The sequence below is a fragment of the Pseudomonas sp. 910_21 genome, from assembly GCF_052850735.1.
The window spans coordinates 1-55580 of record NZ_VXCY01000001.1 but is presented as its reverse complement, the minus strand read 5'-3'; the positions used below and the strand labels follow the sequence as shown (position 1 = coordinate 55580).

Genomic DNA, 55580 nt, shown 5'->3' with positions numbered 1-55580 from the left:
CGATCATGCCGGTCAATTTCGAGTACATAAACTCTGAAGTGAACCCGGCCATGGCCAACATTGTCGGCCCCAGCGAAGCCATCGTGGTGTCGACCTTCCACATCGAGCTCGATGGCGGCGGCGGCGATCTGCACGTGACCATGCCGTACTCGATGATCGAGCCGATCCGCGAAATGCTCGACGCCGGCTTCCAGTCCGATCTGGACGACCAGGACGAGCGCTGGAGCAAGGCCCTGCGCGAAGACGTGCTGGACGTGGCCGTACCGCTGAGTGCCACGGTGGCCCGTCGTCAGTTGCGCCTGCGGGACATCCTGCACATGCAGCCTGGCGATGTGATCCCGGTGGAACTGCCGGAAGACATGATCATGCGCGCCAACGGCGTGCCGTCGTTCAAGGTCAAGCTGGGTTCCCACAAGGGCAACCTGGCGCTGCAAGTGATCGAGCCGATCGAGCGCCGTTGAGCGGCGCTCCAACCTGTTTGCTGTTCAATGAATTTTTGCCCGTCGAGGACCCAAGATGGCTGACGAAATTAACTCCCAGGACGACCAGGCGCTGGCCGATGAATGGGCTGCTGCACTGGAAGAAACCGGTGATGCCGGCCAGGCCGATATCGACGCCTTGCTGGCCGCTGACGCAGGCGCCGCATCCGGTTCCGGGCGTTTGCAGATGGAAGAGTTCGGCAGCATGCCCAAGAACCATGAGCCGGTCACGCTCGACGGTCCCAACCTGGACGTGATTCTCGATATCCCGGTATCGATCTCCATGGAAGTGGGTAGCACCGATATCAACATCCGCAACCTGCTGCAGCTCAACCAGGGTTCGGTGATCGAGCTTGACCGCCTGGCCGGCGAGCCGCTGGATGTGTTGGTCAACGGCACCCTGATCGCTCATGGCGAGGTGGTGGTGGTCAACGAGAAGTTCGGTATTCGCCTGACTGACGTGATCAGCCCCAGCGAACGCATCAAGAAGCTGCGCTAAGTGAACAAGCTGCTTGGCGTGGTTGTGCTCGGCTTGCCCCTGGGCGCCCTGGCTGCAGAGTCGGCTGCGACCGCTGCGGTTGCAGCCCCGGCAGTGGGCAGCGTCAGCGGGCAGTTGACCCAGCTGGTACTGGGCCTGCTGCTGGTGATCGGGCTGATCTTCTTCCTCGCCTGGCTGCTGCGCCGAGTGCAGCAGGCCGGTCCCGCCGGCAAAGGGCAGGTGATCGAGCTGATCGGCTCTCGGGCCCTGGGGCCGCGGGATCGTCTGGTGCTGGTGCAAGTGGGCAGCGAGCAGATTTTGCTGGGCCTGACCCCGGGCACTATCACCCCGTTGCATGTACTCAAAGAGCCGGTGCAGGTGCCCAGTGCCGAGCAGGCGACGCCCGAGTTCGCCCAGCGCCTGATGGAGCTGTTGGGCAAGGATCAGAAGGATAAGAAGTAATGCCGTTGCGCATCATCTTGACGTTGGCACTGATGTTGGCGGCGCCGCTGGCGCTGGCGGCCGACCCGTTGTCGATCCCGGCGATCACCCTGGGCACCAACGCCAGCGGTCAGCAGGAATACTCGGTCAGCCTGCAAATCCTGCTGATCATGACTGCGCTGAGTTTCATTCCGGCGTTCGTCATGCTGATGACCAGCTTTACCCGGATCATCATCGTCTTCTCGATCCTGCGTCAGGCCCTGGGCTTGCAGCAGACACCGTCGAACCAGATCCTCACCGGCATGGCGCTGTTCCTGACCATGTTCATCATGGCTCCGGTGTTCGACCGGGTGAACCAGGATGCCTTGCAGCCTTACCTGGCGGAAAAGCTCACGGCTCAGGATGCAGTGGCCAAGGCCCAGGTGCCGATCAAGGACTTCATGCTGGCGCAGACTCGCAGCAGTGACCTGGAGTTGTTCATGCGCCTGTCCAAGCGCACCGACATCGCCAGCCCTGACCAGGCGCCCCTGACCATTCTGGTGCCGGCCTTCGTCACGTCCGAGCTCAAGACGGCCTTCCAGATCGGCTTCATGATCTTTATCCCGTTCCTGATCATCGACCTGGTGGTGGCCAGTGTGCTGATGGCCATGGGCATGATGATGCTTTCGCCGCTGATCATTTCCTTGCCGTTCAAGATCATGCTGTTTGTCCTGGTGGATGGCTGGGCCCTGATCATCGGTACCTTGGCGGGCAGTTTCGGTGGTGTTTAAAACCTTGTTAGCGGGTGCTCGACAATGACTCCAGAAGTCGCGGTAGACCTGTTTCGCGAAGCCCTCTGGCTGACCACCATGATGGTGGCGGTGCTGGTGGTGCCCAGCCTGCTGGTGGGGTTGATGGTGGCCATGTTCCAGGCGGCCACCCAGATCAACGAACAGACCCTGAGCTTCCTGCCGCGCCTGCTGGTGATGCTGGTGACCCTGATTGTTGCCGGTCCCTGGCTGGTGCAAACCTTTATGGAATACATCCGTCAGTTGTACGGCAGTATTCCTCAGCTGATCGGCTGAGCCGATGTCCCTGTTGGCGCTGACCGACACTCAGATCAGTACCTGGGTGGCGAGCTTCATGTTGCCGCTGTTCCGGGTCACCTCGCTGCTGATGGTGATGCCGATTTTTGGTACCACTCTGGTGCCGCGTCGCGTGCGCCTGTATTTCGCCCTGGCGATTACCGTGGTCATAGTCCCGGGCCTGCCACCCATGCCTGAAGTGCATGCCCTGGATCTCAGTGGCCTGCTGCTGATTGCCGAGCAGATTCTGATCGGTGCGGTGCTGGGGTTTTCCCTGCAGTTGTTCTTCCAGTCCTTTGTGGTCGCCGGGCAGATCGTGGCGATCCAGATGGGCATGGGCTTCGCTTCCATGGTCGACCCCACCAACGGTGTCTCGGTGGCGGTGATCGGGCAGTTTTTCACCATGCTGGTGACCCTGCTGTTCCTGGCCATGAATGGCCATCTGGTGGTTTTTGAGGTCCTTACCGAAAGCTTCACCACCCTGCCGGTGGGCGGCGGCCTCATGGTCAACCACTACTGGGAGTTGGCGGGCAAGCTGGGTTGGGTCCTGGGGGCGGCGTTGCTCCTGGTGTTGCCGGCGATCACCGCCTTGCTGGTGGTCAACATCGCCTTTGGCGTGATGACCCGAGCCGCCCCGCAGTTGAACATCTTCTCCATCGGCTTTCCCCTGACCCTGGTGCTCGGCATGGGCATTGTCTGGATCAGCCTGGCCGACATTCTCAACCAGTATCAACCGCTGGCCTCCGAGGCCTTGCAGTTCTTACGCGAACTGGCAAAGGCGCGCTGAGCCATGGCAGAAAGCGAGAGCGGTCAGGACAAGACAGAAGACCCCACGGAGAAGCGCAAGAAGGACTCCCGGGAGAAGGGTGAAATCGCCCGTTCCAAGGAGCTCAATACCCTGGCCATCATGCTGGCGGGGGCGGGCGGTCTGCTGGTTTATGGGGGCGGTCTAGCTCAGGATCTGCTGGAAATCATGCGCCTGAACTTCTCTTTGCCCCGGGAAGTGCTGCTCAGCCCGGGCGCCATGGGACTGTACCTGCTGCACTCGGGCAAGATCGCCATCCTGGCGGTGCAGCCGGTGCTGTTGACCTTGCTGCTGGCGGCCGTCATCGGGCCGATATCCCTGGGGGGGTGGCTGTTTGCGGGCAAGAGCCTGGCGCCCAAGTTCAGTCGGATGAATCCGGCCAACGGCCTCAAGCGGATGTTTTCGTTCACTGCGTTGATTGAGTTGCTCAAGGCTCTGGCCAAGTTCGGCCTGGTGCTGTTCGTGGCGCTTTCGGTGTTGTCGTCGGACATTGACGACCTGCTGCGGATCGCCCACGAACCGCTTGAGCTGGCAATCATCCACAGTGTCCAGGTGGTGGGTTGGAGCACTTTGTGGATGGCTTGCGGGTTGATTTTGATCGCCGCGGTGGATGTGCCGGTGCAGCTGTACCAGGCCCATAAGAAGCTGTTGATGACCAAGCAGGAGGTGCGTGACGAGCACAAGGACCAGGAAGGTCGACCTGAGGTCAAGCAGAGGATTCGCCAGACCCAGCGCGAGATGTCCCAGCGGCGGATGATGGCAGCGATCCCCGAGGCCGACGTGGTCATCACCAACCCGACCCACTACGCCGTGGCTCTCAAGTACGACGCCGAGAAGGGTGGGGCGCCGGTGTTGCTGGCCAAGGGCAGTGATTTCTTGGCCCTGAAAATCCGCGAGATTGCCGTGGCCCATGAAGTGATGTTGTTGGAGTCCCCGGCCCTGGCGCGTTCCATCTATTACTCCACTGAGCTTGAGGAAGAGATCCCGGCGGGGCTTTACTTGGCGGTGGCCCAGGTCCTGGCCTATGTCTACCAGATTCGCCAGCACCGCGCAGGCAAGGGCAAGCGCCCGGACCCGCTCAAGGACTTGCCGATTCCTACGGATCTGCAGCGCGACACTGGCGGCAAGCAGTCCTCGGGCGGCCCCATCGATCCTGTCTAGTTCCAGGCATGCAGGCGCTGGCTTGCCAGCGAATGCGCCTTGCTTATGTCAGAAAAATGGCTAATTGCCATTATCTCGCCTTGTAACCCTGTCCCTTGCAGCCGGCCCTGCGACGCTTCGCTTGCCGGCGAGGGTGGTCCCGCGATCCTGTTCGCCGGCACGCCGGTTCCTCCTGGTTCAGGGCGCGATTGCGCCGCTGCGGCAAAGTTGGAAGGCTTCTTGCAGTAGCAGCCCCGAGCCGCTTCAGGCGTCAAAAGTTTGCTTTACGGAACGGGGTAAATCGGTGGATCGCTCTCAGTTAATCAACACGGCTCGCAGTAACCTGGTCGACCTCGGTCGAGGCAACCTGGGTGTACCTGTGCTGCTGTTGGTCATGCTGGCCATGATGATGCTGCCAGTGCCGGCGTTCCTGCTGGATGTGTTCTTCACCTTCAACATCGCCCTGTCGATTGTGGTCCTGCTGGTCTGCGTGTACGCCCTGCGACCGCTGGATTTCGCGGTGTTCCCGACCATTCTGCTGGTGGCCACCTTGCTGCGGTTGGCACTCAACGTGGCCTCGACCCGAGTGGTGATGCTCCACGGCCAGGAAGGCCATGCCGCGGCCGGTAAGGTGATCCAGGCCTTCGGTGAGGTGGTGATCGGCGGTAACTATGTCGTGGGTATCGTGGTCTTCGCGATCCTCATGATCATCAACTTCGTGGTGGTGACCAAGGGTGCCGGACGCATCTCCGAGGTGAGCGCGCGCTTCACCCTGGATGCCATGCCCGGCAAACAGATGGCCATCGACGCCGACCTCAACGCCGGCCTGATCGATCAGAATCAGGCCAAGCTGCGTCGTCTGGAGGTGGCCCAGGAAGCCGAGTTCTACGGCTCCATGGACGGTGCCAGCAAGTTCGTTCGCGGCGACGCCATCGCCGGCCTGTTGATCCTCTTCATCAACCTGATCGGCGGTATGGCGGTCGGTATCTTCCAGCACAACATGACCTTTGCCGACGCCGGCAAGGTCTATGCCTTGCTGACCATCGGTGACGGTTTGGTGGCGCAACTGCCATCGCTGCTGCTGTCCACTGCGGCCGCCATCATGGTGACGCGTGCTTCGGGTTCCGAAGAAATGGGCAAGCAGATCAACCGGCAGATGTTCGCCTCGCCCAAGGCGCTGGCGGTGGCCGCGGGCCTGATGGCGGTGATGGGGCTGGTGCCGGGCATGCCGCACTTCTCCTTCCTCAGCCTGGCAGCGGTGGCTGGCGGTGCGGCTTATCTGGTCTGGAGAAAGCAGAATCTGGTCAAGGTCCAGGCTCTGGAAGAGGTCCAGCGTCAGCAGGACCTGCTGCCTTCTCCGGCCCGGGCCATGGAAACCAAGGAGCTGGGTTGGGACGATGTGACCCCGATCGACATGATCGGCCTGGAAGTTGGCTACCGCCTGATTCCCCTGGTGGATCGCAACCAGGGCGGACAGCTGCTGGCGCGGATCAAGGGGGTGCGCAAGAAGCTCTCCCAGGACCTGGGCTTCCTCATGCCCACTGTGCATATCCGTGACAACCTGGACCTGGCCCCCAGTGCCTATCGCCTGACTCTGATGGGGGTGATCCTGGCGGAGGCCGAGATCTATCCGGATCGCGAATTGGCGATCAACCCCGGGCAGGTCTACGGCACCCTCAACGGTATCTCTGCCCGTGACCCGGCCTTCGGCCTGGAGGCGGTGTGGATCGAAATCAGCCAGCGGCCTCAGGCGCAGTCCCTCGGCTACACCGTGGTGGATGCCAGTACCGTGGTCGCCACCCACTTGAACCAGATTCTGTACAAGCACTCCAGCGAGCTGATCGGTCACGAGGAAGTGCAGCAGCTGATGCAGTTGCTGGCCAAGAGTTCGCCGAAGCTGGCGGAGGAGTTGGTGCCGGGTGTGCTGTCGTTGTCGCAGTTGCTCAAGGTTTTGCAGGCGCTGCTGGCCGAACAGGTGCCGGTACGGGATATCCGCAGCATTGCCGAGGCTATCGCCAACAATGCCGCCAAGAGTCAAGATACTGCCGCTTTGGTTGCCGCGGTTCGGGTCGGATTGTCTCGCGCCATCGTCCAAAGCATTGTAGGTACTGAGTCTGAGCTGCCAGTGATCACCTTGGAGCCAAGGTTGGAACAAATTTTGCTCAGCAGTTTGCAGAAGGCAGGACAAGGCCAGGAAGAAGGCGTTCTGCTGGAGCCAAGCATGGCTGAAAAGCTGCAACGTTCGCTGATCGATGCGGCGCAGCGTCAAGAGATGCAAGGTCAACCGGTGATTCTGTTGGTAGCGGGTCCGGTCCGCGCCATGCTCTCGCGGTTCGGGCGTCTCGCCGTTCCCGGGTTGCATGTGCTGGCGTACCAGGAAATTCCCGACAACAAGCAAGTGACCATCGTTGCGACAGTAGGGCCCAACGGCTGAGGTAGTGGGTTATGCAAGTTAAGCGTTTTTTCGCCGCCGATATGCGTCAGGCCATGAAACTGGTTCGTGATGAATTGGGCGCTGAAGCTGCCATTATCGGCAACCGGCGGATTGCTGGGGGTGTCGAGCTGACGGCTGCGCTGGATTACAAGTTGTCGGCGTTGTCGCCACGGGTTCCGAACATGGAACTCGAGGACGAGTTGCGCAAGACCCAGTCGCGGATCGTCACCGCCCAGGCCGAACTGAGCCTGCGGGGCGAGGGCGACAGCGCCTCGATCACCAATCGCCAGTTGTTCGCCGGTCTGCCATTGACTGCCGCCGAGCCGCTGATCGAGCCGACCCTGACCGAGCGTCCGCGCCCGGCGCCGGCTCCTGCTGCTCCGGCGCCCGATAATCGGGCTCTGGACTCCATGCGTTTCGAACTCAACGGTCTGCGCGAGCTGCTGGAAGTGCAACTGGGCTCTCTTGCCTGGAGCCAGTTGCAGGGCAGTCGCCCCGAGCAGGCCAACCTCTGGCGTCGCCTGCAGCGCATCGGCCTCTCCGGCCCGCTGTCTCGCGACCTGCTGGCACTGATCAGCGAAATCGACGAGCCTCGCCAGGCCTGGCGCATGTTGCTGGCACACCTGGCGCGGATGATCCAGACCCCGGAAGTCGAGCCGCTTGAAGAGGGTGGCGTGATCGCCATGGTCGGCCCTGCCGGCATGGGCAAGACCACCACCCTGGCCAAACTGGCAGCGCGCTATGTCCTCAAGTACGGCGCGCAGAACATCGCTCTGGTGAGCATGGACAGCTTCCGTATTGGCGCCCAGGAGCAGCTCAAGACCCTGGGGCGTATCCTCAATGTGTCGGTGACCCATGTCGATCCAGGCCAGTCCCTGGCTCAGGCCCTGGACCCGCTGCTGCGCAAGCGCGTGGTATTGATCGACACCGCCGGCCTGCAAGCCAGCGACCCGGCGTTGCGCATGCAACTGGAAAGCCTGGCCGGTCGTGGGATTCGGGCGAAGAATTACCTGGTACTGGCCACCACCAGCCAGAAGCAGGTGCTGACCGCTGCCTACCACAGCTACAAGCGCTGCGGTCTGGCCGGTTGCATCCTGACTAAACTGGATGAAACAGCCAGTCTTGGCGAGGTCTTGAGCCTGGCCATCAGTCACGAATTGCCGGTGGCCTATCTCACCGATGGTCCACGGATTCCCGACGATTTGCACCTGCCTCGCCGGCACCAGTTGGTGAGTCGCGCTGTCAGCGTGCAGATGCAGGAAGAACCCAGCGAAGAAGCCATGGCCGACATGTTCGCTGACCTCTATCACAGCCCGACCAAGCGGGTCGGCTGAGGTAGACATGAATAGATTGCAGTGTATCTACATCGATGGTCTGCCATGCATTGTTCCAATGGTGAACGCGCAGCCAGTTATGTGGCCCCGTCTAAGTAAGACAAGGTAAAGAAAGAACATGGGCAGCATGCATCCCGTACAGGTGATTGCGGTGACCGGCGGCAAAGGTGGCGTCGGCAAGACTAATGTGTCAGTGAACTTGTCCCTGGCTCTGGCTGAGCTCGGCCGGCGAGTCTTGCTGCTGGACGCCGATCTGGGACTGGCCAACGTCGATGTCCTGTTGGGTCTGACCCCCAAGCGCACCCTGGCGGATGTCATCGAAGGGCGCTGTGAGCTGCGCGACGTGCTGCTCCAGGGGCCTGGCGGCATTCGCATCGTTCCGGCCGCTTCGGGTACCCAAAGCATGGTGCACCTGAGCCCCGCCCAGCACGCCGGTCTGATCCAGGCCTTCAGCGACATCGGCGACAATCTCGATGTACTGGTGATCGACACCGCTGCAGGTATTGGTGACTCGGTAGTCAGTTTCGTCCGCGCGGCCCAGGAAGTGTTGCTGGTGGTCTGTGACGAACCGACCTCCATCACCGACGCCTACGCGCTGATCAAACTGCTCAACCGCGACTATGGCATGAACCGTTTCCGGGTCTTGGCCAACATGGCCCAGAGCCCTCAGGAAGGGCGCAACCTGTTTGCAAAATTGACCAAGGTCACGGATCGCTTCCTGGACGTGGCCTTACAATACGTCGGCGCAGTTCCCTACGACGAAAGCGTACGCAAGGCCGTGCAAAAGCAGCGTGCGGTCTATGAAGCCTTTCCTCGTTCGAAGTGTGCATTGGCGTTCAAGGCCATCGCGCAAAAAGTCGATACCTGGCCGTTGCCAGCGAACCCACGCGGGCATCTGGAGTTTTTTGTCGAGCGGCTAGTGCATCAAACAGCGGGACCGGTGCTATGACTGCCAGCGGCTACAACCTCTACAAGAAGTCGGCACGTGACAGCCAATACGAACTGATCGAGCGCTACGCGCCCCTGGTCAAGCGTATTGCCTATCACCTGCTGGCGCGGTTGCCGGCCAGTGTTCAGGTGGAAGACCTGATTCAGGCCGGGATGATCGGTTTGCTCGAAGTGTCGACCAAATACGACGCGAGCAAGGGGGCGAGTTTCGAAACCTATGCGGGTATCCGTATCCGTGGGGCGATGCTCGACGAGGTTCGCAAAGGCGATTGGGCACCGCGTTCGGTGCACCGTAATACGCGCATGGTCAGTGATGCCATTCGCGCAATTGAAGCTAAAACCGGTCGTGACGCTAAAGATCACGAAGTTGCGGCCGAACTTCAATTGAGTCTCGACGATTATTACGGGATTTTGAACGACACCTTGGGCAGCCGCCTGTTCAGTTTCGACGACCTGTTGCAGGACGGCGAACATGAAGGGCTGCATGAGGATGGCGCCAGTGCTCATCTCGAGCCGTCACGGGACCTGGAGGATGAACGCTTCCAGGCTGCGTTGGCGGATGCGATTGCCAATTTGCCGGAGCGCGAGCGACTGGTGTTGGCGCTGTACTACGACGAAGAGCTGAACCTCAAGGAAATCGGTGAGGTCCTGGGGGTCAGCGAGTCGCGGGTCAGCCAGTTACACAGCCAGTGCGCAGCCCGCTTGCGGGGGCGTTTGGGGGAGTGGCGAGCGCGCTGACAGGCAGTGTGGGGACACTGCGATCAGGACCGGTGAAGCAAGCGCTGCACCGGTCTTGCGGTATGTGCTCCATGCAGTCGTTGTGTGTTATGCCGAATTGATTGAATGGCGCGTTCAGGTGCTGGATGCGTTTAAGACTGCTTGGAGGTCGAATTGGACAAGAACATGAAAATCCTCATCGTTGATGACTTTTCAACGATGCGGCGGATCATAAAAAACCTGTTGCGTGATCTGGGTTTCACCAACACGGTCGAGGCCGACGATGGCACCACTGCCATTCCGGTACTCAACAGCGGGAGCATCGACTTTCTGGTAACAGACTGGAACATGCCGGGCATGACCGGTATCGACCTGCTGCGCCACGTGCGTGCCGATGAAAAACTCAAGCACCTGCCGGTATTGATGGTTACTGCTGAAGCCAAGCGCGAGCAGATCATCGAAGCTGCCCAGGCCGGCGTAAACGGCTATGTCGTCAAACCATTCACGGCTCAGGCGTTGAAAGAGAAGATCGAAAAAATCTTCGAACGCATCGGTTGAGACGCGTAGCCATTCCGCCACGGGGGAGCTATGGAGCATAACGAATCTTCACTGGGCGACTTTGAGTCGACCCTGAAAAAACATGCGCTGGAACTGGTCGAAAGCCTTGAAAAGGGCAGGTTCGGCGAAGCGGTGCAATTGATCCATGAGCTCAATCAGACCCGTGACCGCGGCCTGTATCAGGAAGTGGGCAAGCTCACCCGCGAGCTGCATAGCGCAATCGTCAATTTCCAGATTGACCCGCACATGCCGCAAGCCGAGGAAGTTTCACAGATCACGGATGCCACTGAGCGCCTGTCCTATGTGGTCCGGCTCACGGAAGCCGCAGCCAACCGCACCATGGACCTGGTAGAGAGCAGCACCCCGTTGGTCAACGGCCTGAGCACTGAAGCCCAGGCCTTGAGCGCAGACTGGGGGCGCTTTATGCGGCGTGAGGTCGGCGCTGAAGAGTTTCGCGAACTGGCACGCCGGGTCGACAGTTTCCTGACGCGCAGCGAGCAGGAAACCCGCACCGTATCGGGCCACCTCAACGACATTCTGCTGGCGCAGGATTACCAGGACCTGACCGGACAGGTGATCAAGCGTGTGACCCAGTTGGTCACGGAAGTCGAAAGCAATCTGCTCAAACTCGTCTTGATGGCCAGCCAGGTCGATCGTTTCGCCGGCATCGAACATGACCGTGAATCGATCCTCGCTGAAAAAGATCCGCAAAAACATCTCGCCAAGGGTGAAGGTCCGCAGATTCATGCCGATAAACGGGAAGACGTTATGTCCGGTCAGGACGATGTAGACGATTTGCTTTCCAGCCTTGGATTCTAGGAGCACCCATTAATGAGCTTCGGCGCCGATGAAGAGATCCTTCAGGATTTCCTGGTTGAGGCCGGCGAGATTCTAGAGCAACTGTCCGAACAACTGGTCGAGCTGGAAAGCCGGCCAGATGATGCGGACTTGCTCAATGCAATTTTTCGCGGTTTTCACACTGTTAAAGGGGGCGCCGGCTTCCTCCAGCTCAATGAGCTGGTGGAGTGCTGCCACATCGCCGAGAACGTCTTCGACATCCTGCGCAAGGGTGAGCGGCGAGTCGACTCGGAACTGATGGACGTGGTGCTTGAGGCTCTGGACGCGGTGAACGGCATGTTCAGCCAGGTCCGTGAGCGCACCGAAATTACTGCCGCGACACCGGAACTGCTGGCCGCCTTGGCGCGCCTGGCCGAACCCGCCGGTGCCGAGGCTCCAGCGCCTGTTGTGGAAGAGGTGGCTGAACCCGTTGCCGAGCCTGAGGCCCAGGGCGGGGATATCACCGATAACGAATTCGAATTGCTGCTCGATTCGCTGAATGCCGCCAAGGCCGACGCCGAGGCTGCGCCTGCCGCTGCTCCAGTGGCTGCGGGCGAGCCGGCCAGCGATGAAATCACTGACGCCGAGTTCGAGTCGCTGCTGGACCAACTGCACGGTAAAGGCCAGTTCGCCGCCGATGCGGTGGCCCCGGCTGCGGCCAACGCCACGCCTGGCGCAGCCGCCGGTGGCGACGAAATCACCGACGACGAATTCGAGGCCTTGCTGGACCAATTGCATGGCAAGGGCACCTTTGCCGTGGATGCGCTGGATTCGGCCGTGGCTGCGGCGCCTGCTCCGGCAGTGGCTGCGCCAAGCGCGGCAGCCGCTGGCAGCGACCTGATCACCGATCACGAATTCGAATCGCTGCTGGACGAGTTGCACGGCAAGGGCAAATTCTCCGAAGCCCCGGGTGCGTCGAAGCCGGCCGTGGCGGCGGCAGCTGCGCCTGCGGCAGCCGCTGCGACAGCCAGCGCTGCAGTCGCCAAGCCAGTGGCGAAGAAGCCCGAGGCCAAGGCTGAAGCACCGAAGCCGGCCGCGGCTCCAGCCCCGGCTCCTGCTCGCGCGGCGGCTGCGCCGCCAGCGGAAAAGCCTGCCAGCGAAGCAGAAACCACGGTGCGGGTCGATACCGCGCGCCTGGACGAAATCATGAACATGGTGGGCGAGCTGGTTCTGGTGCGTAACCGTCTGGTGCGCCTGGGTCTCAACAGCGGCGACGAAGCCATGTCCAAGGCCGTGTCGAACCTCGACGTGGTGACGGCCGATCTGCAGACCGCGGTGATGAAAACCCGCATGCAGCCGATCAAGAAGGTTTTCGGGCGCTTCCCGCGCTTGGTTCGCGACCTGGCCCGGCAGCTCAAGAAAGAAATCAACCTGGAACTGGTGGGGGAAGAAACCGACCTCGACAAGAACCTGGTAGAGGCCCTGGCCGACCCGCTGGTGCACTTGGTGCGCAACGCGGTGGACCACGGCATCGAATCGCCGGAAGAGCGCGAAGCCTCGGGCAAGTCCCGCGGTGGCAAGGTGGTGCTGGCGGCGGAACAGGAAGGCGATCACATCCTGCTGTCGATTTCCGATGACGGCAAGGGCATGGACCCGAACGTACTGCGGGCCATCGCCGTCAAGCGCGGCGTGATGGACAAGGACGCGGCCGACCGCCTGAGCGACACCGAGTGCTACAACCTGATCTTTGCCCCGGGCTTCTCCACCAAGACCGAGATTTCCGACGTCTCCGGTCGTGGCGTGGGCATGGACGTGGTGAAGACCAAGATTTCCCAGCTCAACGGTTCGATCAATATCTACTCGACCAAGGGCCAGGGCTCGAAGATCGTCATCAAGGTGCCGTTGACCCTGGCGATCATGCCGACCCTGATGGTGATGCTGGGTAACCAGGCGTTCGCTTTCCCGTTGGTCAACGTCAACGAGATTTTCCACCTCGACCTGTCCCGCACCAACGTGGTGGACGGTCAGGAAGTGGTGATCGTGCGTGACAAGGCGTTGCCCCTGTTCTACCTCAAGCGCTGGCTGGTCAGTTCCGCCGCTCATGAAGAGCAGCGTGAAGGCCACGTAGTGATCCTTTCGGTGGGCACCCAGCGGATTGGCTTTGTCGTCGACCAGCTGGTAGGCCAGGAAGAAGTGGTCATCAAGCCCTTGGGCAAAATGCTTCAGGGAACCCCGGGCATGTCCGGCGCCACCATTACCGGTGACGGCCGCATCGCTCTGATTCTCGATGTTCCGAGCATGCTCAAGCGTTACGCCGCACGGCGTATTTGATTCGGCGGGGAGGGGCGGTTGGCCTCGCCCCACCTAACGGAGTGTTTATGGCAGTCAAAGTCCTGGTGGTGGACGATTCGGGTTTTTTCCGCCGCCGCGTCTCGGAAATTCTTTCAGCGGATTCGAATATCCAGGTCGTCGGTACGGCGACCAATGGTAAAGAGGCGATCGATCAGGCCCTGGCGCTCAAGCCGGACGTGATCACCATGGACTACGAGATGCCGATGATGGATGGCATCACCGCAGTGCGGCATATCATGCAGCGCTGCCCGACGCCGGTCCTGATGTTCTCTTCCCTGACCCACGAAGGCGCTCGAGTGACCCTCGACGCGCTGGATGCCGGGGCTGTGGATTTCCTGCCGAAGAATTTCGAAGACATCTCGCGCAATCCCGAGAAGGTCAAGCAACTGCTGTGCGAGAAAGTCCACAGCATTTCGCGCAGTAATCGCCGTTTCAGCAGCTACAGCGCCCCGGCGCCGCAACCGGCTGCTCCAGCTCCGGCGCCGTCGAGCTTTGGCGGCAGTCGTCCAGCGCCTGCACCTGCTCCAGTCCGTGCTCCGGCACCGGCTGCCGGCCCGGCATCACCGGCGCCCAAGCGTAAGGCCTACAAGCTGGTGGCGATCGGTACTTCCACCGGTGGCCCGGTGGCGCTGCAGCGGGTCCTGACCCAACTGCCGGCCAACTTTCCGGCACCTATCGTGCTGATTCAGCATATGCCGGCGGCCTTCACCAAGGCCTTTGCCGAGCGTCTGGACAAGCTCTGCCGTATTAGCGTCAAGGAAGCGGAGGATGGCGACATCCTGCGTCCGGGCCTGGCGCTGCTGGCTCCTGGCGGCAAGCAGATGATGATCGACGGTCGTGGTGCGGTGAAGATTCTTCCTGGCGACGAGCGCCTGAACTACAAGCCGTGCGTGGACATCACCTTCGGTTCTGCAGCCAAATCTTACAGCGACAAAGTTCTGGCGGTGGTACTGACCGGTATGGGCGCTGACGGCCGTGAAGGTGCGCGTCTGCTCAAGCAGGGTGGCAGTGCGGTCTGGGCCCAGGATGAAGCCAGCTGCGTGATCTACGGCATGCCCATGGCCATCGTCAAAGCCAACCTGGCGGATGCGGTGTACAGCCTGGACGACATCGGCCGGCATCTGGTCGAGGCCTGTCTCTGATGGATGTGCTCAGCCTTATCGGGATCATCATGGCGTTTGTCGCCATCATCGGCGGCAACTACCTGGAAGGTGGTCACCTGTCGGCCCTGGCCAATGGCCCGGCGGCACTGATCGTGCTTGGCGGGACCATTGGCGCTGCCTTGCTGCAGTCGCCGTTGAGTGCCTTCAAACGGGCCATGCAGATCCTGGTGTGGATTCTGTTTCCACCTCGGGTGGATCTGCCCGGAGGTATCGATCGGGTGGTCAACTGGAGCCTGACGGCGCGCAAGGAGGGCCTGCTGGGCCTGGAAGGCGTGGCGGATGCCGAGCCGGACACCTATTCGCGCAAAGGCTTGCAGCTGTTGGTCGACGGTGCCGAGCCGGAAGCCATCCGCAGCATCCTTGAAGTGGACTTCTACACCCAGGAGAGCCGCGATATCGAGGCTGCCAAGGTCTTCGAAAGCATGGGCGGCTATGCGCCGACCATCGGCATCATCGGTGCGGTGATGGGCCTGATTCACGTGATGGGTAACCTGGCGGACCCGTCGCAGTTGGGCAGTGGTATCGCCGTGGCTTTCGTCGCCACTATCTACGGGGTGGCCAGCGCCAACCTGGTGCTGTTGCCGATCGCGGCCAAGCTCAAGGCCATTGCCTTGCGCCAGTCCCGTTACCGGGAAATGTTGCTTGAAGGCATTCTGTCGATTGCCGAAGGCGAAAACCCCCGCTCCATCGAGTTGAAGCTGCAAGGCTTCATGGACTGATTATGGCTCGTCGTCGCCAGCAAGAAGAACACGTCAACCACGAACGCTGGTTGGTTTCCTACGCCGACTTCATCACCTTGCTGTTCGCGTTTTTCGTGGTCATGTACTCCATTTCCTCGATCAACGAGGGCAAGTACAAGGTGATTTCCGAAGCCTTGATCGGGGTCTTTACCGACTCCGATCGCAGTCTCAAGCCGATTCCCATCGGTGACGAGCGGCCCAAGACCGTGACCCCGGCCAAGCCGCTGGTCAAGGACAGCGAGCAGACCGACGCTGGCATCTCCGGTGGCAGTGATCCGCTGAAAAGCATCGCCGATGACATCAGCGCCGCCTTTGGCGACTTGATCAGCTCCAACCAGATGACCGTGCGTGGCAACGAGTTGTGGGTGGAGATCGAACTCAATTCCAGCCTGTTGTTCGGCAGCGGCGATGCCATGCCCAGCGATCAGGCGTTCACCATCATCGACAAGGTGGCGAAGATCCTCAAACCCTTCGACAACCCGATTCATGTCGAAGGCTTCACCGACAACCAGCCGATTCAGACCGCGCAGTACCCGACCAACTGGGAGTTGTCTTCGGCCCGGTCGGCGAGCATCGTGCGGATGCTGGCAATGCAGGGGGTGAACCCGGCGCGCATGGCTTCTGTGGGGTATGGCGAGTTCCAGCCGGTGGGCAACAACGCCACCGCCGAAGGCCGGGCGCGCAATCGCCGAGTGGTCCTGGTGGTGTCGCGCAATCTCGATGTGCGCCGCAGCCTGACCGGCACCGGAACCGCCAATGCGACACCGGATGCGGCACTCAAGCGTGCTGGCACACAAACTGCACCAACCCCAGTGAAAACGCCGGTACAGGGAAGCGCCGTCAATTCTCCGTCACCTGCTTTATAACTTAGCGCTATGTCTCGCCCCGCTGTGGCCGGGCGGGAGGAACAAACCGAATGAGAGTCTGGGCAGTTGCCAATCAAAAGGGTGGTGTCGGTAAAACCACCAGTTCCATCGCTTTAGCCGGTTTGCTGGCCGAGGCGGGCAAGCGCGTGGTCGTGGTCGATCTCGACCCCCACGGTTCCATGACCAGCTACTTCGGCTATGACCCGGACAGCCTGGAGCACAGCAGCTACGACCTGTTCCTGCACAAGGGCAATGTGCCCCAAGACCTGCCGGGCCAGTTGTTGCTGGGCACCAGCCATGAGCGCATTTCATTGTTGCCGTCGAGCACCGCTCTGGCCACCCTCGAGCGCCAGTCGCCGGGGCAGAGTGGCCTTGGCCTCGTGATCGCCAAGAGCCTGGCGCAGCTGTGGCAGGATTTCGATTACGCGGTGATCGACAGCCCGCCGTTGCTCGGTGTGTTGATGGTCAACGCCCTGGCGGCCAGCCAGCAACTGGTGATTCCGGTGCAGACCGAGCACTTGGCGGTCAAGGGGCTGGAGCGCATGGTCAACACCCTGGCGATGGTCAATCGCTCGCGCAAGCAGCCGCTGCCGTTCACCATTGTGCCGACCCTGTTCGACCGCCGGACCCAGGCTTCCCTGGGCACTCTGCGGATTTTGCGGGACAAGTTTCCCGAAGAAATCTGGCAGGGCTATATCCCGGTGGATACCCGCTTGCGGGATGCCAGCCGGGCAGGGGTCACCCCTTCTCAGTTCGATGCCAAGAGCCGCGGTGTACTGGCCTACAAGGCCTTGCTCAAGCATCTGCTGGCTCAACAACTCGTGGCGCAGGTGGCTTGACGTGAAGCGCTATTCAAGTCACTCGACAGCCCGGCCGATAACCCCTACAGATCACTGTATCGGGGTTTTTGCGTGGGCATCCTCATGAACCGTCCTCTGGATATCAAGAGCCGGCCCCAGCTGGCGCTGCAGTCGTACCTGGACGCTTTGCTGCAGGATGCTACCGAAGAGGAACAGCTACCGGAGCCGCCGGTCCAGGTTGCTCCGCCGGCCCCGCCGGTAACACTTGCGGCTTCCAGCGAAGTACTGGATGAGTTCCAGGCTGCAGTACTGGAAGAGCAGGCGCGGGACGCACAGGCCCAGCACCAGGCGGCACCCGCCGCCCGGGATGCTGCACCTGCATCTGCGCCGCTGACACCGGCAGTAATGGAAGCACCGCAACCCTTGCCGAGTTCGATCTCGCCGGTGGTGCCGCTGCTCCAGGCCCTGGTGCCGCCATTGGTGGAAGTTCACCTGCCGCCGAGCAATACACCGCCTCCGGTCACCGGTAGCGACCGTCCCAGCTGGGCGGCCGAGCCTTTCGAATGCCTGTTGTTCGATGTCGCCGGTCTGACTCTGGCAGTGCCGCTGGTATGCCTGGGGTCGATCTATTCCCTGGCAGGGCAGGAACTGACACCGCTGTTCGGCCAGCCGGAATGGTTCCTCGGCATCCTGCCGAGCCAGGCCGGCAACCTGAAGGTGCTGGATACCGCGCGCTGGGTCATGCCCGATCGCTACCGCGATGATTTCCGCCAGGGCCTGCAGTATGTGATCTCGGTCCAGGGCTACGAGTGGGGGCTGGCAGTGCATCAGGTCAGTCGCTCCCTGCGCCTGGACCCCAACGAAATCAAGTGGCGCAGTCATCGTGGTCAGCGCCCGTGGCTGGCCGGCACGGTGATTGAACATATGTGTGCCTTGCTCGACGTTGCTGAACTGGCCGAGTTGATTGCCACCGGCGGCGCCAAGCAGATGGCTATCAGTCAAGCGGCCCACAAGCCGAAGTAAACCAACAACAGGCCGCGTCCGTCGGATGTGGCCACACAGAACACACGCCGTTTTCAACGGTTTTTTGAGGGGTCAGGGTATGAATAAGTCGTCGTCTGCACAGGGTTCCGAAGATCCGATCCTGCAATGGGTCACCTTCAAGCTGGATAACGAGTCCTACGGCATCAACGTGATGCGCGTCCAGGAAGTCCTGCGCTACACCGAGATCGCTCCGGTACCGGGTGCCCCAAGCTATGTGCTGGGGATCATCAACCTGCGCGGCAATGTGGTCACCGTGATCGACACCCGTCAGCGTTTCGGCCTGGTGCCTACCGAAGTCAACGACAACACCCGGATCGTCATCATCGAAGCCGACAAGCAAGTGGTCGGGATCATGGTCGACAGCGTGGCGGAAGTGGTTTACCTGCGTCAGTCGGAAGTCGAAACCGCGCCAAACGTCGGTAACGAAGAGTCGGCCAAGTTCATTCAGGGCGTCTGCAACAAGAACGGCGAACTGCTGATTCTGGTTGAGCTGGACAAGATGATGAGCGAAGAGGAATGGTCGGAACTGGAGAGTATCTGATTGATCCTCGAGGTAGCGGTGATTGTCCTGGCGATCCTTTGGGTCGCCACTGTGGCGCTATTCCTGTCGTACACCCGCAATCAGCGGCAGATCGCCGCGCAACAGGCCGAAGGCGATGCCGTGCGCGACCAGCGGATCAAGGAACTGGCCAAGCGCGTTGACCATTACCAGAGCGGTACGGTGCGCATGGGCGAGGATCTGCACGAACTGCGAGCGGTAGTGGGCCCCTTGCCGGACAAACTGGCCCAGCTGGAGCAGCGTGACCCTTCCAGCCTGTCCTTCGCCCAGGCCGCGCGCCTGGTGGGCATGGGCGCCAGTGTCGACGAGCTGACCCAGTCCTGCGGCTTGACCCAGGCCGAGGCGGAGCTGGTCAGCAAGCTGCACAAAGGCTAGCCACCAGTCGCAAGCTTCCTCCGGGGAGCTTGCGCTTTAGCGCCTGCTGCGGCCTCTCTTCAATAATCGTCACCGCGCTCGGTGATGTCCTTCTCCAGCTCCACCTGATGCGGATCATGCCCGGCCGGAAACTTGCCCTTGAGGTTCCAGGCGAAGGCGATGATTTCGGCGATGGTCCGGTACAGCTCCGGTGGAATGCTCTCGCCCAATTCCAGACGCGCCAACAGCTTCACCAGCTCGGCATTTTCATAGATCGGCACTTCATAGTCCCGGGCGATCTTCAGGATGGCTTCCGCCAGTTCATCGTCGCCCTTGGCGGTCAGGGTCGGGGCTTGCTGGCCGTCGTACTTGAGGGCAATGGCCTGGCGTGGAGGAGGTGTGTGCTTCATGCGGTTTCGTCGACCCAGCGTTGTTCCAATCGGGTTTGCGGGCCCTGGGGCGGGATGCCCAGGTGGCAGTCCAGGTCGCCGACATCCAGCCCCGAAGCCAGCAGGCGTTCCCGCAGGCTGCCCAGGTGGCTTTCGATCAGGCTCGCGGTGTAGGGGCGTTCGGCCCACAACTGGCTGGACAGCCGGCCTTGAATCAGTTGTGCCTGGACCTGTAAGGGGCCCAGGGGCTCCAGGTCGAAGGCCAGATCGAGCCGCCACAAGGGCTGCTTGGGTTCTCGCTCTTCACGTTTTTGTTGCGGCTCCGGCTCCGGCGCTTCTTCGCGCTGCATTTTGACCTGCAAGGGCACGATGTCCTGCAGGTTGCGCATGGGGATTTCCAGCTGCCAGGTGGTCAATTGCCGGCCATCGTCGGTCTGGCCGCTCTGCTCCAGACTCGCCAGTTGATGGCTCTGCAGGCGTGATACCGCAGCGGCGGCCAGGCGCAGCAAGTGCTCCAGATCACCTTCACCCTCCAGGCTTTGCAGCAGCCGTGCCGGCAGCGGGAACCCGCTGGGCGGCGTCTTGGCGCTGACCTGGCCGAGGGTGCCCAAGGCACTGCGCACGAAGCTCGGTAATGACTGCGCCAGGGTGTTGGCGGCGATGATCGCGTTGAAACTGCTGGAGGCGGGCAGGGCCGGCGTCAACTGCGCGATCAGGCGCAGCAGGTCGCCCTTCATGTCCGGAGCCTGCCCCGGGTTGGCTCCGGCCAGTAGCTTGGCTTCCAGGAACAGGCCGCTGCCCAGCAGGGCCTGGGCCACTCCCCGGGGGCTGCTCAATTGCTGTGGGTCCGGTAGGCCGGCCAGTAGTCGCTCCACGGCGGCCCGCAGGTCGGCTGAAACAGTGGGCAGTGGGCTGTCGGCTGGCAGGTTCTGCAGAACGTTGATCAGTCCGCTCAGGGAGCCTTGGCGGCTTTGCTGGCTAGACAGCTGAGCAGCGATGGCCAGCTGTTCCTGGCGGTTGCTCAGGGGGACGAAATTCAGGGTTTGCGAGTCTGAGACCAAGGCGCTGAGCAGGCTGCCGATACGCAGCGGCTGCGGGCTGTCGATGCTCAGGGTAGCGCCACTTTGCGCGGTGTTGAGCAGGCTTACCAGGGAGCGGTAGATCGCCGGCTGATTGTTGCCCTGAGGCAGGGCTTGCGTGGTCAGCACCTTGCCCTGGAGCAGGGTGCCGGCCGGCAGTTGGGTGGTATCCAGGCGAGTCAGGGCGGCAACGTTGGACGCGATGGCCTGCTGCACGGTGATCGCCAGATTACCCGCAGACGGCTGGGTGACCGCCAGGCTGGTGCCCTGGGGCAGCGGTTGGCTGCTGGTGGCCTGCACGGTGGTTTGCCGGCCGTTGTCCAGGGTGACCTTGAGCAGCAACTGGAAGGTCTGGTCGGCCTGCTTGAGGGACAGCACTTCGGCCTTGGCACTCTGGCCTGCGGCAATCAGGCCTTCAATGGGTTGCACCAGCTTGAGCAGTTCGCCGCTGATCACCTGCGGGCGCGAGGTGCCGGGAGCGGGCGCCTGGGGCAGCGGGAGGATGTTCATTTCGCCTGTCATTCGGACACAACCTGTGGAAATTAGCCCTCATTAGCGTAGGGCTTCGCATGTATAATGCCGCTCGTCTTTGGGGGAGTGGTGAAAACATTGCAAATGTTTGACGCAGCTCTCTAGAACAGGCCGCCAATGCATTTATCCTGCATCCCTTTAACGGCCGCTCCATCGCCGACTTGAACCCGTAAAGGCCCGCTATCCCTTGACCAGCCCTCTTCTCGAAGCCGTAGCACTCGCCTGTGAGCGCGACTGGCGGATGCTGTTTGAACACCTCGAGTTGCGTCTGACGGGCGGAGACATGGTGCAGATCAGCGGCCCCAACGGCAGTGGCAAGACCAGCCTGCTACGTCTGCTGGCCGGCCTGATGCAACCCACCAGCGGCCAGGTACTGCTCAATGGCCAGCCCTTGCATGCCCAGCGTGCCGAACTGGCGCGCAATCTGTTGTGGATCGGCCACGCCGCCGGAATCAAGGATGTCCTGACCCCCGAAGAAAATCTCAACTGGCTCTGTGCTCTGCACCAGTCGGCAACGCGCGACGCCATCTGGCAGGCCCTGGCTGCCGTCGGCCTGCGCGGCTTCGAAGACGTCGCTTGCCACACTCTATCCGCTGGCCAGCAGCGCCGTGTGGCCCTGGCCCGGCTGTATCTGGACGGGCCGCCGCTGTGGATTCTCGACGAGCCCTTCACCGCCCTGGACAAACAGGGTGTAGCCCAGCTCGAGGAGCACCTGGCCAATCATTGTGAGCGTGGCGGCATGGTGGTCCTGACCACTCACCACACTTTGACCCGCATGCCGGCGGGCTACCGCGATCTGGATCTGGGGCGGTGGGCGGCATGAGCGTCTTTGCCCAATTGCTGGCCCGTGAAGCGCGTTTGCTGTTTCGACGCCCGGCGGAGTTGGCCAACCCTCTGGTGTTCTTCGCCATCGTCGTTGCACTGTTCCCGTTGGCCGTGGGACCTGAGACAAATCTGTTGCAAACCTTGTCTCCAGGGCTGGTCTGGGTAGCGGCCTTATTGTCCGTCCTGCTCTCGCTGGACGGGCTTTTTCGCAGTGATTTCGAGGACGGATCCCTTGAACAGTGGGTCCTTTCGTCGCACCCCCTGCCTCTTCTGGTTTTGGCCAAGGTACTGGCACACTGGGCCTTTTCCGGCCTGGCACTGGTATTGCTTGCACCCTTGCTGGCCTTGATGCTCGGCTTGCCTACCGCCTGCCTGCCGGTGTTGTTGCTGTCATTGCTGCTGGGCACTCCGGTGCTGAGCCTGCTTGGCGCAGTGGGTGCAGCCCTGACGGTGGGGTTGAAGCGTGGTGGCTTGCTGCTGGCGTTGCTGATCCTGCCTTTGTACATCCCGGTACTGATTCTCGGCAGTGGCGCCCTGCAGGCGGCACTGCAGGGCATGCCGGCGACAGGTTATCTGCTGTGGCTTGGGAGCCTGACCGCCCTGGCAGTGACCCTTACACCCTTTGCAATAGCTGCTGGCCTGAAGATCAGCGTCGGCGAATAATGAGGTCTGGTTGTTTTTTAACCAGTAAAGACCCTGGCTGTTCGTGAAAGCGAAGAGCAACCGTGATGGAAACAACGAATGAACTGGACTTGGTTTCATAAGCTCGGCTCGCCTAAATGGTTTTACGGCATCAGCGGCAAGCTGCTGCCCTGGCTGAGCGTCGCCGCCGTGTTGCTGATCGGCATCGGCGTGGTCTGGGGCCTGGCCTTTGCGCCACCGGACTACCAGCAAGGCAACAGCTTTCGCATCATCTACATCCATGTGCCGATGGCGATGCTGGCCCAGTCCTGCTACGTAATGCTGGCGGTGTGCGGTGTGGTCGGGCTGGTGTGGAAAATGAAACTGGCCGATGTCGCCCTGCAATGCGCGGCGCCCATCGGGCATTCGATCACCTTCCTGGCCCTGGTAACCGGGGCAATCTGGGGCAAGCCGACCTGGGGCTCCTGGTGGGTCTGGGATGCGCGACTAACGTCGATGCTGATCCTGCTGTTTCTGTACGCAGGTCTGATTGCGCTCAATGCCGCCATCAGCAATCGTGACAGCGCCGCCAAGGCCTGCGCGGTGCTGGCGATTGTCGGCGTGGTGAATATCCCGATCATCAAATACTCGGTGGAGTGGTGGAATACCCTGCACCAGGGGGCGACTTTCACCCTCACCGAAAAGCCCGCCATGCCGGTGGAAATGTGGTTGCCGCTGCTGCTGACGTCCTTGGGTTTCTATTGTTTCTTTGGCGTGCTGCTGTTGCTGCGCATGCGCCTTGAGGTGCTCAAGCGCGAAGCCCGGACCAGCTGGGTCAAGGCCGAAGTCCAACGCAGCCTGGAGGCCGCATAATGAGTTTTGCATCCTTCAGCGATTTTCTTGCCATGGGCCATCACGGCCTCTACGTCTGGTCGGCCTATGGCATTTGCCTGGTCGTCCTGGCTCGTGAGCTGGTGGCGCCGATCCTGGCCCGCAAGCGTTATCTGCAACAAGAGGCGCGTCGTCTGCGCCGGGAGAACGGTAAGTGAATCCGCTGCGTAAAAAGCGTCTTTTGATCATCCTGGCGATTCTGGTCGGCGTCGGCATCGCCGTCGGCCTGGCCCTGAGTGCGCTGAAGGAAAACATCAACCTGTTCTACACCCCGACCCAGATCGCCAACGGCGAAGCACCGCTGGACACGCGGATTCGCGCTGGCGGCATGGTTCAGGCCGGCTCCCTGCAGCGTTCCGCCGACTCCCTGGACGTGAAATTCGTGGTCACCGACTTCAACAAGTCGGTGACCATCACTTACCGCGGCATCCTTCCGGACCTGTTCCGTGAAGGGCAGGGCATCGTCGCCCTGGGCAAGCTCAACGCCGATGGCGTGGTGGTGGCCGATGAAGTGCTGGCCAAGCACGATGAGAAATACATGCCGCCGGAAGTCACCAAGGCCCTGAAAGACAGCGGTCAGTCGGCACCGACACCAGCGAAAGAGGGTTAAGCCATGAGTTCCGCACTGTTCGTTCCCGAACTCGGCCACCTGGCGATGATCCTCGCCCTGTGCTTTGCCCTGGTCCAGGCCGTGGTGCCATTGCTGGGCGCCTGGCGCGGCGACCGCCTGTGGATGAGCCTGGCCCAGCCGGCCGCCTGGGGCCAGTTCGCCTTCCTGGTGTTCGCCTTCGGCTGCCTGACCTACGCCTTCATGAGCGACGACTTCTCGGTGGCCTATGTCGCCAGCAACTCCAACAGCGCCTTGCCCTGGTACTACAAGTTCAGCGCCGTGTGGGGCGCCCACGAAGGCTCGTTGCTGCTCTGGGCGCTGATCCTCGGAGGCTGGACCTTCGCCGTGTCGGTGTTCTCGCGCCAGTTGCCGCAAGTGATGCTGGCCCGGGTGCTGGCGGTGATGGGCATGATCAGCACCGGCTTCCTGCTGTTCCTGATCATGACCTCCAACCCGTTTTCGCGGATTTTGCCCCAGGTGCCGGCGGACGGTCGCGACCTCAACCCGCTGTTGCAGGACATCGGCCTGATCGTCCACCCGCCCATGCTGTACATGGGCTACGTCGGTTTCTCGGTGGCCTTCGCCTTTGCCATCGCCGCGCTGCTCGGCGGTCGCCTGGACGCTGCCTGGGCACGCTGGTCGCGGCCCTGGACCATCGTCGCCTGGGCCTTCCTCGGCATCGGTATCACCCTGGGCTCCTGGTGGGCCTACTACGAACTGGGCTGGGGCGGCTGGTGGTTCTGGGACCCGGTGGAGAACGCGTCCTTCATGCCCTGGCTGGTGGGCACGGCCCTGATCCACTCCCTGGCGGTTACCGAAAAGCGCGGTGTGTTCAAGAGCTGGACCGTGCTGTTGGCCATTGCCGCCTTTTCCCTGAGCCTGCTGGGGACCTTCCTGGTGCGCTCCGGGGTCCTGACGTCGGTGCACGCCTTTGCCTCGGACCCTGAGCGCGGCGTGTTCATCCTGATCTTCCTGCTGTTCGTGGTGGGAGGCTCGCTGACCCTGTTCGCCCTGCGGGCGCCGGTGGTCAAGAGCCATGTGGGCTTCAACCTGTGGTCCCGGGAAACCCTGCTATTGGGTAACAATCTGGTGCTGGTGGTAGCGGCGTCGATGATCCTGCTGGGCACCCTGTATCCGCTGGTGCTGGACGCCCTGACCGGGGCCAAGCTGTCGGTAGGCCCGCCGTACTTCAATGCGCTGTTCATTCCGTTGATGGCGTTGCTGATGGTGGTGATGGCGGTGGGCGTGCTGGTGCGCTGGAAAGACACTCCGGTGAAATGGCTGGCGGGCATGCTCGGTCCGGTGCTGCTGGGCAGCGTGGCCTTGGCCGTGGTGGCCGGCATTGCCTACGGTGACTTCAACTGGGCGGTGCTGGCGACCTTCCTGCTGGCGGCCTGGGTGCTGCTGGCCGGGGTGCGCGACATTTTCGACAAGACCCGCCACAAGGGCCTGATCAAGGGCCTGCCGAGCCTGACTCGCAGCTATTGGGGCATGCAGCTGGCGCACCTGGGCATTGCGGTCTGCGCCCTGGGCGTGGTGCTGTCGAGCCAGAACAGCGCCGAGCGCGACCTGCGCCTGGAGCCGGGCGAGTCCATGGAACTGGCCGGTTATCACTTCATTTTCGAAGGCGCCAAGCATTTCGAAGGGCCGAACTTCACCTCCGACAAGGGCACCGTCCGCGTGGTCCGCAACGGCAAGGAAGTGGCGGTGCTGCATCCGGAAAAACGGCTGTACACCGTGCAGAGTTCGATGATGACCGAAGCCGGCATCGATGCCGGTTTCACCCGTGACCTGTACGTCGCCCTGGGCGAATCCCTGGGTGATGGCGCCTGGGCAGTGCGGGTGCACGTCAAGCCGTTCGTGCGCTGGATCTGGTTCGGCGGCCTGCTCACTGGGTTCGGTGGCTTGCTGGCGGCGATGGATCGGCGTTATCGGGTCAAGGTTAAAAGCCGGGTGCGCGAAGCGCTGGGCATGACAGGAGCCACCGCATGAGACGCTGGATGATGATGTTGCCCCTGGCGGTGTTCCTGGTGGTGGCGGTGTTTCTCTATCGCGGGTTGTATCTGGACCCGGCCGAGCTGCCGTCGGCGATGATCGGCAAGCCGTTCCCCGAGTTCTCCCTGCCCTCGGTGCAGGGCGACAAGACCCTGACCCGCGCCGACCTGCTGGGCAAGCCGGCCTTGGTCAACGTCTGGGGCACTTGGTGCATTTCCTGCCGGGTCGAGCATCCGGTGCTGAACAAGCTCGCCGAGAAGGGCGTGGTGATCTACGGCATCAACTACAAGGACGTCAACGCCGACGCCCTGAAGTGGCTGGCCGAATTCCACAACCCCTACCTGCTGGACGTGCGTGACGAGGAGGGTTCCCTGGGGCTCAACCTGGGTGTCTACGGTGCCCCGGAAACCTTCTTCATCGATGCCAAGGGCATCATCCGTGACAAGTTCGTCGGGGTGATCGACGAAGTGGTGTGGCGCGAACAGCTCGCCGCCAAGTACCAGGCCCTGGTAGATGAGGCCAAGCCATGAAGCGCTGGTTAGCCGCCGCTATCCTCGGCCTGAGCATCGCTGGTGTGGCCCACGCTGCCATTGATACCTACCAGTTCGCCAATGACACTGACCGCGAAAGGTTTCACGAACTGACCAAGGAACTGCGCTGCCCCAAGTGCCAGAACCAGGACATCGCCGATTCCAATGCACCGATTGCCGCCGACCTGCGCAAGGAGATTTTCCGCATGCTCGGCGAGGGCAAGGACAATCAGCAGATCATCGACTTCATGGTGGATCGCTACGGTGACTTCGTGCGTTATAAGCCGGCCCTGACCGGCAAGACCGCCTTGCTCTGGTTCGGCCCTGCCGGCCTGCTGCTGGGCGGCCTGGTGATCATTGCCGTGATTGTCCGGCGTCGTCGCGTCGAGCGCAGCGACAGCCCGAACACGCTTTCCGTCGAAGAGCGTCAGCGCCTCGACCAACTGCTGGATAAAAACCACCCATGATTGATTTCTGGCTTGCAGCAGGTCTGCTGCTCCTGATCGCCCTGAGTTTCCTGTTGATCCCGGTATTGCGTGAGCGTCGTGCCCAACGTGAAGAGGATCGTACCGCGCTGAACGTGGCGCTTTATGAAGAGCGCGTGGCTGAGCTGCACGGCCAGCAAGCGGAAGGCGTGCTCAGTGCCGAGCAGATGGACGCGGGGCGTGCGGAAGCGGCCCGGGAACTGTTGGCGGACACCGAAGGCAGCGGCCCGGCGCGGACCTCGCGCCTGGGCAAGCCGCTGCCGTTGCTGGCGGCGTTGCTGGTACCGGTGCTGGGCCTGGGTCTTTACCTGCACTTTGGTGCCAGCGACAAGGTCGAGCTGACCCGGGAATTCGCCCAGGCGCCGCAGTCCATGGAAGAAATGACCCGGCGCCTGGAGCGCGCGGTGGCGGCCCAGCCGGATTCTGCCGAGGGCCTGTATTTCCTTGGGCGTACCTACATGGCCCAGGACCGTCCAGCGGACGCGGCGAAGATCTTCGAGCGCACCGTGGCCCTGGCCGGACGCCAGCCCGAGCTGTTGGGGCAATGGGCCCAGGCGCAGTACTTTGCCGATAACAAGCAATGGTCGGACAAGGTCCAGGGCTTGACCGATGAAGCGCTGAAGGCCGATCCCAATGAAGTCACCAGTCTCGGGTTGCTGGGTATCGCCGCCTTCGAAGGCGGGCGTTTCCAGGAGGCCATCGATTACTGGAAGCGCCTGCAGGCTCAATTGCCGCCGGAGGACAACTCCCGTGCCGCGTTGCAGGGGGGCATCGATCGCGCCAGCGAGAAACTGCTGGCGGCCGGCGGCAAGGTCGCGGCCGAGCCTGCGGTCAAGGCCAAGGGTGCCTTGCTCAAGGTCCGGGTCGATCTGGCCGCGGAGCTCAAGGCCAAGGTCCAGCCGGGTGACAGTGTGTTCATCTTCGCCCGCGCCACCCAGGGCCCACCCGCGCCCTTGGCAGCCAAGCGCCTGACCGTCGCCGATCTGCCGGCCACTGTGGAGCTGGGTGATAGCGACGCGATGATGCCGCAGTTGAAACTGTCGAACTTCCCTGAAGTCCAACTGGTTGCGCGCATTTCCCGTGCCGGCCAGCCAACGGCCGGCGAGTGGGTCGGGCAGAGCCAGCCCCTGCCCAGCAGCACCACTGCCGCGCAACAGCTGACCATCGACAGTCCGGATCAATAATCAGAGAAGCCGCCATGACCGCCATCGCTCGTATCACCCTGTTGTCACTGGTCCTGGGGTTGAGCGCTTGTACGGTCCACCGGCCGGCGCCGACCTCCTCTGAACCCATCCCGCCCGCGGGACCGAGTACGCGCTCGGTCCCGTCCACGGCTCCCGCTCCCGGCAAGCCCGGCGCGCCGGTTCCCGCCGCCAAGCCTCTGCCACGCACCTCCGCCAGCTTCGCTCCGCCACCCGGCGGGCACAGCCACTGGGATGCACGGCTGGGGGTCTATGTGCTGGATAACCAGAACAACACCTTCTATCGCCAGCGCACCTATTACCGTTGGAACAACGGCTGGAGCCGTTCCATCAGCCCCGACGGTCCCTGGGAAGACACCGACATCCATGGTGTACCTGCAGGGCTGGGGCGCCAGTTCCAGTAATCTGCAACGCTATTGCCTGACTGCATAGGCGCGGGCCAGAGCCCGCGCCGGCCTTGCCGCGGTCAGCGGATTATTTAAGCCCCGCCCAGGCTGGCCGATACAGCGGGGTGTTCCTGAGTATCAGCCGTTGAGCGCCCGATGAAGAAAGACCTGAACAAACCCTATGTCGCGCCGATGGTGTTTTGGCTGGCTGTGGTCTGCGTCCTGCTGCTGTTGTACGGCCTGGGGCCGGCGGACGTGCCGGAGCTGATCTATTTGTCCGTGGCACCGGTGTACCTGCTGGTGGCCTTCGCTTTCATGTACTACGTCTTCTGCTGGAGCCTGATCTCGGTTTTCCGCTTGGGGGAGGTCGGCTGGAAGAAAGTCGACTACGGCTGGCTGCTGCTGGCTGCCCTGGCCCTGATCAGCGCCACCCAGGCGGTGCGGGTGGACTGGTTCCAGAGTGACTACCAGTTGGCACAAAGTGCCCGGGACGCAGCGCAGCGCAGAGTGCTGGCCGAGATCGACGACATGCTCGGCAGCGCTCACTGCAAGGCGGCGCTGGAGCTGCATGAGCCTCAGGATGCCGCCCAGGTCAGCAACCTGTGCGAACGCTTTGGCACATTGGAGCGTTCTGCCGATGGGCGTCTGTCGGCTTTGGCCGTGATCAAGGTGCAGCAGGCCCTGGGCGACCTTCGTGGTGAGTATTCAGCGCCGCTGGTGCAGCAATGGCTGCAGCGCCTGGGGGAAAGCTTCAGTGAGCTGGAGCACCAGCGGGCCGAGGTGCAGCGCTTGCATGGCCTGACTGAGGTCAGTCAGACCGAGAGGCTCTATGGCTACTGCGCACCTTTGCTGCTGGTGATCGCCTTGGCGCTGCGGGCGTCCAAGGTTACCGGCGAGGTACTGCTCAAGGCGCCACGCCGGCGCAAGCTGTGGCTGATCGTCAACCGGCGGGTGGTGATCGACGGCCTGGGCTTTGTCCGCGGTGCCCGTGCGCGTCTGGACGAAGCCCTGAGGAACTGGCGTGTGGCCCATTGGGGCGTGGTGCACCTGTCCTGCCCGTTCATTGCCGGGGCCAGTCCCCAGGACACCCCAGTCCCGGTGAGCCCAGGTTTCTACGAGAACGAGTTCCAGCTCGCCAGTCTTGGCGAGTTCGACAGCAGTGAGTTCGTCCAGTGGGCCGCGATCCAGACCATCGACGTCCTGTATCTGGTGGGTGAAACCGACCTGAGTCTGATCGACCGGCTGCGGCGCTGGGGTGAGGCGACGAATATCGAAGTGCTGGTGCGCGAGCGTATCTGAGGTCAGGGTTTCAGAGACGTTCCAGCAACTGCTCCACATAGTCCACAAACGCCCGGGCCTTGGCACTCACCAGGCGCCCGCCGGGAAACACGGCCCACAGCTGTTGCCGGGGCAGTTGCCAATCCGTGAGCACGGTCTTGACCGCACCCTTGGCCAGCTCCGGGGCAAACATCCATTGCGAGGCCATTGCCAGCCCCTGGTGGGCCAGTACCGATTCACGCAAGCCTTCCGCGGCATTCACTCGAACCCTGCCGCTGACACTCACCCGTTGCTCGTCGTCGCCTTGGGCAAAGTGCCAGAGATTGCCGGGCCCCCGGCTGTAGATCACCGCCTGATGCCCGGTCAGTTCACCGGGATGCTGCGGTTCGCCGTGCTCGGCGAAGTACTCGGGAGTGGCCAGCAGCAGGCGCGGGCACTCGGCGATCTTGCGGGCGATGAGGGTCGAGTCGGCAAGGCTGCCCATGCGCAGGGCCACATCCACTCCCGCCTCCACCAGATTGATGGTGTGATCATCCATCACCACGTCGATCTGCAACTCGGGGTGGCGCTCGAGAAAGGGCCCCAGGTGAGGAACGATATGCAGGCGGGCGAAGGTCACCGCAGCGCAGATACGCAAGGTGCCGCGCAACTGGGAGGCCGAGCCCCGGGCGGCACTTTCCGCTTCGCTGGCTTCCTCCAGGGTGCGTTTGGCCCGTTCGAAGAAGGCCAGGCCGGCTTCGGTGGGGCTCAGGCCGCGAGTGGAGCGCAGCAACAGCCGCACCTGCAGATAGGCCTCCAGCTGGGCGATGCTTTTCGACACGGCGGGCTGACCCAGGTTCAGGCGCCGGGCGGCAGCGGAGAAGGAGCCGCTTTCCACCACATGTACAAAGGTTTCCATCGCGGCCAGGCGGTCCATCGGTTGTCCTTGCTGGGTTGAGAAGGGGTCACTTGGGGAGTGTGTGCCCAAACGTTTATCGGGTCCTGGGCGCACGGCCTAGGTGCGGGCCGCGCGGCGGTTGTCCGCCACCAGCAGGAAGCGCAGCAGGGCCAGCAGTGGAAACCCACTGCCCACCAGCACCACTCCGAGCCAGCCGCCGTGTTCGTACACCGCACTGGCAATCGATGAGCCGAAGGCGCCGCCGATGAAGATGCTGGTCATGTACAGCGCGTTGAGGCGACTGCGACTGTGGGCGTCCAGGGCATACACCGCCCGTTGGCCGAGCACCATGTTCATTTGCACGCAGAAATCCAGGACCACCCCGGTCACTGCCAGGCCGATGACGCTGTAGGCGGGATGGATCAGTGTCGGGATAAAGCTCAGGGCCGCCAGGAGCATGGCCAGCAGCGAGGCGATGCGGGTATGGCCGGCATCCGCGAGGCGTCCGCTGATGGGGGCGGCGATGGCGCCGATGGCACCCACCAGGGCGAAGATCGCGATCTGGCTTTGTGACAGACCGTGATGCCGTGCCAGTTCCAGGGGCGCGGCGGTCCAGAACAGGCTGAAGGTGGCGAACATGCAGCCCTGATAGAAGGCTCGTTGGCGCAGGACCGGTTGCTGGCGCAGCAGGCCGCCCAGGGAGCGCAGCAGTTGGCCGTAGGTGGCGCTGTGGGCCGGCTGGCGCTTGGGTATGGTCAGCATCAATACCAGGCTGATGCCGGCCATCAGCACTGCGGCGGCGATGAACATCGCGCGCCAGCCGAAGAGGTCGGCCACCACGCTGGACACCGGTCGGGCCAGGAGAATCCCCAGCAGCAGGCCGCCCATGATGCCGCCCACCACTCGTCCCCGGGACTCCTCGGGGGCCAGGTGCGCAGCCAGGGGAATGAGGATCTGCACCGAGACCGAACTGAAGCCGATCAGCAGCGATACCAGCAGGAAAGCGTTGGGCTGCTGGGTATACGCAGCCCCCAGCAGACTGGCGATGGCCACCACAGTGGTGATGATCATCAACCGGCGGTTTTCCAGCAGGTCGCCCAGGGGCACCAGGAAGAACAGGCCCAGGGCATAGCCGATCTGGGTCAGGGACACGATCAGGCTGGCCAGGGAGCTGGACAGGCCCAGGTCCGGGGCGATCAGCTCGATGATCGGTTGTGCGTAGTAGATGTTGGCGACGATGGCGCCGCAGCAGAAGGCGAACAGCAGCACCATGCCTCGGGTCATTGTCACGTTGCTGGCGGGCAGCACCTGGGTCGTGGAAGTCATCAGGTTTCTCTTGGCGGCGAAAGGATGGAGCGAGGTTAAGAGACCGCGGGGTAACGCAGTAGAGAGGGCGGGGCGATAGCATTCATTCCTGCTGGGAATAAATGCCTGATTCATGGCGCTCTGGAGATTGCCGGGGCGTGCCGCTGCCGAGGGCTGATGATACATTTACTTACATCTTGTTCGATAGCATGCTCATGTTCTTTACGGCCCCGGGGGCAGCATGCTGCTGCCTTGCACTTTTTCAGTTGAGGAAATCCGTTCCATGAATCGGTCTTTGCTTGGTCTGTTGTGCAGGGTTCAATGCCTGGCCCTGATGCTCATGTTGGGCAGTGTTGCGGCCCAGGCCCAGGATGCTCCGGGCATGCGCATGGGGGTGCGCGGGGAAATCATCGGGATCAGCGGCGATGTCGTGCGGGTGCATGTCAACAGCGGCGAGAACGTCAGTGTCGAGCTGACGCCGCAGACCCAGGTGCGTGGAGTGACCCTGGCCAATATCGAGGACATCAAGCCCGGCAGCTATATCGGCTCGGCCGCGATGCCCATGGCCGACGGCACCCTCAAGGCCCTGGAAGTGCATGTGTTTCCACCGCAACTGGCCGGTACCGGCGATGGTCATCGCCCCTTCGACCTGGTCAAGGGCAGCAGCATGACCAACGGCCGCGTCGGTGATCTGGTGGTGAGCAATGGCCGCACCCTCACCGTCAATTACAAGGACGGGCAGCAGAAGATCCTGGTGCCGGACGATGTGCCCATCGTCAATCTGGCGCCGGGGGATCGCAGCCTGCTCAAGGCCGGGGTCAAGGTGGTGATGTTCGTCACCCAGAGCGCCGATGGCAAACTCACTGCACAGTCGATTTCCGCAGGCAAGGACGGAGTCGCACCGCCGATGTAAGGGCACGCTGCACTGGGCGGTGATGTTGCATTGGCAACCGCGCGCTGAAGCTTGCATTGCCAAATGTTGCTGCGCCGCGCTTGCAGTGGAAGTCGCAGAGGCCTTGGTTTAGGGTTTCCGGTCGTTCAGTGCGGTGGGAGTCCCTTATGGAAAAGTCAACGTTCAACCCAGCCAATGTGTTCAATTCCCTGCAATACGGTTTCAGCCAGGCGGTGGAGGTGCGGGGTGGCCGGCGCCTGCTGCTGTCCGGTCAGGTGGGGGTGGATGAGCAGGAGCGCACCGTGGGACCTGGCCTGCGGCAGCAGACCGAGCAGGCCTTCGACAATATCGAGAGGGTCCTGGCCGAGGCTGGAGGTCAGTTGGCGGATGTGGTGATGTTGCGGATCTACATCGCCGAAGCGGCGCGGGATCAGCAGGAGCACATCAGTGCGGTATTGCTGGAGCGTTTTGCCAGCCAGCCACCGGCGTCCTCATGGATCATCGTCAGCGGATTGTCGCTGCCGGAGTGGTTGATCGAAGTCGAGGCCGAGGCGGTGCTGGATGAGTGTCATCAGGCGGCCGAAGCTGCGCAGTTCAGTTCGGCGCGGGCTCTCTGAGTCCCGGATTGGCGGCATAAAAAAAGCGACCTTTACGGTCGCTTTTTTATTGGCCTATCCGTGTCACTTGGCGTTGGTGTAGATCTGGTCGAAGATCCCGCCGTCGTTGAAGTGGGTCTTCTGCACGCTGCGCCAGTCACCGAAGGTTTTTTCCACCGACAGGAAGTCGACTTTCGGGAAGCGGTCGGTGTACTTGGCCAGGACTTTCGGGTCCCGTGGGCGCAGGTAGTTGTTGGCAGCGATTTCCTGGCCTTCCGGCGACCACAGGTACTTCAGGTATTCCTCGGCCGCAGCGCGGGTGCCTTTCTTCTCCACCACCTTGTCCACCACCGACACCGGTGGCTCGGCTTCAGCGGAAACGCTTGGGTAGATCACTTCGAACTGATCGCGACCGAATTCGCGGGCGATCATTTCCGCCTCGTTCTCGAAGGTCACCAGCACGTCGCCAATCTGGTTGGTCATGAAGGTAGTGGTGGCGGCGCGGCCACCGGTGTCCAGTACCGGTGCCTGCTTGAAGAGCTTGCCGACGAAGTCCTTGGCCTTGTTCTCGTCGCCGCCGTTCTTCAGTACGTAGCCCCAGGCCGAGAGGTAGGTGTAGCGACCGTTACCCGAGGTCTTGGGGTTGGGCACAATCACTTGCACGCCGTCCTTGAGCAGGTCCGGCCAGTCTTTCAGGGCCTTGGGGTTGCCCTTGCGGACGATGAACACCGTGGCCGAGGTGAAGGGGGCGCTGTTGTTCGGCAGGCGCGTCACCCAGTTGTCCGGCACCAGTTTGCCGTTGTCCGCCAGGGCGTTGATGTCGGTGGCCATGTTCATGGTGATGACATCCGCCGGCAGGCCGTCGATCACCGAGCGTGCCTGTTTGCTGGAGCCGCCGAAGGACATCTGCAGGGTGATGTTTTCGTTGTGCTCGGCTTTCCAGTGTTTCTGGAAGGCCGCGTTGTAGTCCTTGTAGAAGTCGCGCATCACGTCGTAGGACACGTTGAGCAGGGTCGGTGCGGCCTGGGCGACGCTGCCCAGGGCCAGGCCGGCGGCCAGAAGCGAGGCGCTGAAGAGTTTTTTCACTGCACATTCCTTTTGTTCGAGAGTGAAGGCAATTTGCCGCCGACTATAGCCGGGGCGCTATATCTCTTTAAAGATTAAAAAGTACTTTGCTTATTCCAGTTTCTTGAACAGCGCATTGCCACAGCGAGAGCAGAAGGCGGCGGCCGGTTCGTGGCTGTTCTTGCGGCACACCGGGCAGTCGTGCTTGAGCTGTTCGCCGCGCATGGCGCTGGCCAACTCCGCGGTGAAAATCCCGGTAGGCACGGCAATGATCGAGTAACCGGTGATCATCACCATGGACGAAATCATCTGGCCGATCACGGTCTTGGGCACGATATCGCCATAGCCTACGGTGGTCAGGGTCACGATGGCCCAGTAGATGCCCTTGGGGATACTGGTAAAACCATGCTCCGGGCCTTCCACCACGTACATCAGGGTGCCGAACACCGTGACCAGGGTGCAGACGCTGAGCAGGAACACCAGGATCTTCTGCTTGCTGCCGCGCAGGGCATCGAGCAGGTAATGGGCCTGTTTCAGGTAGGGCGACAGCTTGAGCACGCGGAAGATCCGCAGCATGCGGATGATGCGAATGATCAACAGGTACTGGGCGTCGCTGTAGTACAGGGCAAGGATGCCGGGGACGATCGCCAGAAGGTCCACCAGGCCATAGAAACTGAAGGCATAGCGCAAGGGTTTGGGGGAGCAATACAGGCGCAGTCCGTACTCGATGGCGAAGATCAGGGTGAAGCCCCATTCGATGTAGGCCAGGACGTCGGCGTAGTTGCTGTGCACCTCGTCGATGCTGTCGAGGATCACGATCACCAGGCTGGCGAGGATGATCAGCAGCAAGGTCGTATCGAAGCGTCTTCCCGCCACCGTATCGGTCTGGAAGATCATCACGTAGAGGCGCTGGCGCCAGTTGTCGCGGTTAACCATGGGAGTCGCCTGAATCAAAGATCAGCGAAGCCTAGGGGGAGTTGCCGGGGGAGCGCAAGGTGCGTTGTCCCCAGGCGTACGGCCCAGGACCCGAGTGGCGGCATGCACCAGCCAGCAGGCCAGGACGAAGGGGGCGGTGAGGGGTGTCAGCCCCAGGGCGACGATGCCCGGGGTGATAAGCAGCGCCAGGCACATCCCTGCCAGTGGTCGCCACGGACGTCGCGACCCTTGGCCCAGGGCCAGGGCCGCCAGTGCACAGTTGTAGCCGCCCAGGCCCAGCAGGGCCCGGTCGGGCTCATGCAGCCATAGCGCCATGGCCAGGCCGCTGGCGGAACCGAGCAGGACCCAGGTCGCGGCGCGGCGGTTGGCCAGCAGCAGGCCGAGGAGAATCAGCAGCCCGGCCAGTGGCTGGCCGAGGAACATGATCTGGCCCAAGCCCTGGAACACGCCGCTCAGCAGGCTCCACATGGACAGGTCGGGCACCGCCTGGGGCATGAGTTGCAAGGGTTCCATCAGGCCCAGCAACAGCCAGCCCAGGACCACGAAGGGCGCGGTGTAGGCTGGCAGGCTTGCGGGGCTGCGGGCCCGTTTCAGCCATTGCTGGGTGATGATCGCACTGAGGCCGCCGGCGGCGATGATCAGCGGCGGCAGCAGCACCGACCAGGGCAGGTACTGGCTCAGCAGCAGGCCCAGGAGCACGCCGTTGTAGCTGAAGAGTCCGGCTTGCCGGTCGGCCTTGGCGTAGCCCCGTTGCTGGGCGGTGAGCAGGCCGGCCAGGGCACCGAGCAGGGCTCCGCCGAGCAGGGCGGGGGCGCTGATCAGGATCGCCAGCAGGCACAGCAGGCCGCACAGCGGGTGGCGCTGGAGGAAAATCTGACTGAAACCGTTGAGCAAGGCAGTGGCCCAGTCGGGGCAGAAGGCATTGAAAGACTGTGAAGGCATGACGAAAGTCGGCGGAGGCGGCGGCCGTCGCACGCAGCGTTCGACCCCAGCGGCATCCTCTTCGGGAGGCGCGCTGCAGGTCGGGGGCGCTGCGGCGGCAGTGGCGGCGGGTCAGAGAAGGGTTTCGACGCGCAGGGAGTTGGTGGTTCCCGGCTGGCCGAACGGCACGCCGGTGGTGATCACCACGGTATCCCCGCGTTTGGCCAAGCCCTGGGCCTGGGCGATTTCCAGGGCCGTGGCACAGACCTCGTCCACTTGGCGCAAGCGGTCATTGACCACCGAGTGCACCCCCCAGGCCAGGCTCAAGCGGCGTGCTGTCTGCAGGTTCGGCGTCAGGTTGAGGATAGGTACCGAAGGACGTTCCCGGGCGGCACGCAGGGTGGAACTGCCGGACTCGCTGTAGTTCACCAGCACCGCCACGGGCAGGATGCTGCACACCCGGCGGATCGCGCAGCTGATGGCGTCGGAAACCGTGGCATCGGCCTGGGGGCGGCTGACGTCCAGCTGAGTCTGGTAATCCGGTCCGGTTTCCACCTGGCGAATGATCTTGCTCATCATCTGCACCGCTTCCAGCGGGTACTCCCCGGAGGCGGTTTCCGCCGAGAGCATTACCGCATCGCTGCCTTCGGCCACGGCATTGGCGACGTCGGTCACTTCGGCGCGGGTGGGCGCCGGGGAGAAACGCATGGACTCCAGCATCTGTGTGGCGACCACTACGGGTTTGCCCAGCTGACGGCAGGTAGTGATGATGTTCTTCTGGATCTGCGGCACGCTTTCCGCCGGTACTTCCACCCCCAGGTCGCCTCTGGCCACCATGATCGCGTCGCTCAGTTCGGCGATTTCCCGCAGTTGGGCCACCGCGGAAGGCTTTTCGATCTTGGCCATCAGGTAGGCCTTGTCGCCAATCAGGGTGCGGGCTTCACGGATGTCTTCCGGACGTTGCACGAAGGACAGCGCCACCCAATCCACGCCCAGTTCCAGGCCGAAGCTCAGGTCGCGGCGGTCCTTGGCGGTGAGCGGGCTGAGGTCGAGCACTGCCTGGGGCACATTGACGCCCTTGCGGTCCGACAGCTCGCCGCCATTGAGCACGGTGGTCTCGATGGCGTCCGCCTGCTTGACGATGACCCGCAGGCGCAGCTTGCCATCGTCCAGCAGCAGGTCCATTCCGGGCTCCAGGGCCGCGATGATTTCCGGGTGCGGCAGGTTGACCCGCTGGGCGGTTCCCGGCGTCGGGTCCAGATCCAGGCGCAGAGCCTGGCCCCGCACCAGCTGGACCTTGCCCTCGGCGAAGGTGCCGACCCGCAGTTTCGGTCCTTGCAGGTCCATGAGGATGCCCAGGGGATGGTTCAACTCGCGTTCGATCTGGCGAATCCACTCATAACGCTGGGCATGGTCGGCGTGGCTGCCGTGGCTGAAGTTGAGCCGGAAGATGTTCACGCCGGCCTGCACCAGTTCGCGGATGTCCTCGATGCTGTCGGTGGCTGGCCCCAGTGTGGCGAGGATTTTGACTTTCTTGTCAGGCGTCATGTTTGGGGTTCTCGAGGATCAGGATGGCGCGGAAGTCGTTGACGTTGGTACGGGTCGGCTCGGTGACGATCAGGTCGCCCAGGGCTGCGAAGTAGCCATAGCCATTGTTGTTGTCCAGCTCGTCGCTGGCGCTCAGGCCCAGGGCCGCAGCACGAGCGTAGCTGTCCGGGGTCATGATCGCCCCGGCATTGTCTTCGGAGCCGTCGATGCCGTCGGTATCACCGGCCAGGGCGTAGATCCCGGGATGACCCTTGAGGCTGTCGGTGAGGCTCAGGAGGAACTCGGCATTGCGGCCGCCACGCCCCTTGCCGCGCACGGTAACCGTGGTTTCACCGCCGGAAAGGATCACACAGGGCGCCGCCAGTGGCTGGCCGTGCAAGGCCACCTGACGGGCGATGCCGGCGTGGACCTTGGCCACTTCCCGGGATTCGCCTTCCAGGTCGCCGAGGATCAGCGGGCTGTAGCCGGCCTGGCGAGCTTTCACCGCGGCGGCTTCCAGGGATTGCTGGGGGCGGGCGATCAACTGGAAGTGGCTGCGTTCCAGGCACGGGTCGCCGGGCTTGACGGTTTCCGAGTCGGGGCTCTGCAACCAGTTGCGCACTGCTGTCGGCACTTCAATGGCGTAGCGCTTGAGAATCGCCAGGGCTTCGGCCGAGGTGCTCGGATCGGCCACTGTGGGGCCGGAAGCGATGACGGTGGCCAGGTCGCCGGGGACGTCGGAAATGGCATAGGTGTAGACCGTCGCCGGCCAGCAGGCCTTGGCCAGGCGTCCGCCCTTGATCGCTGAGAGGTGCTTGCGCACGCAGTTCATCTCGCCGATGGTGGCGCCGGACTTCAGCAGGGCCTTGTTGATAGCCTGCTTGTCGGCCAGGGTGATGCCGGCGGCGGGCAGGGCCAGCAGCGCCGAACCGCCACCGGACAGCAAGAAAATCACCCGATCCTGTTCCGACAGGTTGCTGACCAGTTCCAGTACTCGCTTGGCCACGGCCAGGCCGGCCGCGTCGGGCACCGGGTGAGCGGCCTCGACCACTTCGATCTTGTTGCAGGGGGCGCCGTGGCCGTAGCGGGTGACCACCAGCCCGGAGACTTCGCCCTGCCAGCTGCGTTCCACGACCTGAGCCATGGCCGCCGCTGCCTTGCCGGCACCGATGACGATGACGCGGCCGCTACGGTCGCTGGGGAGATGGGCTTCGAGAACCTGTTGCGGATGGGCGGCGTCGATGGCTGTGGCGAACAGCTCTCGGAGGAATTGTTGCGGATCGACCGACATGGCGGGCTCCCGGATTTCTTGTTATGGGGGGCTTGAAACGGGTGTAGCCGCCACCTCAGGCGGCGACAAGGTCAGCAGGGCCTTTCCCTGGCCCGCCGTGAGGCGTTTCCTGCGAACCTTGGCGCAGCCTGTGGCAGCGGCTACGGATGCTGCTTATTTCTTTTCGCGGATGGAGAAGTTGGCCATGTGTTCCAGGCCCTTGATCAGGGCCGAGTGGTCCCAGTTGCCGCCACCAATAGCGGTGCAGGTGCTGAACACTTGCTGGGTATTGGCGGTGTTGGGCAGGTTGATCCCCAGCTCGCGCGCGCCACTGAGGGCCAGGTTCAGGTCCTTCTGGTGCAGGTTGATGCGGAAGCCCGGATCGAACGTGCCCTTGATCATGCGTTCACCGTGCACTTCGAGGATCTTCGACGAGGCGAAGCCGCCCATCAGCGCTTCACGCACCTTGGCCGGGTCGGCACCGTTTTTCGAGGCGAACAGCAGGGCTTCGGCCACGGCCTGGATGTTCAGGGCGACGATGATCTGGTTGGCGACCTTGGCGGTCTGGCCGTCACCGTTGCCACCCACCAGGGTGATGTTCTTGCCCATGCTCTGGAACAGCGGCAGGGCGCGCTCGAACGCCTGGCTGTCACCGCCGACCATGATGCTCAGGGTCGCGGCCTTGGCCCCGACTTCACCGCCGGACACTGGCGCGTCCAGATACTGCGCGCCTTTCTCGTTGATCTTGGCGGCGAAGGCCTTGGTCGCGGTGGGGGAGATGGAGCTCATGTCGATGACGATCTTGCCCTTGCCGATCCCGGCGGCAACGCCGTCGGCACGCAGCAGTACGTCTTCGACCTGGGGAGTATCGGGCACCATGATGATGACGAATTCGGCTTCCTGGGCCACTTCCCTGGGCGAGGCCAGAGCCACCGCGCCGGCGGCAATCAGGTCGGCCGGGGCCTTGCCATGGTGTTCCGAGAGCAGCAGGGAGTGACCGGCCTTCTGCAGGTTCGCGGCCATAGGGTGGCCCATGATGCCGGTGCCGATAAATCCGATTTTAGCCATGATAAAAATCCTCTATTCAACGGGACCTTGTAGGAGCTGGCTTACCAGCGAAAGCGGCCACGAGGGCGGCGCAAGGCTTGCGGGCCTGTTCGCCGGCAAGCCGGCTCCTACGCAGGTACAGGGTCAGATTGCGTTGTGGGTTTTCAGCCAGCCGAGGCCCGCTTCGGTGGTGGTCAGTGGCTTGTATTCGCAGCCGACCCAGCCCTGGTAGCCGATGCTGTCCAGGTGCTCGAAGAGGAAGCGATAGTTGATTTCGCCGGTGCCTGGTTCGTTGCGCCCGGGGTTGTCCGCCAGCTGGATGTGGTTGATCTGGCTGAGGTGGTTGGCCATGGTCCGCGCCAGGTCACCTTCCATGATTTGCATGTGATAGATGTCGTACTGCAGGAACAGGTTGGCACTGCCCACCTGCTCGCGGATCGACAGCGCCTGGGCGGTGTTGTTGAGGTAGAAGCCGGGAATGTCACGGGTGTTGATGGCTTCCATCACCAGCTTGATGCCGACGGCCTGCAGTTTGTCGGCAGCGTACTTGAGGTTGGCGACGAAGGTCTTTTCCAGCAACGCGGCGTCAGCCCCCTGGGGGCGGATGCCGGCCAGGCAGTTGATCTGGGTGTTGCCCAGGACCTGGGCGTAGGCGATGGCCAGGTCGACTCCGGCACGGAACTCCTCGACCCGGTCGGGCAGGCAGGCGATACCGCGTTCACCCTTGCCCCAGTCGCCGGCCGGCAGGTTGAACAGCACCTGGGTCAGGCCGTGGGCATCGAGTTGAGCCTTGATCTCGGCAGAGCTGAATTCGTAGGGGAACAGGTATTCGACGCCACTGAAGCCGGCATCGGCGGCGGCCTTGAAGCGGGCGAGGAAGTCCTGTTCGGTGAACAGCATGGACAGGTTGGCGGCAAAGCGCGGCATGGTGATCTCCTGTGAATCGGTGAAGCCTGTAGAGCGGGCGAAGGCTGCGGTCGGGCTGCCCCGGCAGCGCCTCTTGAAGAGGGTGCGGGGCAGATCTCGGCCAGGTTCTGCGAACCTGATGGCAGCCTGGGGTTGCGGCTACAGGGTTTAGTCGAGCAGGGAAATTGCGGTAGGGGCGTCGTTGCCCACCAGCGCCAGGTCTTCGAACTCGTTGACCGCGTTGATTTCGGTGCCCATGGAAATGTTGGTTACGCGCTCCAGGATGATCTCCACGACCACCGGTACCTTGAAGGTCTGGAGCATTTCCTGGGCCTGGCGCAGGGCCGGCTGGATGTCCTTGGGTTCGAACACCCGCAGGGCCTTGCAGCCCAGGCCTTCGGCGACCGCAACGTGGTCCACGCCGTAGCCGTTGAGCTCCGGTGCGTTGAGGTTGTCGAAGGACAGCTGTACGCAGTAGTCCATCTCGAAGCCGCGCTGGGCCTGGCGGATCAGGCCCAGGTAGGAGTTGTTCACCACGACATGGATGTACGGCAGGTTGAACTGCGCCCCTACTGCCAGCTCTTCGATCATGAACTGGAAGTCGTAGTCGCCGGACAAGGCCACCACCTGGCGGTTCGGATCGGCCTTGACCACACCGAGGGCGGCGGGGATGGTCCAGCCCAATGGGCCGGCCTGACCGCAGTTGATCCAGTGGCGTGGCTTGTAGACGTGGAGGAACTGCGCACCGGCAATCTGCGACAGGCCGATGGTGCTGACGTAGCAGGTGTCCTTGCCGAATACCTGGTTCATCTCTTCATAGACCCGTTGCGGCTTGACCGGCACGTTGTCGAAGTGGGTCTTGCGGTGCAGGCTGGCCTTGCGCTGCTGGCAGTCATGCAGCCAGGCGCTGCGATCTTTCAACTTGCCGGCGGTCTGCCATTCGCGAGCCACTTCCAGCAGCACGGTCAGGGCGCTGCCGGCGTCGGAGACGATGCCCAGGTCCGGCGTGAATACCCGGCCGATCTGGGTTGGCTCGATGTCCACGTGAATGAACTTGCGGCCTTCGGTGTAGACGTCCACCGAGCCGGTGTGACGGTTGGCCCAGCGGTTGCCGATGCCCAGCACCGCGTCGGATTTGAGCAGGGTGGCGTTGCCGTAGCGATGGGACGTCTGCAGGCCGACCATGCCCACCATCTGCGGGTGATCGTCAGGGATGGTGCCCCAGCCCATCAGGGTCGGGATCACTGGAATGCCGGTCAGCTCGGCGAACTCCACCAGCAGGTCGCTGGCATCGGCGTTGATCACACCGCCACCGGCCACCAGCAGCGGGCGCTCGGCCTGATCCAGCAGGGCCAGGGCTTTCTCGGCCTGGATCCGGGTCGCGGTTGGCTTGGCCAGGGGCAGGGGCTGGTAGGCATCGATATCGAATTCGATTTCCGCCATCTGCACGTCGAATGGCAGGTCGATCAGCACCGGACCAGGACGGCCGGAGCGCATTTCATAGAAGGCTTTCTGGAAGGCATAGGGCACCTGGCCCGGTTCCAGCACGGTGGTGGCCCACTTGGTCACCGGCTTGACGATGCTGGTGATGTCCACGGCCTGGAAGTCTTCCTTGTGCAGGCGGGCCCGGGGCGCCTGGCCGGTGATGCAGAGAATCGGGATCGAGTCGGCCGAGGCGCTGTACAGGCCCGTGACCATGTCGGTGCCGGCCGGCCCGGAAGTGCCGATGCACACGCCGATATTGCCGGCCTTGGTGCGGGTGTAGCCCTCGGCCATGTGCGAGGCGCCTTCAACGTGGCGAGCGAGGACGTGATCGATGCCTCCGACTTTCTGCAGCGCGGAATACAGCGGGTTGATGGCGGCACCCGGGATGCCAAAAGCGGTATCGACCCCTTCGCGGCGCATCACCAGAACGGCGGCTTCGATTGCTCTCATTTTGCTCATGGTTTTGTGCCTCTTACGTTTTGTAATTGTATACAAGTGGCTTTTCGCAAAGTGTATTCACGGCGGACGGCGCAGGTCAATGGATTTTCTTGAGGGGTAACGGCTTTTGACCAGGCCTCGATAAACCGGCGTCCTTTTGTCGCATGAGTTGGTTTTCGAGAATTATTGTATACAAAAATTAATTTCATTGTGTTCTATTTGCGGTATCGGACTTCTCCTACAAGAAGCTTCCACCAGACTTTCTCAATAACAAGATAAGGACGGCACCCATGAGCGCTTTAACCTTGAAAGTCGCAATCAACCTGGCCAATCAGGCCATCAGTGCGGGACGCCAGATCAGCGCAGCGCCGCTGACCATTGCGGTGCTGGATGCCGGTGGGCATCTGGTGACCTTGCAAAGAGAGGATGGCGCCAGCCTGCTGCGTCCGCAGATCGCCATCGGCAAGGCCTGGGGCGCGATTGCCTTGGGCAAGGGCTCGCGCCTGCTGGCCCTGGACGCACAGCAGCGTCCGGCGTTCATCGGTGCCTTGAATGGTCTGGGGCAGGGCAGTGTGGTGCCGGCCCCGGGTGGGGTGCTGATTCGGGATCAGACGGGGGCGGTGATTGGTGCCATCGGCATCAGTGGCGACACTTCGGACATCGATGAGCAATGCGCAATCAGCGCTATCGAGGCCCAGGGCCTGGCGGCGGATGCTGGCGTTACCGCCTGACCAGGGCGCGCTGTCGCGGGCCCTGGCCTGCGACAGCGACTACAGGGATATGGAAACGTGGTCGGAGTGCTGTCAGCGGTCCGGTTCGCAGCCTTTGAGCACCAGGCGGATGATGGTCTGCGCCGCGGCCTCGTAGTCTTCTTCGGTGAGCTTGGCCTTGCCGGTCACCACCGATATCTGCCAGTCGAAGTCGGCGTAGGTCTGGGTCGCAGCCCAGATGCTGAACATCAGGTGGTTGGGATCGAGGGGGGCGATCTGGCCGCGGTCGATCCAGCTCTGGATGCATTCGATATTGTGCTTGGCCTGGGCGTTGAGCTGTTCCACCTGCTCCGGGCTCAGGTGCGGCGCACCGTGCATGATTTCACTGGCGAACACCTTGGAGGCAAAGGGCAGGTCGCGGGAGATGCGGATCTTCGAGCGGATGTAGCCGCTGAGCACTTCACTGGGTACGCCGTCGGCATTGAACGGAGTGGAAGCCTGGAGGATCGGTTCGATGATGCTTTCCAGCACCTCGCGGTAGAGGTTTTCCTTGGACTTGAAGTAGTAGTAAACGTTGGGCTTGGGTAACCCGGCCTTGGCGGCGATGTCGCTGGTCTTGGTCGCTGCAAAGCCCTTGTCGGCAAACTCTTCACTGGCGGCCCGCAGGATCAGTTCTTTATTGCGCTCGCGGATGGTGCTCATAAACCAGGGGATTCCTTGCCTGTTCGGGCGGTTGCGCATGGTAGCACCGGCGTCGCGAGGGGCTCAAGAATGCCCGCTGGCCGTAGTTTCCCGCTTCCGGCATCTCGCCTGTCCAGCCTCTGGCGCGGTATGCTGCGCGCCTTATTTCACGCAGGGAAGCCTGGCCCATGGCAGGAAGCAGTTTGCTGGTTTTGATCGACGACATCGCCGCCGTTCTCGATGACGTGGCCTTGATGACCAAGATGGCGGCGAAGAAGACCGCCGGGGTATTGGGCGACGATCTGGCGCTTAATGCCCAGCAGGTTTCCGGGGTTCGCGCCGAGCGGGAAATTCCCGTGGTCTGGGCCGTGGCCAAGGGCTCGTTTCGCAACAAGTTGATCCTGGTGCCGGCGGCGCTGGCCATCAGTGCCCTGGCGCCCTGGCTGGTGACGCCGCTGCTGATGATCGGCGGCGCCTACCTGTGTTTCGAAGGCTTCGAGAAGCTGGCGCACAAGTACCTGCCCCACGGCGACGATGCCGCCGAACATGCGCAGACTCTGCAGGCGCTGGCGGACCCTCAGGTGGATCTGGTGGCCTTTGAGAAGGACAAGATCAAGGGCGCGATTCGTACCGACTTCATCCTTTCCGCGGAAATCATCGCCATTACCCTGGGCACGGTGGCAGGCGCTTCCCTGAGCCAGCAGGTGGTGGTGCTCTCGGGGATTGCGATTGTCATGACCGTCGGCGTCTATGGCCTGGTGGGCGGCATCGTCAAGCTCGATGACCTGGGGTTGTGGCTGGCGCAGAAGCCGGGTGCCCTGGCCAAACGCATCGGTGGCGCCATCCTGCGAGCGGCGCCGTGGATGATGAAGAGTCTGTCGGTGATCGGCACGGCGGCGATGTTCATGGTGGGCGGCGGCATCCTCACCCACGGTGTTCCAGCCGTGCATCAAATGATCGAGGGCCTGGCCGAGCGTAGTGCCGGAGTCATAGGCGCGGCGTCGGCGATCATGCCGACCCTGCTCAATGCCGTGGCCGGGATCATTGCCGGTGGGCTGGTACTGCTGGCCGTGACGCTGCTGGGCAAAGGCTGGCGCGCCCTGCGCGGCTGAATCCAGGCTCAGCCTGGGGCCGCTATCCGAGCCGGCGACGCAGCATCTGGCTGTTGGCGGCACCAGCGTCGCCAGGTGAACTGCAATTGCAGGATCGCTGCACGGGCCATTTCCTGGGCTTGCACCGGCAGCGTCCGATCCTTGTCCAGGGCCTTGAGCAGGGCGATCGAAGCGGCGTCCAGTCGTTCGCTGCGATCCGGCATCGGGCCGCCGTGCTGGAGTAGCGCCGCCAGGTGCGCCAGGTAATGGTCACGTTCAGCTCCCAAGGCGCCTGCGGCGCTGTCCAGGCAACTGCGCAGTTGCAGCAGTTCGTCACCCAGGTCCAACCCCAGCAGGCCGTTGTCCCAATGCACGCGACGATTCTCGGGCTGCATCTGCCAATACCTCGACACGCGGATCAGGCGGTCGGCCATGCGTCCGCCAAACCAGCTTTCGGCCTGTTCCGGTGGTCGTGAAGTGAGTTGTGCCAAGTCAAACAGCGAGGCCTTGAACATCCGTCGGTAGTGATGTTCTCCCGGGTTGAGGCTGACCAGGCGCAACACCACCACGGCGATGCCGACCCCGATCAGGGTGGCCATGGCCTTGTTCAGAAAGGCGCCGAGGTCGTAGGTCATCAGATTGCCGGGGCCGACATTGTTGATAAAGAAGATGCAGAACGCCGAGGCGATCGGCGCGATCTTCGGCCGGCTCATGCACAGAGAGGCGAAGAACAAAGGCGGGGCCAGAGCCAGACACAGCAGGGGAAACCCATTCCAGCCGGGCAGCAGGCCAAGGCCGACGAACCCGGCCACGGGGATCGACAGGGCGATCCCCTTGAAGAAGTTCAAGCAAGAGGCCGCCGGGTTCTCGCGACCGGCGAACAGGCTCAATACCACCCCGCAAATCGACACCGCGCCCAACCCCGAAGGCCAGGCGGACAGCAACCAGAAGCTGGCCACGGCGAGAAAGGCCAGGGCACTGCGCAAGCCCCCCAACACCCCTTGCTGGATATCCCGGTGCCAGGACAGGGCACCGGGCGCACCCGGTGGCACCCGCCCCTGTTCCACGGCCTCGATGCTCTGGACGCTTTGTTCGACCCGCTCCAGTAACTGGGCCAGTTGCACCAGGCACAGATGGCCTTCGGCCGATAGCCACGGATCCTGTAGGGCTTGTCCCAGTCGTTGGGTCAAGGGGGCCAGGGTTGCGTCGGGCGCGGTTTCGAGGGCGTGGATGGTCTCGCGGATCAATGGCTCCAGGCGTTGCGCGGTAGTGGTGTCGAGCATCTGCCGTTGCCTGGCCACGCCTCGGGCGCAGCGGAGCAGACCCAGCAGGTCGCGGCTCAGTACCCGCAGCGCCTGTGAGCGACGGCGCCCTTGAGGGCCCTCGAACCAGGCGTGATCACGCTGTGCGTCCACGGTGACGATGCGTCCCAGGGCTTCCAGCAAGCCCTTGCGCTGGTCCTCTCCCTGCAGCTCCGAGGCGGCGGCGTGGCGCCCGGCGAGCCAGGCCGCTCGCCCCTGGAGCGCCAGCGTCTGTTCGACCCGGCGTGGCCAGAGGACGATGCTCGCCACCGAGGCGCAGAGGATCCCCAGGCCGATTTCCGAGCAGCGCGCCACGGCCTGATCGAATACCTGCAACGGTGCGGCAGTGGCGGGCAGGGCGATGATCGCGGCGGTGTATCCCGCCAGTACGAAGCCATAGGCGGCATGATTGCGCAGCAGCGAGGCGCCGGTGGTGCAGAAGGCCAGCCACAGGGCCATGGCCAGCAGGAACAGCAGCGGCGCCTGGCCCAGCGTGGCGATCAGCAGGATCGAGGCGACTGCCCCGACCAAGGTTCCCAGCAGGCGGTAGGCGCCCTTGGCCAGGACCATCCCGCTGCTGGGCTGGCTGACAATGAATACGGTGGTCAGGGCCCACTGCGGTTGTTCAAAATTCAGACGCAGTGCGAGGTACAGGGCTAGTCCGCCGGCGATCAGGTTCCTGAGGGCGAACAGCAGATCAGAGAGGGTCGGGGCGAACAGTGCGGGCCAGACATCGGCGACGTGAAGTGCAGGGATTTTCATGCTTCAGGCACATTGATAGCTAGCTAATGATTAGCATCGTATCTATGTTGCCAGGGGATGCCAATCGGCTTTTTCAGCCCTTGCTGGGGGTGGCTTGAGGCGGGAGGGGCAGCAGTGCCCCGCCAGATGGGCGGGGCGGGCGGGGCGCAGACTACTCGGCGATCTGCAGTTTGCGCGATTCGGTGTACACGTAGCGCACCTTCTCGTATTCGAACGGCGAGTTCAGCTGACCATAGCGGAAGCTGGTCTGGTAGCGCTTGTCGACACCACGCAGCACCCAGATCTCGGGGTGGTTGCTGCTGACTTCCGAGACGTTGAGGAAGTTGATCGCCGATTCGGCGGTGTAGTCCACTGCCAGTCCGGCCGTGTCCCTCAGGTTTGACGGGCCGAGGATCGGCAGCACCAGATAGGCGCCGCCGGGTACGCCATAGAAGCCCAGGGTCTGGCCGAAATCTTCGCTCTGGCGTGGCAGGCCCATCTTGGTGGCCGGGTCCCACAGGCCGGCAACGCCGATGGTGGTGTTGAGCAGCAGGCGCGCGGTGGTTTCCATCGACCGCTGGCCCTTGAACTGCAACAGGCTGTTCATCAGGTTCGGGACGTCGCCGAGATTATTGAAGAAATTGCTGACCCCGGTGCGCAGGAAGCTCGGGGTCACATAGCGGTAACCGTCCACCACCGGCAGGAACACCCACTGATCGAAGCGGTAGTTGAAGTGGTAGACCCGACGGTTCCATGACTCCAGCGGGTCATAGATATTCAGGGCATTGAGGGTCGAACGCTCGAACTCGCGCTGGTCCAGCCCCGGGTTGAACTTGAGTTTCTTCAACGGCTCGGTGAAGCCGTCGGGGTCGTGAACCGTGGGGGTGTGGGCCTTGCTGTTGTCGGCTTGGGCATAGCCTGCGCAGAGCAACGCAGCGATAAGCAGGAGATGTTTAGCCACGGAAGAACTCCAGCATGGCGTCGCTGTTGACGCGGTAGTTGAGGTTGCCGCAATGGCCGCCATGGGGGTAGACGGTCAGGCGGTCGCCAAAGGTCTTGCGCAAGAAGCCCAGGTCGCCGGGGCCGAGGATCACGTCGTCGGCGTTGTGCATCACGGCGATCTTCGGGCTGGCCTTGAGGTAGTCCTGCAGGGCATAGAGGCTGACCTGGTCGATCAGTTGCAGCAGGCTGCCGCCGTCGGTGCGGGCGCGCCACATCGGGATCACCTGTTCGGTCAGGTAGCAGTCGAAGTCGCACTGCAGGGCGCGCTTGAGGAACGGGGTAAGGCTGGTGCCTTCGCGGATCGGGTACTTGGGCGGAATGATCAGGCCGCGGCGGTTGATCAGGTCCGAGGTGAAGGCGATGTCCGCTGCCGAGAAGCGGAAGGAGGTACCGATCAGCATGGCCATCTGCTCGTTGGTCAGATGTTGCTTGGACTGCTGGAAGTCATAGAGCAGGGCGTCGTTGAGGTCGATGTAGCCCTTCTGCTGGAAGTAGCGGGTCAGCTTGCCCAGCACCAGTTCATAGAAGGTGGTGCTGTTGTTGATGCCCTTGACCTCGGTCTGTACCAGCTTGTCGAGGTTGGTGATCGAGGTATAGAGGTTGACCGGCGGGTTGAGCAGCAGCACCTTCTTGAAGTTGAAACTGCGTCGGGTCTCATCCAGCTTGCTGATGAATGCTGCGTCCAGGGCGCCGAGGCTGTAGCCGGTGAGGTAGAACTCGGTGATCGGCAGCTTGGGGTGCTGGGCTCGTACGGCCTGCATGACCCGGTACATGTCTTCGGCGTCTTCCTGGCTCACCCCGGGGGTGGCGAAGCGCGAGGCGGCACTGATGAAGTCGAAGCTGGTGGGCGAGGACAGCTGCACCACATGGTAGCCGGCCTTGTAGTAGAGCTTCTTCAGGTACTCGTTGAGGCTGCTGTCGTAGCGCGCACCGGTACCGGCGATAAGGAAGATCAGTGGCGCGGCGTGGTCCTGGGTGGCGATGCGGTAGGTGAGCTTCTTCACCGCCCAGAAATTGTCCGGGAGGATGAACTCGCGCTCCGGCCGCAGGTTCAGGCTGTAGTCGGACTGATGGATGTCATCGTTGGCGGGCAGTTCCGGGCGCAGCTCCGGGGGGGTGGTGGCGATGGTGGCTTCAAAGGGGTTGGTCAACGGGTAGCCATAGCTGGCCGGGTCGACATCCACCGCCAGTGCGGACGCACTCAGGATAAGGCCGCCGAACAGGGCAGCGAAGCGCAAGGAACGAAGCATGACTGTATCCCTAGAAGGAAGGTACCGAATGAGGTTCGCAGGCTATGACCACCGCGCTGCTGCCGAAGTGCCATGGGTGGGCACAAATAACCCCGGCCACAGGCCTGCTGGGAGGTGATAGTAGCCGGACGATACACTTTGCCGCTATTTGCTGAACAGTTATCTGTGCGTCGCGCTTGCCAAGCGTCCGTGGACGATTATGCTGGGCGCCGTTTTGATTGTTCGGAGTGTTTCATGTCCCGCCGCCTTCCCGTGATTCTGCTGCTCGTTGTCCTGCCGCTGTGGCTGGCTGCCAGTTATGGCCTGCGCTATGGCTTTATGGAGGATGCTCGGTGGGTGGGCGTCTGTGTCGATGAGGCCGGTCGCTGGGAGTGTTCGCTACGTTCCAGCCTGGGCTGGATGATCCACTTCAAGGTGCTGGGCTGGAGTGCCTTGGGCGCGGCGCTGCTGGGGTTTGTCGTGCCCGGTCGTGCTGGCTGGGGGCTGGCGGTGTTGGCCTTGCTGGTGGGTATTCCGGCCCTGGCCTTGTACAACACCACGCTGGCGGTGTTCGCGGTGGTGATTGCAGCCTTGCGCCTGGTGCGCGCCGCCAGGTCCTAGCCGCAGGTTTCGCCTGCGGCCGGGATGAGGGTCAGGCGATGCGAGCCCTTAGACTGCGCCATAGCGCGGCCACCATCAGCAGGCTGACCAAGGCCCAGCCCCAGGCCTGCTGGTTGGCCAGGCCTTCCTGATACAGCTGCGGAGCGATACCGGCACCCAGGATAAAGGTCAGCAGGGCGATTTCGCGGCGTGGCACTCGCACCGGGCGGCACAGGTAGACCACTGCCGGCAGCAGCAGGGCGGCACTCGGGAAACTGCGGTAGCGCGGGTCGAACACCAGCTCCAGCATCATCACTGCAGCGGCGAACCCTGCCGTTGCCAGCAACCAGCCTGCACGCTTTTCCAGGGCATTGAAGGCCCGCAGGCGCCAGCCTTCGCGAGGGCTCAAGGCCAGGGCGGCATGGGCCAGAATCAGCAGGTTCAGGCCCAGCAGCAGTCCGGCCCAGCACCATTCGCCAGTGAAGCGGCTGGTGACCCGCGCCAGTTCGCCCCAGGTACCGATGGTGCAGGCCGCCAGTGCGCCCAGCAGCGGCAATAGCAGCGCAGCACGTCGACCGCGAACCCGGCCACCCAGGATCAGGGTGCCGAGGAATATCACTGCGCCCGCGCCCAGCCATTGTGGCCAGTAAGGCAGATTGGACACCGGACCTGCGAGGATGCCCTTGTCCTGGCGATCGGCATCGAACAATCCCCAGTAACCGCCGACAGCGCCTTCGCTGGCACGTTTCCAGGGCTGATCGAAGGCTTCGATCAGGTTGTAATGCCAGCCGTTCTGTTCTGCCAGGGCTACGAAGCCGCGAATGAACTTGGCCTCGTTGACCCGGCTCGGCAGTGCGGTTTCCCGCTGGCGGCCTTCGCTGGGCCAGCCGGTTTCACCGATCAGCACGTCCTTGGGGGCAAAACGGTTGCCGAAGACCTGGCGTACCTCGGCCACGTGGTTCAGGGCCGCATCGATGTTCGAGGGGTCGTCTTCCCAGTACGGCAGCAGGTGAATGGTGAGGAAGTCCACCGTTGGTGCGATTTCCGGGTGCTTGAGCCAGAACTCCCAGACATCGGCATAGGTGACCGGCTGCTTGACCCCGGCCTTGACCTTGAGGATCAACCGCGCCAGTTGCGGGCCGGTGACTTCCTTGCGCAGTAATGCCTCGTTGCCGACGATCACCGCGCTGACGACATCCGGGTTGGCATTGGCCGAGGCGATCAGCAGGTCGATTTCCTTCTCGGTGTCCACCGGGTTGCTATTGACCCAGGCGCCGATCATCAGCTTCAGGCCGTGCTTGCGCGCCAGCTCAGGCAGGGCTTCGAGGCCGGTCATGGAATAGGTGCGGATGCATTCGAAGCGGGTGGCCAGCAGTGCCAGGTCGGCGTCCATGCGTTCGGGGCGCAGTTTGAACGGCTGGTCGAAGGGCGATTGGTCCTTGTCGAACGGCGTGTAGGAGGCGCATTGCAGTTTGTGGCTGGCGCTGGCGACGTCCGGCAGCGACACCGGCCGGCCAAGGCCGTACCAGTAGCCACAAAGGGCCAGCAGGCCGAGCAGGCAGGCGAACAGATAAGCGAGGGTGGGGAAGCGGGCTGTGGCGGGCATGGTCAGGCCGTAGTGGAACAAAGCGGGGCATCTTACCCGCATTTGTCCACAGCTTGGTGGCTCGCATGATTTTGACATGCAAAGTTTGGGCGGGCCCTTTGTTGGAGTGGTCGCAGCGCTTGGTTACTGGCTATCTGATGTCGTTGCTGGTTGCCTTGAGGTCGCAGGCAGAGCAGGTCGCGGGCGGTGGCGGGTTGATGATCGAAGCATCAGTACTCCGCTGATGATCGAACGCGTTCGCGGTGAGGCGTGATGGGGGCGCTGAGCACCATAACCATACGTTGACGTGCCCGGCAGCCGCCTGGCACTGCACTTTTCGGGGAAGTAACGATGAAGATGCGACGACTCTTAGGCGCAGGTGCCGCACTGGTACTTGCCATCAGCTCCACTCTGGCCAGTGCCGACAGCAAAACCCTGAGCATCGGCTACGTCGACGGCTGGTCCGACAGCGTGGCGACGACCTATGTGGCGGCGGAGGTGATCAAGCAGAAGCTCGGTTATGACGTCAAACTGCAAGCGGTGGCGACCGGGATCATGTGGCAGGGCGTGGCCACCGGCAAGCTCGACGCCATGCTCTCGGCCTGGTTGCCAGTGACCCACGGCGAGTACTGGACCAAGAACAAGGACAAGGTGGTGGACTACGGTCCCAACTTCAAGGACGCCAAGATCGGCTTGATCGTGCCGGAGTATGTCAAGGCCAAGACCATCGAGGACCTCAAGACCGATACCAGCTTCAAGAACAAGATTGTCGGCATCGACGCCGGGTCCGGCGTGATGCTCAAGACTGACCAGGCGATCAAGGATTACGGCCTGGACTACAAGCTGCAGGCCAGTTCCGGTGCGGCGATGATCGCCGAATTGACCCGTGCCGAAGAGAAGCAGGAATCCATCGCCGTGACCGGCTGGGTGCCGCACTGGATGTTCGCCAAGTGGAAACTGCGCTTCCTCGAAGACCCGAAAGGCGTGTATGGCGCCGCTGAAACCGTCAACAGCATCGGCAGCAAGGGCCTGGAGAAGAAGGCGCCGGAAGTGGCAGCGTTCCTGAAGAAGTTCCAGTGGGCGTCGAAGGATGAAATCGGCGAAGTCATGCTGGCCATCCAAGACGGCGCAAAACCGGATGTGGCGGCCAAGGACTGGGTGAGCAAGCACCCGGATCGGGTTGCCGAGTGGACAGCTAAATAGTCGCCAGGCGTCTAGAACAAGGGTTGCGAGGCCGCCCGCTGAAATCAGCGGGCGGCCTTGTGTTTTTTGGGGTGGAAAGCTGGCGAGGTGGCTAATGTCGTTCTAATACTAAGGTCGTCTGGAACCTGCCTCACAGCCGCATAGAGTGGATTAGGTTCTACCTAAAATCTGTGCTGCGAGGATAAAAACAATGAACGACAGCATTTACCTCTCGATTCAAAACAGTCCGCGTTTCAAGGAGCTGGTCAGTAAGCGAGAGCGGTTCGCCTGGATTCTCTCGGCGATCATGCTTGGGCTTTACTCGGGCTTCATTCTGTTGATCGCTTACGGTCCGCAGATCCTGGGCGCCAAACTCAGTCCAACTTCATCCATCACCTGGGGCATTCCCATTGGTGTCGGCTTGATTGTCTCGGCCTTCATCCTGACGGCCATCTATGTGCGACGCGCCAACGGCGAGTTCGATGACCTGAACAATGCGATCCTGAAGGAGGCTCAGCAATGATCCGACGTCTATTCGCAGCACTCGGTCTTGCCGCTTTCGCTCCCGCCCTCTGGGCCGCAGACGCTTTGACCGGTGAAGTCCACAAGCAACCCCTCAACGTCTCGGCGATTGCGATGTTCGTGGTCTTCGTCGGTGCCACTTTGTGCATCACCTACTGGGCCTCCAAGCGCAACAAGTCGGCTGCCGACTATTACGCCGCCGGTGGCAAGATCACCGGTTTCCAGAACGGCCTGGCGATTGCCGGTGACTACATGTCGGCGGCGTCCTTCCTGGGGATCTCCGCGCTGGTGTTCACCTCCGGCTATGACGGACTGATTTACTCCATCGGTTTCCTGGTGGGCTGGCCGATCATTCTGTTCCTGATCGCCGAGCGCCTGCGTAATCTGGGCAAGTACACCTTTGCCGACGTGGCGTCCTATCGCCTCGGGCAGACTCAGATCCGCACCCTATCGGCCTGTGGTTCGCTGGTGGTGGTGGCGTTCTACCTGATCGCGCAGATGGTAGGGGCCGGCAAGCTGATCCAGTTGCTGTTCGGTCTCGACTACCATGTGGCGGTGATCCTGGTGGGGATCCTGATGTGCCTGTATGTGCTGTTCGGCGGCATGCTGGCCACCACGTGGGTACAGATCATCAAGGCGGTGCTGCTGCTGTCCGGTGCGTCCTTCATGGCGCTGATGGTGATGAAGCACGTCAACTTCGATTTCAACACCCTGTTCTCCGAGGCGATCAAGGTTCACCCCAAAGGTGAGGCGATCATGAGCCCTGGCGGTCTGGTGAAGGACCCGATATCGGCGTTCTCCCTGGGGCTTGCGCTGATGTTCGGTACTGCCGGCCTGCCGCACATCCTGATGCGCTTCTTCACTGTGAGCGATGCCAAGGAAGCCCGTAAGAGCGTGCTCTACGCCACTGGCTTCATCGGGTACTTCTACATCCTGACCTTCATCATCGGCTTTGGCGCAATCCTGCTGGTGAGCACCAATCCGGCCTTCAAGGATGCCGCAGGCGCCTTGCTGGGTGGCAACAACATGGCGGCGGTGCACCTGGCCAATGCGGTGGGTGGCAGCGTGTTCCTCGGCTTCATCTCGGCGGTGGCCTTCGCCACCATTCTGGCGGTAGTGGCAGGCCTGACCCTGGCAGGTGCTTCGGCGGTGTCTCATGACCTCTATGCCAGTGTGATCAAGAAGGGCAAGGCCAACGACAAGGATGAGATTCGCGTTTCAAAGATCACGACCGTGGCCTTGGGCGTGCTGGCCATCGGCCTGGGGATTCTCTTCGAAAGCCAGAACATTGCGTTCATGGTGGGCCTGGCGTTCTCCATCGCAGCCAGTTGCAACTTCCCGGTGCTGCTGCTCTCCATGTACTGGAAGAAGCTCACCACCCGTGGCGCCATGATTGGCGGCTGGCTGGGTCTGGTCAGCGCGGTGGCATTGATGGTTCTCGGCCCGACCATCTGGGTGCAGATCCTGCATCATGAGAAGGCGATCTTCCCGTACGAGTACCCAGCGCTGTTCTCGATGATCATTGCCTTTGTCGGTATCTGGTTCTTCTCCATCACTGACAAGTCGGCTTCGGCGGCCAATGAGCGGGCCTTGTTCTTCCCGCAGTTCGTGCGTTCGCAGACCGGCCTGGGCGCCAGTGGGGCGGTGTCGCACTGAGTGGGTCCTGTGTAGCGGCTTCTATATAGAGGCGGTGTAGTAGCGAAATGCCCTGGTCGAGAGACCGGGGCATTTTTTTTGCCTGTCGGTGGTGGTGGTGGTGTGTGGGGCTGGAGGGCCTCTTCGCCGGCAGGCCGGCT

At 62.6% G+C, this 55580-nt stretch carries 57 protein-coding genes (1 of these 57 running past the window's edge); 40 read left to right on the top strand and 17 right to left on the bottom strand.

The genetic code is table 11. The features are described from left to right. The 21 genes from fliM to FW796_RS00185 all read left to right on the top strand — a co-directional run. Positions 1–461, top strand: the end of a protein-coding gene (gene fliM / locus FW796_RS00285; protein WP_011059984.1) for a flagellar motor switch protein FliM. It extends 508 nt beyond the left edge of the window; 461 of the gene's 969 nt are visible here — the last part of the coding sequence; its start codon lies beyond the left edge, outside the window; the stop codon is at positions 459–461. Positions 462–516: 55 nt separating this feature from the next. Further along, positions 517–978, top strand: coding sequence for a flagellar motor switch protein FliN (gene fliN, locus FW796_RS00280; RefSeq protein WP_346631983.1), 462 nt, complete (start codon positions 517–519; stop codon positions 976–978). After that, positions 979–1419: a flagellar biosynthetic protein FliO gene (fliO, locus tag FW796_RS00275; protein WP_346631982.1), complete on the top strand. Its 441-nt coding sequence runs from the start codon at positions 979–981 to the stop codon at positions 1417–1419. Next, a complete protein-coding gene (gene fliP / locus FW796_RS00270) occupies positions 1419–2168 on the top strand; it encodes a flagellar type III secretion system pore protein FliP (protein ID WP_011059987.1) in 750 nt (249 codons plus the stop codon). The genes fliO and fliP overlap by 1 nt, the downstream gene beginning before the upstream one ends. 24 nt (positions 2169–2192) lie before the next feature. Beyond that, positions 2193–2462, top strand: coding sequence for a flagellar biosynthesis protein FliQ (gene fliQ / locus FW796_RS00265; protein WP_011059988.1), 270 nt, complete (start codon positions 2193–2195; stop codon positions 2460–2462). A 4-nt stretch (positions 2463–2466) separates the two neighbouring features. Continuing rightward, positions 2467–3249, top strand: coding sequence for a flagellar biosynthetic protein FliR (fliR, locus tag FW796_RS00260; protein ID WP_123723967.1), 783 nt, complete (start codon positions 2467–2469; stop codon positions 3247–3249). 3 nt (positions 3250–3252) lie between these two features. Continuing rightward, entirely contained in the window at positions 3253–4428 is a 1176-nt protein-coding gene (gene flhB / locus FW796_RS00255) for a flagellar biosynthesis protein FlhB (protein WP_346631981.1), read from the top strand. 283 nt (positions 4429–4711) lie between these two features. After that, complete coding sequence (gene flhA, locus FW796_RS00250; protein ID WP_346631980.1) at positions 4712–6841, top strand: flagellar biosynthesis protein FlhA; 2130 nt, start codon at positions 4712–4714, stop codon at positions 6839–6841. 11 nt (positions 6842–6852) lie between these two features. After that, on the top strand, positions 6853–8175 hold the full coding sequence (flhF, locus tag FW796_RS00245; protein WP_346631979.1) for a flagellar biosynthesis protein FlhF: 1323 nt from the start codon (positions 6853–6855) through the stop codon (positions 8173–8175). Positions 8176–8293: 118 nt separating this feature from the next. Then, on the top strand, positions 8294–9124 hold the full coding sequence (gene fleN, locus FW796_RS00240) for a flagellar synthesis regulator FleN (RefSeq protein ID WP_016963180.1): 831 nt from the start codon (positions 8294–8296) through the stop codon (positions 9122–9124). Then, positions 9121–9861, top strand: coding sequence for an RNA polymerase sigma factor FliA (gene fliA, locus FW796_RS00235; RefSeq protein ID WP_011060003.1), 741 nt, complete (start codon positions 9121–9123; stop codon positions 9859–9861). Before fleN ends, fliA begins: the two co-directional genes overlap by 4 nt. A gap of 165 nt (positions 9862–10026) precedes the next feature. Next, positions 10027–10398: a chemotaxis response regulator CheY gene (locus FW796_RS00230; RefSeq protein ID WP_003183998.1), complete on the top strand. Its 372-nt coding sequence runs from the start codon at positions 10027–10029 to the stop codon at positions 10396–10398. Between the two features lie 30 nt (positions 10399–10428). Next, positions 10429–11217, top strand: coding sequence for a protein phosphatase CheZ (locus FW796_RS00225; protein WP_011060004.1), 789 nt, complete (start codon positions 10429–10431; stop codon positions 11215–11217). 12 nt (positions 11218–11229) lie between these two features. Next, positions 11230–13506 (top strand): chemotaxis protein CheA, encoded by a 2277-nt coding sequence (locus FW796_RS00220; RefSeq protein ID WP_346631978.1) that lies wholly within the window; start codon positions 11230–11232, stop codon positions 13504–13506. A 47-nt stretch (positions 13507–13553) separates the two neighbouring features. Next, a complete protein-coding gene (locus FW796_RS00215) occupies positions 13554–14669 on the top strand; it encodes a protein-glutamate methylesterase/protein-glutamine glutaminase (protein ID WP_102864006.1) in 1116 nt (371 codons plus the stop codon). After that, positions 14669–15409 carry a flagellar motor protein gene (locus FW796_RS00210; protein WP_102864005.1) on the top strand — a complete coding sequence of 247 codons (741 nt, stop codon included), beginning with the start codon at positions 14669–14671 and terminating at the stop codon, positions 15407–15409. The genes FW796_RS00215 and FW796_RS00210 overlap by 1 nt, the downstream gene beginning before the upstream one ends. Next, positions 15409–16296 carry a flagellar motor protein MotD gene (motD, locus tag FW796_RS00205; protein WP_402894443.1) on the top strand — a complete coding sequence of 296 codons (888 nt, stop codon included), beginning with the start codon at positions 15409–15411 and terminating at the stop codon, positions 16294–16296. The genes FW796_RS00210 and motD overlap by 1 nt, the downstream gene beginning before the upstream one ends. A 50-nt stretch (positions 16297–16346) precedes the next feature. Next, positions 16347–17135: a ParA family protein gene (locus FW796_RS00200; RefSeq protein ID WP_346631977.1), complete on the top strand. Its 789-nt coding sequence runs from the start codon at positions 16347–16349 to the stop codon at positions 17133–17135. An 84-nt stretch (positions 17136–17219) separates the two neighbouring features. Next, positions 17220–18119: a CheW domain-containing protein gene (locus FW796_RS00195; protein WP_346631976.1), complete on the top strand. Its 900-nt coding sequence runs from the start codon at positions 17220–17222 to the stop codon at positions 18117–18119. A gap of 79 nt (positions 18120–18198) precedes the next feature. Continuing rightward, the gene (locus FW796_RS00190; RefSeq protein ID WP_011060011.1) at positions 18199–18681 is read left to right on the top strand and encodes a chemotaxis protein CheW; all 483 of its coding nucleotides are present in this window, start codon (positions 18199–18201) and stop codon (positions 18679–18681) included. Continuing rightward, a complete protein-coding gene (locus FW796_RS00185) occupies positions 18682–19074 on the top strand; it encodes a DUF2802 domain-containing protein (protein ID WP_123723879.1) in 393 nt (130 codons plus the stop codon). A 59-nt stretch (positions 19075–19133) separates the two neighbouring features. On the opposite strand, the gene FW796_RS00180 is transcribed toward FW796_RS00185, so the two are convergent. Then, on the bottom strand, positions 19134–19463 hold the full coding sequence (locus tag FW796_RS00180) for an EscU/YscU/HrcU family type III secretion system export apparatus switch protein (RefSeq protein WP_102878869.1): 330 nt from the start codon (positions 19461–19463) through the stop codon (positions 19134–19136). Beyond that, positions 19460–21043: a flagellar hook-length control protein FliK gene (fliK, locus tag FW796_RS00175; protein WP_346631975.1), complete on the bottom strand. Its 1584-nt coding sequence runs from the start codon at positions 21041–21043 to the stop codon at positions 19460–19462. Before fliK ends, FW796_RS00180 begins: the two co-directional genes overlap by 4 nt. Before the next feature lie 196 nt (positions 21044–21239). Here fliK and ccmA point away from each other — a divergent pair, with 196 nt between their 5' ends. The 11 genes from ccmA (at position 21240) to FW796_RS00120 (ending at position 29896) form a co-directional block, all read left to right on the top strand. Beyond that, positions 21240–21875, top strand: coding sequence for a cytochrome c biogenesis heme-transporting ATPase CcmA (ccmA, locus tag FW796_RS00170; RefSeq protein ID WP_346631974.1), 636 nt, complete (start codon positions 21240–21242; stop codon positions 21873–21875). Next, positions 21872–22540: a heme exporter protein CcmB gene (ccmB, locus tag FW796_RS00165; protein WP_060841898.1), complete on the top strand. Its 669-nt coding sequence runs from the start codon at positions 21872–21874 to the stop codon at positions 22538–22540. Before ccmA ends, ccmB begins: the two co-directional genes overlap by 4 nt. Positions 22541–22618: 78 nt before the next feature. Further along, positions 22619–23371 (top strand): heme ABC transporter permease, encoded by a 753-nt coding sequence (locus FW796_RS00160; RefSeq protein WP_346631973.1) that lies wholly within the window; start codon positions 22619–22621, stop codon positions 23369–23371. Then, positions 23371–23547 (top strand): heme exporter protein CcmD, encoded by a 177-nt coding sequence (gene ccmD / locus FW796_RS00155; protein ID WP_011060018.1) that lies wholly within the window; start codon positions 23371–23373, stop codon positions 23545–23547. The genes FW796_RS00160 and ccmD overlap by 1 nt, the downstream gene beginning before the upstream one ends. Further along, positions 23544–23999: a cytochrome c maturation protein CcmE gene (gene ccmE, locus FW796_RS00150; RefSeq protein WP_011060019.1), complete on the top strand. Its 456-nt coding sequence runs from the start codon at positions 23544–23546 to the stop codon at positions 23997–23999. Before ccmD ends, ccmE begins: the two co-directional genes overlap by 4 nt. Before the next feature lie 3 nt (positions 24000–24002). After that, positions 24003–25991 (top strand): heme lyase CcmF/NrfE family subunit, encoded by a 1989-nt coding sequence (locus FW796_RS00145; RefSeq protein WP_346631971.1) that lies wholly within the window; start codon positions 24003–24005, stop codon positions 25989–25991. Then, complete coding sequence (locus FW796_RS00140; protein WP_060838164.1) at positions 25988–26524, top strand: DsbE family thiol:disulfide interchange protein; 537 nt, start codon at positions 25988–25990, stop codon at positions 26522–26524. The genes FW796_RS00145 and FW796_RS00140 overlap by 4 nt, the downstream gene beginning before the upstream one ends. Next, complete coding sequence (locus FW796_RS00135; RefSeq protein WP_346631970.1) at positions 26521–26991, top strand: cytochrome c-type biogenesis protein; 471 nt, start codon at positions 26521–26523, stop codon at positions 26989–26991. The genes FW796_RS00140 and FW796_RS00135 overlap by 4 nt, the downstream gene beginning before the upstream one ends. After that, positions 26988–28193 (top strand): c-type cytochrome biogenesis protein CcmI, encoded by a 1206-nt coding sequence (gene ccmI, locus FW796_RS00130; RefSeq protein WP_446438879.1) that lies wholly within the window; start codon positions 26988–26990, stop codon positions 28191–28193. Before FW796_RS00135 ends, ccmI begins: the two co-directional genes overlap by 4 nt. Positions 28194–28207: 14 nt before the next feature. Then, complete coding sequence (locus FW796_RS00125) at positions 28208–28615, top strand: hypothetical protein (protein WP_446438878.1); 408 nt, start codon at positions 28208–28210, stop codon at positions 28613–28615. A gap of 138 nt (positions 28616–28753) precedes the next feature. Continuing rightward, on the top strand, positions 28754–29896 hold the full coding sequence (locus FW796_RS00120; protein WP_446438877.1) for a hypothetical protein: 1143 nt from the start codon (positions 28754–28756) through the stop codon (positions 29894–29896). Positions 29897–29906: 10 nt separating this feature from the next. On the opposite strand, the gene FW796_RS00115 is transcribed toward FW796_RS00120, so the two are convergent. Beyond that, on the bottom strand, positions 29907–30791 hold the full coding sequence (locus tag FW796_RS00115; RefSeq protein WP_446438876.1) for a LysR family transcriptional regulator: 885 nt from the start codon (positions 30789–30791) through the stop codon (positions 29907–29909). A gap of 78 nt (positions 30792–30869) precedes the next feature. After that, on the bottom strand, positions 30870–32078 hold the full coding sequence (locus FW796_RS00110) for an MFS transporter (protein ID WP_346631966.1): 1209 nt from the start codon (positions 32076–32078) through the stop codon (positions 30870–30872). A 262-nt stretch (positions 32079–32340) separates the two neighbouring features. Here FW796_RS00110 and FW796_RS00105 point away from each other — a divergent pair, with 262 nt between their 5' ends. Beyond that, complete coding sequence (locus FW796_RS00105) at positions 32341–32970, top strand: hypothetical protein (RefSeq protein WP_446438875.1); 630 nt, start codon at positions 32341–32343, stop codon at positions 32968–32970. A 146-nt stretch (positions 32971–33116) separates the two neighbouring features. Further along, positions 33117–33566 (top strand): RidA family protein, encoded by a 450-nt coding sequence (locus FW796_RS00100; RefSeq protein WP_446438874.1) that lies wholly within the window; start codon positions 33117–33119, stop codon positions 33564–33566. A 63-nt stretch (positions 33567–33629) separates the two neighbouring features. Here the strand turns inward: FW796_RS00100 and FW796_RS00095 are convergent, their stop codons facing one another. The 8 genes from FW796_RS00095 to gcl form a co-directional block, all read right to left on the bottom strand. Then, positions 33630–34631, bottom strand: coding sequence for a sulfate ABC transporter substrate-binding protein (locus FW796_RS00095; protein WP_011060028.1), 1002 nt, complete (start codon positions 34629–34631; stop codon positions 33630–33632). Positions 34632–34721: 90 nt separating this feature from the next. Then, entirely contained in the window at positions 34722–35546 is an 825-nt protein-coding gene (locus FW796_RS00090; protein ID WP_123723866.1) for an ion transporter, read from the bottom strand. A 21-nt stretch (positions 35547–35567) separates the two neighbouring features. Next, positions 35568–36488 (bottom strand): urea transporter, encoded by a 921-nt coding sequence (locus FW796_RS00085; protein WP_446438873.1) that lies wholly within the window; start codon positions 36486–36488, stop codon positions 35568–35570. Between the two features lie 111 nt (positions 36489–36599). Continuing rightward, positions 36600–38015, bottom strand: a complete 1416-nt coding sequence (pyk, locus tag FW796_RS00080) for a pyruvate kinase (RefSeq protein WP_346631963.1) — start codon at positions 38013–38015, stop codon at positions 36600–36602. Beyond that, positions 38005–39285: a glycerate kinase type-2 family protein gene (locus tag FW796_RS00075; protein ID WP_446438872.1), complete on the bottom strand. Its 1281-nt coding sequence runs from the start codon at positions 39283–39285 to the stop codon at positions 38005–38007. The genes pyk and FW796_RS00075 overlap by 11 nt, the downstream gene beginning before the upstream one ends. Before the next feature lie 153 nt (positions 39286–39438). Next, positions 39439–40332, bottom strand: coding sequence for a 2-hydroxy-3-oxopropionate reductase (locus FW796_RS00070; RefSeq protein WP_346631961.1), 894 nt, complete (start codon positions 40330–40332; stop codon positions 39439–39441). Between the two features lie 123 nt (positions 40333–40455). After that, on the bottom strand, positions 40456–41238 hold the full coding sequence (gene hyi, locus FW796_RS00065; RefSeq protein ID WP_253084451.1) for a hydroxypyruvate isomerase: 783 nt from the start codon (positions 41236–41238) through the stop codon (positions 40456–40458). Between the two features lie 147 nt (positions 41239–41385). Then, the gene (gene gcl, locus FW796_RS00060) at positions 41386–43161 is read right to left on the bottom strand and encodes a glyoxylate carboligase (RefSeq protein ID WP_402894234.1); all 1776 of its coding nucleotides are present in this window, start codon (positions 43159–43161) and stop codon (positions 41386–41388) included. 269 nt (positions 43162–43430) lie between these two features. Between gcl and FW796_RS00055 the strand changes: the two genes are divergently transcribed. Further along, positions 43431–43871: a GlcG/HbpS family heme-binding protein gene (locus FW796_RS00055; protein ID WP_346631959.1), complete on the top strand. Its 441-nt coding sequence runs from the start codon at positions 43431–43433 to the stop codon at positions 43869–43871. A 72-nt stretch (positions 43872–43943) separates the two neighbouring features. Here FW796_RS00055 and FW796_RS00050 read toward each other — a convergent pair whose 3' ends face one another. Then, a complete protein-coding gene (locus FW796_RS00050) occupies positions 43944–44552 on the bottom strand; it encodes a TetR/AcrR family transcriptional regulator (RefSeq protein ID WP_346631958.1) in 609 nt (202 codons plus the stop codon). 167 nt (positions 44553–44719) lie between these two features. Here FW796_RS00050 and FW796_RS00045 point away from each other — a divergent pair, with 167 nt between their 5' ends. Then, positions 44720–45643, top strand: coding sequence for a DUF808 domain-containing protein (locus FW796_RS00045; RefSeq protein ID WP_346631957.1), 924 nt, complete (start codon positions 44720–44722; stop codon positions 45641–45643). Between the two features lie 8 nt (positions 45644–45651). Here FW796_RS00045 and FW796_RS00040 read toward each other — a convergent pair whose 3' ends face one another. From FW796_RS00040 to FW796_RS00030, 3 genes are all read right to left on the bottom strand, one after another. Beyond that, positions 45652–47685, bottom strand: coding sequence for an FUSC family protein (locus FW796_RS00040; protein ID WP_446438871.1), 2034 nt, complete (start codon positions 47683–47685; stop codon positions 45652–45654). A 151-nt stretch (positions 47686–47836) separates the two neighbouring features. Beyond that, complete coding sequence (locus tag FW796_RS00035) at positions 47837–48625, bottom strand: MlaA family lipoprotein (protein ID WP_346631955.1); 789 nt, start codon at positions 48623–48625, stop codon at positions 47837–47839. After that, the gene (locus FW796_RS00030; RefSeq protein WP_404938736.1) at positions 48618–49916 is read right to left on the bottom strand and encodes a serine/threonine protein kinase; all 1299 of its coding nucleotides are present in this window, start codon (positions 49914–49916) and stop codon (positions 48618–48620) included. The genes FW796_RS00035 and FW796_RS00030 overlap by 8 nt, the downstream gene beginning before the upstream one ends. Positions 49917–50150: 234 nt before the next feature. On the opposite strand from FW796_RS00030, the gene FW796_RS00025 reads away from it, so the two are divergent. Next, positions 50151–50516: a hypothetical protein gene (locus tag FW796_RS00025; protein WP_446438870.1), complete on the top strand. Its 366-nt coding sequence runs from the start codon at positions 50151–50153 to the stop codon at positions 50514–50516. A gap of 31 nt (positions 50517–50547) precedes the next feature. Here FW796_RS00025 and FW796_RS00020 read toward each other — a convergent pair whose 3' ends face one another. Next, the gene (locus tag FW796_RS00020; protein WP_446438869.1) at positions 50548–52101 is read right to left on the bottom strand and encodes a glycoside hydrolase family 17 protein; all 1554 of its coding nucleotides are present in this window, start codon (positions 52099–52101) and stop codon (positions 50548–50550) included. A gap of 330 nt (positions 52102–52431) precedes the next feature. Between FW796_RS00020 and FW796_RS00015 the strand changes: the two genes are divergently transcribed. The 3 genes from FW796_RS00015 to FW796_RS00005 all read left to right on the top strand — a co-directional run bounded on the left by FW796_RS00015 (position 52432) and on the right by FW796_RS00005 (position 55440). After that, positions 52432–53283, top strand: coding sequence for a glycine betaine ABC transporter substrate-binding protein (locus tag FW796_RS00015; RefSeq protein ID WP_346631951.1), 852 nt, complete (start codon positions 52432–52434; stop codon positions 53281–53283). Positions 53284–53473: 190 nt separating this feature from the next. Beyond that, positions 53474–53785 carry a DUF485 domain-containing protein gene (locus tag FW796_RS00010; RefSeq protein WP_253125219.1) on the top strand — a complete coding sequence of 104 codons (312 nt, stop codon included), beginning with the start codon at positions 53474–53476 and terminating at the stop codon, positions 53783–53785. Then, positions 53782–55440, top strand: a complete 1659-nt coding sequence (locus FW796_RS00005; RefSeq protein ID WP_346631950.1) for a cation acetate symporter — start codon at positions 53782–53784, stop codon at positions 55438–55440. Before FW796_RS00010 ends, FW796_RS00005 begins: the two co-directional genes overlap by 4 nt. The last annotated feature ends 140 nt before the right edge of the window (positions 55441–55580 follow it).

Bases quoted from the DNA above. Each gene is read 5' to 3' on its own strand.
- fliN (WP_346631983.1), top strand. From the start codon at position 517: ATGGCTGACGAAATTAACTCCCAGGACGACCAGGCGCTGGCCGATGAA.
- fliP (WP_011059987.1), top strand. From the start codon at position 1,419: ATGCCGTTGCGCATCATCTTGACGTTGGCACTGATGTTGGCGGCGCCG.
- fliQ (WP_011059988.1), top strand. From the start codon at position 2,193: ATGACTCCAGAAGTCGCGGTAGACCTGTTTCGCGAAGCCCTCTGGCTG.
- fliR (WP_123723967.1), top strand. From the start codon at position 2,467: ATGTCCCTGTTGGCGCTGACCGACACTCAGATCAGTACCTGGGTGGCG.
- flhB (WP_346631981.1), top strand. From the start codon at position 3,253: ATGGCAGAAAGCGAGAGCGGTCAGGACAAGACAGAAGACCCCACGGAG.
- flhF (WP_346631979.1), top strand. From the start codon at position 6,853: ATGCAAGTTAAGCGTTTTTTCGCCGCCGATATGCGTCAGGCCATGAAA.
- fleN (WP_016963180.1), top strand. From the start codon at position 8,294: ATGGGCAGCATGCATCCCGTACAGGTGATTGCGGTGACCGGCGGCAAA.
- fliA (WP_011060003.1), top strand. From the start codon at position 9,121: ATGACTGCCAGCGGCTACAACCTCTACAAGAAGTCGGCACGTGACAGC.
- FW796_RS00230 (WP_003183998.1), top strand. From the start codon at position 10,027: ATGAAAATCCTCATCGTTGATGACTTTTCAACGATGCGGCGGATCATA.
- FW796_RS00225 (WP_011060004.1), top strand. From the start codon at position 10,429: ATGGAGCATAACGAATCTTCACTGGGCGACTTTGAGTCGACCCTGAAA.
- FW796_RS00220 (WP_346631978.1), top strand. From the start codon at position 11,230: ATGAGCTTCGGCGCCGATGAAGAGATCCTTCAGGATTTCCTGGTTGAG.
- FW796_RS00215 (WP_102864006.1), top strand. From the start codon at position 13,554: ATGGCAGTCAAAGTCCTGGTGGTGGACGATTCGGGTTTTTTCCGCCGC.
- FW796_RS00210 (WP_102864005.1), top strand. From the start codon at position 14,669: ATGGATGTGCTCAGCCTTATCGGGATCATCATGGCGTTTGTCGCCATC.
- FW796_RS00200 (WP_346631977.1), top strand. From the start codon at position 16,347: ATGAGAGTCTGGGCAGTTGCCAATCAAAAGGGTGGTGTCGGTAAAACC.
- FW796_RS00195 (WP_346631976.1), top strand. From the start codon at position 17,220: ATGAACCGTCCTCTGGATATCAAGAGCCGGCCCCAGCTGGCGCTGCAG.
- FW796_RS00190 (WP_011060011.1), top strand. From the start codon at position 18,199: ATGAATAAGTCGTCGTCTGCACAGGGTTCCGAAGATCCGATCCTGCAA.
- FW796_RS00180 (WP_102878869.1), bottom strand. From the start codon at position 19,463: ATGAAGCACACACCTCCTCCACGCCAGGCCATTGCCCTCAAGTACGAC.
- fliK (WP_346631975.1), bottom strand. From the start codon at position 21,043: ATGACAGGCGAAATGAACATCCTCCCGCTGCCCCAGGCGCCCGCTCCC.
- ccmB (WP_060841898.1), top strand. From the start codon at position 21,872: ATGAGCGTCTTTGCCCAATTGCTGGCCCGTGAAGCGCGTTTGCTGTTT.
- FW796_RS00160 (WP_346631973.1), top strand. From the start codon at position 22,619: ATGAACTGGACTTGGTTTCATAAGCTCGGCTCGCCTAAATGGTTTTAC.
- ccmD (WP_011060018.1), top strand. From the start codon at position 23,371: ATGAGTTTTGCATCCTTCAGCGATTTTCTTGCCATGGGCCATCACGGC.
- FW796_RS00145 (WP_346631971.1), top strand. From the start codon at position 24,003: ATGAGTTCCGCACTGTTCGTTCCCGAACTCGGCCACCTGGCGATGATC.
- FW796_RS00140 (WP_060838164.1), top strand. From the start codon at position 25,988: ATGAGACGCTGGATGATGATGTTGCCCCTGGCGGTGTTCCTGGTGGTG.
- FW796_RS00135 (WP_346631970.1), top strand. From the start codon at position 26,521: ATGAAGCGCTGGTTAGCCGCCGCTATCCTCGGCCTGAGCATCGCTGGT.
- ccmI (WP_446438879.1), top strand. From the start codon at position 26,988: ATGATTGATTTCTGGCTTGCAGCAGGTCTGCTGCTCCTGATCGCCCTG.
- FW796_RS00125 (WP_446438878.1), top strand. From the start codon at position 28,208: ATGACCGCCATCGCTCGTATCACCCTGTTGTCACTGGTCCTGGGGTTG.
- FW796_RS00120 (WP_446438877.1), top strand. From the start codon at position 28,754: ATGAAGAAAGACCTGAACAAACCCTATGTCGCGCCGATGGTGTTTTGG.
- FW796_RS00115 (WP_446438876.1), bottom strand. From the start codon at position 30,791: ATGGACCGCCTGGCCGCGATGGAAACCTTTGTACATGTGGTGGAAAGC.
- FW796_RS00110 (WP_346631966.1), bottom strand. From the start codon at position 32,078: ATGACTTCCACGACCCAGGTGCTGCCCGCCAGCAACGTGACAATGACC.
- FW796_RS00105 (WP_446438875.1), top strand. From the start codon at position 32,341: ATGAATCGGTCTTTGCTTGGTCTGTTGTGCAGGGTTCAATGCCTGGCC.
- FW796_RS00100 (WP_446438874.1), top strand. From the start codon at position 33,117: ATGGAAAAGTCAACGTTCAACCCAGCCAATGTGTTCAATTCCCTGCAA.
- FW796_RS00090 (WP_123723866.1), bottom strand. From the start codon at position 35,546: ATGGTTAACCGCGACAACTGGCGCCAGCGCCTCTACGTGATGATCTTC.
- FW796_RS00085 (WP_446438873.1), bottom strand. From the start codon at position 36,488: ATGCCTTCACAGTCTTTCAATGCCTTCTGCCCCGACTGGGCCACTGCC.
- pyk (WP_346631963.1), bottom strand. From the start codon at position 38,015: ATGACGCCTGACAAGAAAGTCAAAATCCTCGCCACACTGGGGCCAGCC.
- FW796_RS00075 (WP_446438872.1), bottom strand. From the start codon at position 39,285: ATGTCGGTCGATCCGCAACAATTCCTCCGAGAGCTGTTCGCCACAGCC.
- FW796_RS00070 (WP_346631961.1), bottom strand. From the start codon at position 40,332: ATGGCTAAAATCGGATTTATCGGCACCGGCATCATGGGCCACCCTATG.
- hyi (WP_253084451.1), bottom strand. From the start codon at position 41,238: ATGCCGCGCTTTGCCGCCAACCTGTCCATGCTGTTCACCGAACAGGAC.
- gcl (WP_402894234.1), bottom strand. From the start codon at position 43,161: ATGAGCAAAATGAGAGCAATCGAAGCCGCCGTTCTGGTGATGCGCCGC.
- FW796_RS00055 (WP_346631959.1), top strand. From the start codon at position 43,431: ATGAGCGCTTTAACCTTGAAAGTCGCAATCAACCTGGCCAATCAGGCC.
- FW796_RS00050 (WP_346631958.1), bottom strand. From the start codon at position 44,552: ATGAGCACCATCCGCGAGCGCAATAAAGAACTGATCCTGCGGGCCGCC.
- FW796_RS00045 (WP_346631957.1), top strand. From the start codon at position 44,720: ATGGCAGGAAGCAGTTTGCTGGTTTTGATCGACGACATCGCCGCCGTT.
- FW796_RS00040 (WP_446438871.1), bottom strand. From the start codon at position 47,685: ATGAAAATCCCTGCACTTCACGTCGCCGATGTCTGGCCCGCACTGTTC.
- FW796_RS00030 (WP_404938736.1), bottom strand. From the start codon at position 49,916: ATGCTTCGTTCCTTGCGCTTCGCTGCCCTGTTCGGCGGCCTTATCCTG.
- FW796_RS00025 (WP_446438870.1), top strand. From the start codon at position 50,151: ATGTCCCGCCGCCTTCCCGTGATTCTGCTGCTCGTTGTCCTGCCGCTG.
- FW796_RS00020 (WP_446438869.1), bottom strand. From the start codon at position 52,101: ATGCCCGCCACAGCCCGCTTCCCCACCCTCGCTTATCTGTTCGCCTGC.
- FW796_RS00015 (WP_346631951.1), top strand. From the start codon at position 52,432: ATGAAGATGCGACGACTCTTAGGCGCAGGTGCCGCACTGGTACTTGCC.
- FW796_RS00010 (WP_253125219.1), top strand. From the start codon at position 53,474: ATGAACGACAGCATTTACCTCTCGATTCAAAACAGTCCGCGTTTCAAG.
- FW796_RS00005 (WP_346631950.1), top strand. From the start codon at position 53,782: ATGATCCGACGTCTATTCGCAGCACTCGGTCTTGCCGCTTTCGCTCCC.